Source organism: Streptomyces sp. NPDC007896 (assembly GCF_042959425.1).
Lineage (GTDB): Bacteria > Actinomycetota > Actinomycetes > Streptomycetales > Streptomycetaceae > Streptomyces.
Map to the genome: position 1 here is coordinate 275,168 of NZ_JBIBKX010000005.1, position 54,027 is coordinate 329,194.

The 54,027-nt window shown below is 71.1% G+C and carries 61 protein-coding genes and 1 pseudogene (2 of these 62 only partly in view); 22 read left to right on the forward strand and 40 right to left on the reverse strand.

The window, feature by feature from the left end:
- The 3 genes in view from ACFZDJ_RS18630 to ACFZDJ_RS18640 are tightly spaced (at most 22 nt apart) and all read left to right on the forward strand, a layout consistent with a single transcriptional unit that may run on beyond the window.
- Window positions 1-590, forward strand: partial view of a LutB/LldF family L-lactate oxidation iron-sulfur protein gene (locus ACFZDJ_RS18630; RefSeq protein WP_391060182.1) — the final stretch only. 892 nt of this gene lie to the left of the window's left edge; the window shows 590 of its 1,482 coding nt (coding positions 893-1,482); its start codon lies off the left edge, out of view; it ends in the stop codon at window positions 588-590.
- Window positions 587-1,234, forward strand: a complete 648-nt coding sequence (locus ACFZDJ_RS18635) for an LUD domain-containing protein (protein ID WP_391060184.1) — start codon at window positions 587-589, stop codon at window positions 1,232-1,234. The genes ACFZDJ_RS18630 and ACFZDJ_RS18635 overlap by 4 nt, the downstream gene beginning before the upstream one ends.
- Window positions 1,235-1,256: 22 nt before the next feature.
- On the forward strand, window positions 1,257-2,411 hold the full coding sequence (locus tag ACFZDJ_RS18640; protein ID WP_391060186.1) for an ATP-binding cassette domain-containing protein: 1,155 nt from the start codon (window positions 1,257-1,259) through the stop codon (window positions 2,409-2,411).
- Between the two features lie 99 nt (window positions 2,412-2,510).
- Here the strand turns inward: ACFZDJ_RS18640 and ACFZDJ_RS18645 are convergent, their stop codons facing one another.
- The 3 genes from ACFZDJ_RS18645 to ACFZDJ_RS18655 are packed head-to-tail and all read right to left on the reverse strand — an operon-like array spanning window position 2,511 to window position 4,104.
- Window positions 2,511-3,095 carry an alpha/beta hydrolase gene (locus ACFZDJ_RS18645; RefSeq protein WP_391060188.1) on the reverse strand — a complete coding sequence of 195 codons (585 nt, stop codon included), beginning with the start codon at window positions 3,093-3,095 and terminating at the stop codon, window positions 2,511-2,513.
- A 29-nt stretch (window positions 3,096-3,124) separates the two neighbouring features.
- Window positions 3,125-3,523, reverse strand: a complete 399-nt coding sequence (locus ACFZDJ_RS18650; RefSeq protein WP_391060190.1) for a hypothetical protein — start codon at window positions 3,521-3,523, stop codon at window positions 3,125-3,127.
- Window positions 3,520-4,104: a hypothetical protein gene (locus ACFZDJ_RS18655; protein ID WP_390935379.1), complete on the reverse strand. Its 585-nt coding sequence runs from the start codon at window positions 4,102-4,104 to the stop codon at window positions 3,520-3,522. Before ACFZDJ_RS18655 ends, ACFZDJ_RS18650 begins: the two co-directional genes overlap by 4 nt.
- A 307-nt stretch (window positions 4,105-4,411) precedes the next feature.
- On the opposite strand from ACFZDJ_RS18655, the gene ACFZDJ_RS18660 reads away from it, so the two are divergent.
- Window positions 4,412-5,251, forward strand: coding sequence for a DUF1206 domain-containing protein (locus ACFZDJ_RS18660; RefSeq protein ID WP_390935377.1), 840 nt, complete (start codon window positions 4,412-4,414; stop codon window positions 5,249-5,251).
- Window positions 5,252-5,256: 5 nt separating this feature from the next.
- On the opposite strand, the gene ACFZDJ_RS18665 is transcribed toward ACFZDJ_RS18660, so the two are convergent.
- Genes ACFZDJ_RS18665 through ACFZDJ_RS18675 form a run of 3 tightly spaced genes read right to left on the reverse strand, consistent with a single transcriptional unit; the run spans window position 5,257 to window position 7,537 of the window.
- A complete protein-coding gene (locus ACFZDJ_RS18665) occupies window positions 5,257-6,192 on the reverse strand; it encodes a glycine betaine ABC transporter substrate-binding protein (protein WP_390935375.1) in 936 nt (311 codons plus the stop codon).
- On the reverse strand, window positions 6,189-6,860 hold the full coding sequence (locus tag ACFZDJ_RS18670; RefSeq protein ID WP_384915221.1) for an ABC transporter permease: 672 nt from the start codon (window positions 6,858-6,860) through the stop codon (window positions 6,189-6,191). The genes ACFZDJ_RS18665 and ACFZDJ_RS18670 overlap by 4 nt, the downstream gene beginning before the upstream one ends.
- Complete coding sequence (locus tag ACFZDJ_RS18675; RefSeq protein WP_067360371.1) at window positions 6,857-7,537, reverse strand: ABC transporter permease; 681 nt, start codon at window positions 7,535-7,537, stop codon at window positions 6,857-6,859. The genes ACFZDJ_RS18670 and ACFZDJ_RS18675 overlap by 4 nt, the downstream gene beginning before the upstream one ends.
- A gap of 167 nt (window positions 7,538-7,704) precedes the next feature.
- Here ACFZDJ_RS18675 and ACFZDJ_RS18680 point away from each other — a divergent pair, with 167 nt between their 5' ends.
- The gene (locus ACFZDJ_RS18680; RefSeq protein ID WP_391060578.1) at window positions 7,705-8,490 is read left to right on the forward strand and encodes an ATP-binding cassette domain-containing protein; all 786 of its coding nucleotides are present in this window, start codon (window positions 7,705-7,707) and stop codon (window positions 8,488-8,490) included.
- Between the two features lie 3 nt (window positions 8,491-8,493).
- On the forward strand, window positions 8,494-9,804 hold the full coding sequence (locus ACFZDJ_RS18685; protein WP_390935367.1) for an FtsX-like permease family protein: 1,311 nt from the start codon (window positions 8,494-8,496) through the stop codon (window positions 9,802-9,804).
- Between the two features lie 370 nt (window positions 9,805-10,174).
- Here ACFZDJ_RS18685 and ACFZDJ_RS18690 read toward each other — a convergent pair whose 3' ends face one another.
- A complete protein-coding gene (locus ACFZDJ_RS18690) occupies window positions 10,175-10,969 on the reverse strand; it encodes a SigB/SigF/SigG family RNA polymerase sigma factor (RefSeq protein ID WP_390935365.1) in 795 nt (264 codons plus the stop codon).
- A 1,064-nt stretch (window positions 10,970-12,033) separates the two neighbouring features.
- Here ACFZDJ_RS18690 and ACFZDJ_RS18695 point away from each other — a divergent pair.
- Genes ACFZDJ_RS18695 through ACFZDJ_RS18705 form a run of 3 tightly spaced genes read left to right on the forward strand, consistent with a single transcriptional unit; the run spans window position 12,034 to window position 13,798 of the window.
- The gene (locus tag ACFZDJ_RS18695; protein ID WP_390935363.1) at window positions 12,034-12,327 is read left to right on the forward strand and encodes a hypothetical protein; all 294 of its coding nucleotides are present in this window, start codon (window positions 12,034-12,036) and stop codon (window positions 12,325-12,327) included.
- Entirely contained in the window at window positions 12,324-13,613 is a 1,290-nt protein-coding gene (locus tag ACFZDJ_RS18700; RefSeq protein WP_391060193.1) for a cytochrome P450, read from the forward strand. The genes ACFZDJ_RS18695 and ACFZDJ_RS18700 overlap by 4 nt, the downstream gene beginning before the upstream one ends.
- Entirely contained in the window at window positions 13,610-13,798 is a 189-nt protein-coding gene (locus tag ACFZDJ_RS18705; RefSeq protein WP_391060195.1) for a ferredoxin, read from the forward strand. Before ACFZDJ_RS18700 ends, ACFZDJ_RS18705 begins: the two co-directional genes overlap by 4 nt.
- Before the next feature lie 48 nt (window positions 13,799-13,846).
- Here ACFZDJ_RS18705 and ACFZDJ_RS18710 read toward each other — a convergent pair whose 3' ends face one another.
- Window positions 13,847-14,044, reverse strand: a complete 198-nt coding sequence (locus tag ACFZDJ_RS18710) for a DUF1330 domain-containing protein (RefSeq protein WP_391060197.1) — start codon at window positions 14,042-14,044, stop codon at window positions 13,847-13,849.
- On the opposite strand from ACFZDJ_RS18710, the gene ACFZDJ_RS18715 reads away from it, so the two are divergent.
- Window positions 14,037-14,954 carry an LLM class flavin-dependent oxidoreductase gene (locus ACFZDJ_RS18715; RefSeq protein WP_391060199.1) on the forward strand — a complete coding sequence of 306 codons (918 nt, stop codon included), beginning with the start codon at window positions 14,037-14,039 and terminating at the stop codon, window positions 14,952-14,954. The two genes, ACFZDJ_RS18710 and ACFZDJ_RS18715, sit on opposite strands and share 8 nt — an antisense overlap.
- Before the next feature lie 74 nt (window positions 14,955-15,028).
- On the opposite strand, the gene ACFZDJ_RS18720 is transcribed toward ACFZDJ_RS18715, so the two are convergent.
- Window positions 15,029-15,865 (reverse strand): SDR family oxidoreductase, encoded by an 837-nt coding sequence (locus ACFZDJ_RS18720; RefSeq protein WP_168498812.1) that lies wholly within the window; start codon window positions 15,863-15,865, stop codon window positions 15,029-15,031.
- Window positions 15,862-16,353 (reverse strand): VOC family protein, encoded by a 492-nt coding sequence (locus ACFZDJ_RS18725; RefSeq protein ID WP_390935353.1) that lies wholly within the window; start codon window positions 16,351-16,353, stop codon window positions 15,862-15,864. The genes ACFZDJ_RS18720 and ACFZDJ_RS18725 overlap by 4 nt, the downstream gene beginning before the upstream one ends.
- A 305-nt stretch (window positions 16,354-16,658) precedes the next feature.
- On the opposite strand from ACFZDJ_RS18725, the gene ACFZDJ_RS18730 reads away from it, so the two are divergent.
- Window positions 16,659-17,453 (forward strand): hypothetical protein, encoded by a 795-nt coding sequence (locus ACFZDJ_RS18730; RefSeq protein WP_391060201.1) that lies wholly within the window; start codon window positions 16,659-16,661, stop codon window positions 17,451-17,453.
- Between the two features lie 66 nt (window positions 17,454-17,519).
- Here ACFZDJ_RS18730 and hypE read toward each other — a convergent pair whose 3' ends face one another.
- From hypE to ACFZDJ_RS18820, 18 genes and pseudogenes are all read right to left on the reverse strand, one after another.
- Entirely contained in the window at window positions 17,520-18,509 is a 990-nt protein-coding gene (hypE, locus tag ACFZDJ_RS18735) for a hydrogenase expression/formation protein HypE (RefSeq protein WP_384915561.1), read from the reverse strand.
- A gap of 91 nt (window positions 18,510-18,600) precedes the next feature.
- On the reverse strand, window positions 18,601-19,725 hold the full coding sequence (hypD, locus tag ACFZDJ_RS18740) for a hydrogenase formation protein HypD (RefSeq protein WP_384915196.1): 1,125 nt from the start codon (window positions 19,723-19,725) through the stop codon (window positions 18,601-18,603).
- Complete coding sequence (locus ACFZDJ_RS18745) at window positions 19,722-20,030, reverse strand: HypC/HybG/HupF family hydrogenase formation chaperone (protein ID WP_054232499.1); 309 nt, start codon at window positions 20,028-20,030, stop codon at window positions 19,722-19,724. Before ACFZDJ_RS18745 ends, hypD begins: the two co-directional genes overlap by 4 nt.
- Before the next feature lie 20 nt (window positions 20,031-20,050).
- Window positions 20,051-22,531 (reverse strand): carbamoyltransferase HypF, encoded by a 2,481-nt coding sequence (gene hypF / locus ACFZDJ_RS18750; RefSeq protein WP_391060203.1) that lies wholly within the window; start codon window positions 22,529-22,531, stop codon window positions 20,051-20,053.
- Window positions 22,528-23,298 carry a hydrogenase nickel incorporation protein HypB gene (gene hypB, locus ACFZDJ_RS18755; RefSeq protein ID WP_391060205.1) on the reverse strand — a complete coding sequence of 257 codons (771 nt, stop codon included), beginning with the start codon at window positions 23,296-23,298 and terminating at the stop codon, window positions 22,528-22,530. The genes hypF and hypB overlap by 4 nt, the downstream gene beginning before the upstream one ends.
- Window positions 23,299-23,301: 3 nt before the next feature.
- Window positions 23,302-23,697 carry a hydrogenase maturation nickel metallochaperone HypA gene (gene hypA, locus ACFZDJ_RS18760; RefSeq protein ID WP_384915187.1) on the reverse strand — a complete coding sequence of 132 codons (396 nt, stop codon included), beginning with the start codon at window positions 23,695-23,697 and terminating at the stop codon, window positions 23,302-23,304.
- 179 nt (window positions 23,698-23,876) lie between these two features.
- Window positions 23,877-23,981: a DUF6893 family small protein gene (locus tag ACFZDJ_RS18765; RefSeq protein WP_391060207.1), complete on the reverse strand. Its 105-nt coding sequence runs from the start codon at window positions 23,979-23,981 to the stop codon at window positions 23,877-23,879.
- A gap of 11 nt (window positions 23,982-23,992) precedes the next feature.
- A complete protein-coding gene (locus tag ACFZDJ_RS18770; RefSeq protein ID WP_391060209.1) occupies window positions 23,993-24,553 on the reverse strand; it encodes a hydrogenase maturation protease in 561 nt (186 codons plus the stop codon).
- On the reverse strand, window positions 24,550-25,998 hold the full coding sequence (locus ACFZDJ_RS18775) for a hypothetical protein (RefSeq protein WP_391060211.1): 1,449 nt from the start codon (window positions 25,996-25,998) through the stop codon (window positions 24,550-24,552). Before ACFZDJ_RS18775 ends, ACFZDJ_RS18770 begins: the two co-directional genes overlap by 4 nt.
- Complete coding sequence (locus ACFZDJ_RS18780; RefSeq protein WP_391060213.1) at window positions 25,995-26,693, reverse strand: DUF6084 family protein; 699 nt, start codon at window positions 26,691-26,693, stop codon at window positions 25,995-25,997. The genes ACFZDJ_RS18775 and ACFZDJ_RS18780 overlap by 4 nt, the downstream gene beginning before the upstream one ends.
- Window positions 26,690-27,346 carry a DUF5947 family protein gene (locus ACFZDJ_RS18785; protein WP_384915176.1) on the reverse strand — a complete coding sequence of 219 codons (657 nt, stop codon included), beginning with the start codon at window positions 27,344-27,346 and terminating at the stop codon, window positions 26,690-26,692. Before ACFZDJ_RS18785 ends, ACFZDJ_RS18780 begins: the two co-directional genes overlap by 4 nt.
- A complete protein-coding gene (locus ACFZDJ_RS18790) occupies window positions 27,343-27,954 on the reverse strand; it encodes a hypothetical protein (protein WP_391060215.1) in 612 nt (203 codons plus the stop codon). The genes ACFZDJ_RS18785 and ACFZDJ_RS18790 overlap by 4 nt, the downstream gene beginning before the upstream one ends.
- A complete protein-coding gene (locus ACFZDJ_RS18795; protein WP_391060217.1) occupies window positions 27,951-29,735 on the reverse strand; it encodes a nickel-dependent hydrogenase large subunit in 1,785 nt (594 codons plus the stop codon). Before ACFZDJ_RS18795 ends, ACFZDJ_RS18790 begins: the two co-directional genes overlap by 4 nt.
- Before the next feature lie 83 nt (window positions 29,736-29,818).
- Window positions 29,819-30,907 (reverse strand): hydrogenase expression protein HypE, encoded by a 1,089-nt coding sequence (locus ACFZDJ_RS18800; RefSeq protein ID WP_168514227.1) that lies wholly within the window; start codon window positions 30,905-30,907, stop codon window positions 29,819-29,821.
- Window positions 30,908-30,956: 49 nt separating this feature from the next.
- A complete protein-coding gene (locus ACFZDJ_RS18805; RefSeq protein ID WP_391060219.1) occupies window positions 30,957-32,768 on the reverse strand; it encodes an enoyl-CoA hydratase-related protein in 1,812 nt (603 codons plus the stop codon).
- Between the two features lie 449 nt (window positions 32,769-33,217).
- On the reverse strand, window positions 33,218-33,511 hold the full coding sequence (locus ACFZDJ_RS18810; protein WP_391060221.1) for a family 43 glycosylhydrolase: 294 nt from the start codon (window positions 33,509-33,511) through the stop codon (window positions 33,218-33,220).
- Between the two features lie 82 nt (window positions 33,512-33,593).
- Window positions 33,594-33,812: pseudogene (locus ACFZDJ_RS18815) on the reverse strand (glycoside hydrolase 43 family protein); the annotation flags it as partial.
- Entirely contained in the window at window positions 33,746-34,321 is a 576-nt protein-coding gene (locus ACFZDJ_RS18820; protein ID WP_391060223.1) for a family 43 glycosylhydrolase, read from the reverse strand. The gene ACFZDJ_RS18820 and the pseudogene ACFZDJ_RS18815, both read right to left, overlap by 67 nt.
- On the opposite strand from ACFZDJ_RS18820, the gene ACFZDJ_RS18825 reads away from it, so the two are divergent.
- The 3 genes from ACFZDJ_RS18825 (at window position 34,308) to ACFZDJ_RS18835 (ending at window position 36,253) form a co-directional block, all read left to right on the forward strand.
- Window positions 34,308-35,198 carry a TIGR03620 family F420-dependent LLM class oxidoreductase gene (locus tag ACFZDJ_RS18825; RefSeq protein WP_390935326.1) on the forward strand — a complete coding sequence of 297 codons (891 nt, stop codon included), beginning with the start codon at window positions 34,308-34,310 and terminating at the stop codon, window positions 35,196-35,198. The genes ACFZDJ_RS18820 and ACFZDJ_RS18825 overlap by 14 nt on opposite strands.
- Window positions 35,199-35,378: 180 nt before the next feature.
- Complete coding sequence (locus tag ACFZDJ_RS18830) at window positions 35,379-35,777, forward strand: hypothetical protein (RefSeq protein ID WP_389596629.1); 399 nt, start codon at window positions 35,379-35,381, stop codon at window positions 35,775-35,777.
- Window positions 35,778-35,848: 71 nt separating this feature from the next.
- Window positions 35,849-36,253 carry a hypothetical protein gene (locus tag ACFZDJ_RS18835; RefSeq protein ID WP_390935324.1) on the forward strand — a complete coding sequence of 135 codons (405 nt, stop codon included), beginning with the start codon at window positions 35,849-35,851 and terminating at the stop codon, window positions 36,251-36,253.
- 2 nt (window positions 36,254-36,255) lie between these two features.
- Here ACFZDJ_RS18835 and ACFZDJ_RS18840 read toward each other — a convergent pair whose 3' ends face one another.
- Together ACFZDJ_RS18840 and ACFZDJ_RS18845 are read right to left on the reverse strand one after the other, a co-directional pair.
- On the reverse strand, window positions 36,256-37,122 hold the full coding sequence (locus ACFZDJ_RS18840) for a methyltransferase domain-containing protein (RefSeq protein WP_391060225.1): 867 nt from the start codon (window positions 37,120-37,122) through the stop codon (window positions 36,256-36,258).
- Between the two features lie 92 nt (window positions 37,123-37,214).
- Window positions 37,215-37,808: a helix-turn-helix domain-containing protein gene (locus ACFZDJ_RS18845; protein WP_385377485.1), complete on the reverse strand. Its 594-nt coding sequence runs from the start codon at window positions 37,806-37,808 to the stop codon at window positions 37,215-37,217.
- Between the two features lie 566 nt (window positions 37,809-38,374).
- Between ACFZDJ_RS18845 and ACFZDJ_RS18850 the strand changes: the two genes are divergently transcribed.
- Entirely contained in the window at window positions 38,375-38,833 is a 459-nt protein-coding gene (locus ACFZDJ_RS18850; RefSeq protein ID WP_391060227.1) for an ATP-binding protein, read from the forward strand.
- Window positions 38,834-38,905: 72 nt separating this feature from the next.
- Here the strand turns inward: ACFZDJ_RS18850 and ACFZDJ_RS18855 are convergent, their stop codons facing one another.
- The 4 genes from ACFZDJ_RS18855 to ACFZDJ_RS18870 form a co-directional block, all read right to left on the reverse strand.
- Window positions 38,906-39,184 (reverse strand): hypothetical protein, encoded by a 279-nt coding sequence (locus ACFZDJ_RS18855; protein WP_391060229.1) that lies wholly within the window; start codon window positions 39,182-39,184, stop codon window positions 38,906-38,908.
- A 311-nt stretch (window positions 39,185-39,495) separates the two neighbouring features.
- Complete coding sequence (locus ACFZDJ_RS18860; RefSeq protein WP_390935315.1) at window positions 39,496-39,900, reverse strand: hypothetical protein; 405 nt, start codon at window positions 39,898-39,900, stop codon at window positions 39,496-39,498.
- Between the two features lie 97 nt (window positions 39,901-39,997).
- A complete protein-coding gene (locus tag ACFZDJ_RS18865; protein ID WP_390935313.1) occupies window positions 39,998-40,432 on the reverse strand; it encodes an ATP-binding protein in 435 nt (144 codons plus the stop codon).
- Between the two features lie 127 nt (window positions 40,433-40,559).
- Window positions 40,560-40,820 (reverse strand): WhiB family transcriptional regulator, encoded by a 261-nt coding sequence (locus ACFZDJ_RS18870; protein ID WP_390935311.1) that lies wholly within the window; start codon window positions 40,818-40,820, stop codon window positions 40,560-40,562.
- Between the two features lie 258 nt (window positions 40,821-41,078).
- Between ACFZDJ_RS18870 and ACFZDJ_RS18875 the strand changes: the two genes are divergently transcribed.
- From ACFZDJ_RS18875 to ACFZDJ_RS18885, 3 genes are all read left to right on the forward strand, one after another.
- Window positions 41,079-41,783, forward strand: coding sequence for an ANTAR domain-containing protein (locus tag ACFZDJ_RS18875; RefSeq protein WP_390935309.1), 705 nt, complete (start codon window positions 41,079-41,081; stop codon window positions 41,781-41,783).
- Window positions 41,784-41,915: 132 nt separating this feature from the next.
- On the forward strand, window positions 41,916-42,182 hold the full coding sequence (locus ACFZDJ_RS18880; RefSeq protein ID WP_390935307.1) for a DUF6400 family protein: 267 nt from the start codon (window positions 41,916-41,918) through the stop codon (window positions 42,180-42,182).
- The gene (locus ACFZDJ_RS18885; protein WP_101402440.1) at window positions 42,169-42,429 is read left to right on the forward strand and encodes a hypothetical protein; all 261 of its coding nucleotides are present in this window, start codon (window positions 42,169-42,171) and stop codon (window positions 42,427-42,429) included. The genes ACFZDJ_RS18880 and ACFZDJ_RS18885 overlap by 14 nt, the downstream gene beginning before the upstream one ends.
- Window positions 42,430-42,439: 10 nt before the next feature.
- On the opposite strand, the gene ACFZDJ_RS18890 is transcribed toward ACFZDJ_RS18885, so the two are convergent.
- The 4 genes from ACFZDJ_RS18890 to ACFZDJ_RS18905 all read right to left on the reverse strand — a co-directional run bounded on the left by ACFZDJ_RS18890 (window position 42,440) and on the right by ACFZDJ_RS18905 (window position 47,456).
- Window positions 42,440-43,630: a SpoIIE family protein phosphatase gene (locus tag ACFZDJ_RS18890; RefSeq protein ID WP_391060231.1), complete on the reverse strand. Its 1,191-nt coding sequence runs from the start codon at window positions 43,628-43,630 to the stop codon at window positions 42,440-42,442.
- A 272-nt stretch (window positions 43,631-43,902) separates the two neighbouring features.
- Window positions 43,903-44,493, reverse strand: a complete 591-nt coding sequence (locus ACFZDJ_RS18895; protein WP_391060233.1) for an ester cyclase — start codon at window positions 44,491-44,493, stop codon at window positions 43,903-43,905.
- A 92-nt stretch (window positions 44,494-44,585) separates the two neighbouring features.
- Window positions 44,586-45,617, reverse strand: coding sequence for a zinc-binding dehydrogenase (locus tag ACFZDJ_RS18900; RefSeq protein ID WP_391060235.1), 1,032 nt, complete (start codon window positions 45,615-45,617; stop codon window positions 44,586-44,588).
- A gap of 192 nt (window positions 45,618-45,809) precedes the next feature.
- Entirely contained in the window at window positions 45,810-47,456 is a 1,647-nt protein-coding gene (locus tag ACFZDJ_RS18905; RefSeq protein ID WP_391060237.1) for an amino acid permease, read from the reverse strand.
- Window positions 47,457-47,656: 200 nt separating this feature from the next.
- On the opposite strand from ACFZDJ_RS18905, the gene ACFZDJ_RS18910 reads away from it, so the two are divergent.
- Window positions 47,657-48,829, forward strand: coding sequence for a S1 family peptidase (locus ACFZDJ_RS18910; RefSeq protein WP_384921205.1), 1,173 nt, complete (start codon window positions 47,657-47,659; stop codon window positions 48,827-48,829).
- Window positions 48,830-48,905: 76 nt separating this feature from the next.
- On the opposite strand, the gene paaK is transcribed toward ACFZDJ_RS18910, so the two are convergent.
- Both paaK and paaI read right to left on the reverse strand, forming a co-directional pair.
- Window positions 48,906-50,261 (reverse strand): phenylacetate--CoA ligase PaaK, encoded by a 1,356-nt coding sequence (paaK, locus tag ACFZDJ_RS18915; protein WP_384921208.1) that lies wholly within the window; start codon window positions 50,259-50,261, stop codon window positions 48,906-48,908.
- Window positions 50,258-50,701 (reverse strand): hydroxyphenylacetyl-CoA thioesterase PaaI, encoded by a 444-nt coding sequence (paaI, locus tag ACFZDJ_RS18920; RefSeq protein ID WP_391060240.1) that lies wholly within the window; start codon window positions 50,699-50,701, stop codon window positions 50,258-50,260. Before paaI ends, paaK begins: the two co-directional genes overlap by 4 nt.
- A 99-nt stretch (window positions 50,702-50,800) precedes the next feature.
- Between paaI and paaN the strand changes: the two genes are divergently transcribed.
- The 3 genes in view from paaN to ACFZDJ_RS18935 are tightly spaced (at most 37 nt apart) and all read left to right on the forward strand, a layout consistent with a single transcriptional unit that may run on beyond the window.
- On the forward strand, window positions 50,801-52,525 hold the full coding sequence (gene paaN / locus ACFZDJ_RS18925) for a phenylacetic acid degradation protein PaaN (RefSeq protein ID WP_391060242.1): 1,725 nt from the start codon (window positions 50,801-50,803) through the stop codon (window positions 52,523-52,525).
- Complete coding sequence (locus ACFZDJ_RS18930) at window positions 52,518-53,741, forward strand: acetyl-CoA C-acyltransferase (protein WP_391060244.1); 1,224 nt, start codon at window positions 52,518-52,520, stop codon at window positions 53,739-53,741. Before paaN ends, ACFZDJ_RS18930 begins: the two co-directional genes overlap by 8 nt.
- Before the next feature lie 37 nt (window positions 53,742-53,778).
- Window positions 53,779-54,027 carry the 5' portion of an enoyl-CoA hydratase-related protein gene (locus ACFZDJ_RS18935; RefSeq protein WP_391060246.1) on the forward strand. 498 nt of this gene lie beyond the right edge of the window, so 249 of the gene's 747 nt are visible here — the first part of the coding sequence; it begins with the start codon at window positions 53,779-53,781; its stop codon lies beyond the right edge, outside the window.

Below are 54,027 nucleotides of genomic sequence, written 5' to 3' on the forward strand. Positions count from 1 at the left end.
TCCTCATCGACAACGGCCGCACCGACACCCTCGCCGACGAGGTCGGCCGCCAGGCCCTGCGCTGCATCCGCTGCTCGGCGTGTCTCAACGTCTGCCCGGTGTACGAGCGCGCCGGCGGCCACGCCTACGGCTCGGTCTACCCCGGCCCGATCGGCGCGATCCTCAGCCCCCAACTCCGGGGCACCGCAAGCGAGATCGACGCCTCGCTCCCGTACGCCTCCACGCTCTGCGGCGCCTGCTACGAGGTCTGCCCGGTCGCCATCGACATCCCCGAAGTCCTCGTCCACCTGCGCGAACGGATCGCCGAGGGCGGACCGGTGACACGGGAGGGCAACAAGGTCGTTCTCAAGCCCGCCAAGGGGCACGCCGCCGAGCGGGCGGCGATGCGGGCGGCACGCTGGGCGTTCAGCCACCCCGGCGCGCTGCGCACCGGCCAGCGGCTCGCCTCCCGGACCCGCCGCTTCCATCCACGCTCGCTGCCCGGCCCCGGCAAGGCGTGGAGCGGCACCCGGGATCTGCCGGCGGTCCCCGCGGAGCCGTTCCGTGACTGGTGGCAGCGTACGCACGGCGGAAAGGACACGGACAAGTGAGCAGCAGGGATCTGATCCTGGGGCGGGTGCGGCGCGCGCTCGCCGATGTGCCGCGCGAGGACACGCCGTACGAGCAGGCCATCGAGCGGGGGTACCTGCGCGAGCACGGGGGGCGGAGCGTCGCGGAGACGGTGGATCTGCTGGCGGAGAACCTCGCCGACTACCGCGCGCTGGTGCACCGCTGCGCGGCCGACGAGCTGGCCGCGACCATCGCCGGGCTGCTCGCCGGACACGGTTCGACGTCGGTGGTCCTACCGGCGGGTCTGGACGCGCAGTGGCTGGCGGCGTCGGAGGTGACGCGCGTCCCGGACCGGGCCGAGGACACCTCGGGCGAGCTGGACCGCGTCGACAGCGTCGTGACCGCGTGCGCGCTCGCGATCGCCGAGACCGGCACCCTCGTCCTGGACGGCGGCCCGGACCAGGGGTGCCGTCGCATCACGCTGGTCCCCGATCACCACATCTGTGTCGTCCGTGTCCCCGACCAGGTCGTCTCCTCCGTCCCCCAGGCCCTGGAGCGGCTCGACCCGACCCGCCCGCTGACCTGGATCTCCGGCCCGTCGGCGACCAGCGACATCGAGCTCGACCGGGTCGAGGGGGTGCACGGTCCGCGCACCCTGGAAGTGGTGCTGGTGAGCGGGGAGTGACCTGCGCGGTTAGCGTGAGGGGATGATCCGGTTCGAACAGGTCACCAAGCGCTATCCGGACGGTACGACGGCCGTGGACGGCCTCTCGTTCGAGGTCGCGCAGGGCGAACTCGTCACGCTCGTCGGCCCGTCGGGCTGCGGCAAGACGACGACCATGATGATGGTGAACCGGCTGATCGAACCGACCTCGGGCCGGATCTTCGTGAACGGCGAGGACATCGCCACGGTCGACCCGGTGCGGCTGCGGAGGCGTATCGGGTACGTCATCCAGCAGGTGGGCCTGTTCCCGCACCGGACGATCCTCGACAACACGGCGACCGTGCCGACGCTCATCGGCTGGAAGAAGGCGAAGGCGCGGACGCGCGCCGCCGAACTGCTCGATCTGGTGGGCCTGGACCCGAAGACGTACGGCTCGCGCTATCCGGAACAGTTGTCGGGCGGCCAGCGCCAGCGGGTCGGAGTGGCCCGGGCGCTCGCCGCCGATCCGCCCGTGCTGCTGATGGACGAGCCCTTCGGGGCCGTCGACCCGGTGGTCCGGGAACAGCTGCAGGACGAGTTCCTGCGCATGCAGGAGACCGTGCGCAAGACGGTGCTGCTGGTCACGCACGACATCGAGGAGGCGGTACGGCTCGGCGACCGCATCGCGGTGTACGGGCAGGGCCGCATCGAGCAGTTCGACGCGCCGGGAGCCGTCCTAGGCACCCCGGCCACCCCCTACGTCGCCGAGTTCGTCGGCGCCGACCGCGGGCTGAAGCGGCTGTCGGTCACCGAGATCGAGCCCGACGACCTGGAACAGCCGCCCGTCGCCCGCCTGGACGAGCCCGCCGGGACGACGGTCGCCCGCTTGCTCGCGCAGGGCGCGCGATGGGCGGTCGTCCTGGACGCGGAGGGTGATCTGCACGGGTGGGTGGGCGTCGACGCGTTGGCGGCGGGTGGGTCCGTCGGCGACCGAGCGCATCGTATGAACTCATGGGTCCCGGTGGGCGCCCCGCTGAAGCAGGCCTTCGGTGTGATGCTCCAGCACGACGCGGGCTGGGTCGCGGTACTGGACGGGGCCCGCTTCCTCGGCGTACTCACCCCGGCGAAACTGCACGAGGCGCTGCGGCGGTCGGTGGACGCGGATGCGCGGGGGGTGCGGCGGGGGCAGGTGTCCTTCGACTCGGTCTCCGATGCGTGAGCGCTCCGCCGGGTTGGGCGGGGGATGCGGGTTGTTCGACGCCGCGGGTCCGATGTGGCCGGTCGCGCAGTTCCCCGCGCCGCTTGGGGCGCGCGCCCGTCACGAGAGGCGTACCTCAGGGGTCAGGCACCAGTCGAGGGCCGACGGCCAGGGGCCGTAGCCCGCGTCGAGGTCCAGGTGGGCGCCGCCGGGGATGACGTCGGTGTCGAGGTCGAGAGGTACGCCGTACTCCTTGGCCGCGCCGCCCGGGCAGTACGGGTCGTCGTCGGCGGCCACGAGCCGGGTCACGGGGGCGGCGGTGCGCAGGTGCGCGGCGGTGGCGCCGGAACCGGCGAACCCGGCGATGTCCTCGTAGCCGGCCATGACCTCGTCGGACGGCGGTGCGACGAGAAGGACCCGGTCGGCGCGGGCCCGGCCGCGGGCCGCCGCGTGCAGCCACAGCGGGACGGCGAGGCTGTGGCAGACGACCACCCGTTCGTGCTCGTGCCCGAGGGAGTCGAGGTGGGTGTGGAGCCGGTCGAGCCACAACGCCAGGTCCGGATGGTCGGGCTCCGGGAGCTGCGGGTAGGTGACGGCGTGGCCGCGGGCGGTCAGCTCGTTCGCCAGCCAGTGCTCCCAGTGGTCCACGGGGCGGTGGTTCTGCCAGCCGTGCAGGATGAGGAAGGAACGCGAGTTCGAAGTCACCCTTCATTATCGGCCAGGAGAGGGCGGGTTCAGGGCAGGGCGTTCTGCAGGTCGACGAGCACGGCGTGTGCCAGCTCGGCCGCTCCGGTGCCGGCGCCCGTGGCAGCCCCCGTGGCCGCGCCGGCCGCCACCGATACGAGTACGGCCCTGATCCGACCCAGCAGACCGCGCAGGCGTCCCATGTCCGGCTGAGACCGGGCGGCCTCCGCCAGAGCGGCCCGCGCGTCCTGGCGCACGGCGGTCTCGTCCTCGGCGGCCAGGCCGAGCGTCTCCAGCGCCGCGAACAGCGACCGCACGGCCTCGGCGAGCCGGGCGCTCGCCCCCTCGTCGGCCGTCACGTACTGATGCTGGGTGACGTTGCGACCGCCGATCGCGATCTGGCTGCCGTGAATGGGCCCGTGGAACTGGGCACCGCCCGAACTCGTCAACGTCCGCCTCCTGAATGGGAGTTCTCTTCCGCCGCGTTGCCGAGGACAGCGTCCAGGCGAGCGGCCAGGGCCGTCAGGCGGGCTGTGAGAGGGGAGCCGCCGGGCTGCCCGGCCAGGCAGGCGAGGATCTGCTCGACAGCCGCGCGGACACGTGCCTCATTGATCGGGGGGCGGGCCAGTTCCACCTTGATCACCGCTGCGGCCTGCCGAATGACGTACTGCGCGTAGAGGTCCAGCCCCAGCCGGTCGACCTCGACCCGCAGGGTTTCCACCACCTGTACGGGGTCGGCACGCCGCGTCGGCCGGAACTGCGCCCGGTAGAACTGCTCGGGCCGTACGTCGGTCCGATTCTGGGTCACGTTCCCTTGGGAGTTGATCGCCACCTGGCTGTCGATGATCGGGCCGAAGACGTACACCAACGGAGTCGTCGCCTCGTCGGGATTCAGGGAGCTGACCTGATGGGGACGCGGCTCACGGGCCAGGTTCAGCAAGGACTCGTAGTCGCGGTAGTCGATGAGCGGGGGCCCGGCGGTGCGCAGTGCCTCCGCGAATCGCTCGGCAGCGCCCGAACTCCGCTTCACGTGGTAGGTGTCATATCCGCCGGAGTGTGTTTCAGGTTCAGGCTGCCGCAACCGCTCACCGGTCTCCCGCCTTGCCACCGGCTCGAAAGTGGAGGGCGGAGTCTCGGCACGGGGCCGAGAGGTCTCTGTCCTCGGCTTGAATTCCGCACTGGCCATGTGAACCCCCCGTGGCAAAGCACCTCCTTGAAGCGTAGCGAGACAAGCTCAGGGAGGAAGGCCTCATCCGGCATCGGAATACCGCAATCTGGCCACTCCCGCACGCGTGTGTCTCTCCGATGCGAGGGCACCCGTTCCGCGGGAGGTCCACATGAACGCAAGTGCGACGGCACGGACCGGACGCATCAAGGCTCGACGCGCGGCGAGGGGCTCGGGGGTGGAGTACGCCGCCCGGGCGGGGCTGACCGCACGGGGCGTGATCTACCTGCTGGTCGGTGTGCTGGCGCTGCGGATCGCCTTCGGGGACGGGAAGAACCAGGCGGACCGCAACGGCGCCGTCGCGGAGATCGCGCAGCAGCCCTTCGGCGCGGTGCTGCTGTGGGCGCTGGGTGTCGGCCTCGTCGGCATGGCGCTGTGGCGGCTGTCCGAGGCGTGCTTCGGTTCCGCCGGAGCGGACGGCCGGGCGGCGAAGAAGCGGCTGCTGTCGGCCGTGCGGTTCGTGTTCTACGCGTTCGTCGCCTCCTCGGTGCTGTCGTTCGCGGCGGGTTCGGGCAGTGGTGGGCACGGTTCGAGCGACCGGCAGTCGCGGGACGTGACGGCCAAGGTGCTGGATCTGCCGGCGGGGCAGTGGATCGTCGGCGCAGCCGGAGTCGGCATCGTCGTGGCGGGTCTGCTGATCGGCGGGCGGGCCGTGTTGCGCAAGTACCACAAGAAGCTGAAGCTCGGTCAGATGTCTGCGCGCACACGACGGCTGGTGGATGTGACCGGCGTGGGCGGCGGCGCGGCGCGCGGGCTGGTGTTCGCCGCGGCGGGCTGTTTCGCCGTGCGCGCGGCGATCGACTACGAACCCGACCGGGCGAAGGGGCTGGACGACACGATCCGCTCGTTCGCCCACACCCCGGCGGGACCGTGGCTGCTGGTGTGCGTCGCCGCCGGACTCGTACTGTTCGGTCTGTTCTCCTTCGCGATGGCGCGCTGGCGCCGGGTCTGAGGGCGTCACTTCAGCAGGCCCTTGTCCTTCAGATAGGTCCGCGCCACGTCCTCGGGCAGCCGTCGCCAGCTGTCCACCTGCTGGTTCATCGATGCCAGGTCAGCGGTGGTGAGTACGTCGTTGAGCTTGCCGAGTGCCTTGGTGACGCCCTCGCCGCCGGCGCGCGAGCGGTTGACGACGGGCACGATGTAGTCGGCGTTCTGCAGATGTTTGTCGTCGGCGAGGAGGACGAGGCCGAACTCGTCGAGCGTCGCGTCCGTCGTCGTGGTCAGGACCATCTGGTCCTGGCCGCTCTGTACGGCCCGCTTCGCCTGGGTGGTGCCCACACCCTTCGGGTCGACGCCGGTGATGTCGATGCCGTACGTCTTCTTCAACCCGGGCTCGCAGTAGGGCCGTTGGACGCACTCGTCGCCCGCCGCGAGCCGTACCGGAAGACGGGACGCGCCGAGGTCGCTGAGGGTCTTCAGGTGATGCTGCCTGGCGTACGCCGCCGTCACCGCGAAGGCGTTCTGGTCGACGGCCCTGCCCGGGTCGAGGACGGTGAGGCCGCGCGGTGTGGCGAGCGACCTGAGCGCCTTCATCGTGGCGGCGAGATCGGGTGAGCCGACGGGCGGCGCGCCCGCACCGTGGGTCTTGGCGTTCAGCCAGTCCGCGAAGGTGGCCGCGTACTCCGGTACGACGTCGATCTGACCGGATTCCAGGGCGGGTTCGTAGAGTTCGCGGTTGGCGACCGTCAGCATGGAGGTCTTGTATCCGGCCTGACCGAGCAGCAGCGCGTACATCTGGGCCAACAGGTCGCTCTCGGTGAACCCCGCCGAGCCGATGGTCAGGTGCTTGCTGTCGCCGGGCGGCGCGGTGACCGCACCGCGGTTCTCCAGGGACGGGCCGGTGCCGCAGCCGGTCAGCAGGACCAGGCTCAGCAGGGCGCCGCCTCGCCTCATCGGATGCCCCTCGCCCAGCGCGGTGCCAGCCGTTCGGCGATCTCGAAGATCCCCTCGACGATCAGGGCGAAGACGGCGACGAGGATCGCGCCGGCGACGACCTGCGGGGTACTCGCCAGGTTGAAGCCCGCGGTGATGATCCGGCCGAGTCCGCCGCCGCCCGCGAGCGCGGCGATCGTGGCGGTCGCGACGAGTTGGACCGCGGCGATCCGTACGCCGTTCATGACCATCGGGAGCGAAAGGGGCAGTTCCACGTGAAACAGCATCTGTCGCCCGGTCATCCCCATCCCTCGCGCCGAGCGCACCACGCTCCGGTCGACCTCGCGCATCCCGACGTAGGCGTTGGTGAGCAGCGGCGGTACGGCGAAGAGGACCAGCGCGACGACGGTCGGACCCTCGCCCCACTTGCCGAGCGGGGTGAGCAGCAGGAGGACCAGTACCGCGAAGGTGGGTACGGCGCGGCCGATGTTGGAGATGTTGACGGCGAGCGCGCCGCCCTTGCCGAGGTGGCCCAAAACGAGGGCGACGGGCAGCGCGATGAGGCAGCTGATGACGAGGCAGACGACGGTCAGGACGAGGTGCTGGGCGAGGCGGTGCCAGACGCCGTCGTCCCCGGACCAGTGCGCGGGGTCGCTGAGCCAGTCCCAGGCCCCGGTCAGGGTGCTCACCCGCGGGCCGCCCGGGTCCAGGGGGTGATGAGCCGCTGCACCGCGAGCAGGAGGAGGTCCGCGGCGACGGCGATGACGACGCAGAGTACGGACGCGGTGAGGACCTGCGCCTTGAAGTAGGTGTTCATGCCCGCGTAGATGAGGTTGCCCAGTCCCCCGAAGCCGACGATCGCGCCGACCGTCACCAGTGAGACGGCCGAGACGGTGGCGATGCGCAGTCCGGCCATCGACGCGGGCACCGCCAGCGGCAGTTCCACGGTGAGCAGGAGGCGGATGGGCCCGTATCCCATGCCGCGGGCGGCCTGCCGGGTCTCCTCGGGGACGGCGCGCAGACCCGCGAGGATGTTCCGGACGAGGAGGGTCAGCGAGTAGAGGACGAGTCCGGAGACGACCAGCGTGGCCGACAGCCCGTACACGGGCAGGAGCAGCGAGAACATCGCGAGGGACGGGATGGTGTAGAGGATCGTGGTCACCGCGAGGACGGGTCCGGCCGCCCAGCCCCAGCGACGGGCGAGGACGGCCAGCGGCACCGCGATGACGAGTCCGACGAGCACGGAGACCGCCGTGAGCTGGAGGTGCTGGACGACCGCGTCCAGGAGGATCTGGCGGCGCGTGCTCAGATACTCACCGCAGATCCACTCGTTGCGGGCGAGACAGTCGTCCGGAGGCGCGGTCACGCGTCCATTCCATCGGGGGCGGGCGGGGGTCGGCGCGTTCTGGTGACCCGTACGGGGTGTCACTGAGTACACCCCGCGATACGGGTTCTGCGCCCCATGTGGGTCGGGCGTTCGCTCCGTAGCGTCGTGAGCGAGGCACAGGGCGTGCCGGACGGAGAGTGATGACGATGTTGCGCCGCACCTCGCGACGTACGAACGAATCGGAACCCGCCCAGGAGGCGCTGCGGCTGGTCGAGGTCGCGAAGACCTACGGCGCCGGGGAGAGCGCCGTGACCGCGCTGGACGGAGTGAGCCTCGGCCTGGCGCGCGGCAGCTTCACCGCGGTCATGGGGCCCTCGGGGTCCGGCAAGTCCACGCTGCTGCGGTGCGCGGCCGGGCTGGAGCGGCCCGACAGCGGCATCGTGCGGGTCGACGGAGTGGAGCTGACGGACGGCGGTGAGGCCGAGCTGACGAAGTTCCGGCGCGGCCGGATCGGTTTCGTCTTCCAGCAGTACAACCTGCTTCCGACGTTGACCGTCGCCCAGAACACGGTCCTGCCGCTGAAGCTCGCCGGGCGGCGCGTCGACCGGGCCGGGGCGCGGGAGGTCCTGACGGCGGTCGGTCTGGGCGACCGGCTCGGCAGCCTGCCCGACCAGCTCTCCGGCGGGCAACAGCAGAGGGTGGCGATCGCGCGGGCGCTGGTGGCCGAGCCTCGGGTGATCTTCGCGGACGAGCCGACCGGCGCCCTCGACAGCCGCAGCGCACGGGATGTGCTGCGGCTGCTTCAGGAGGCGGTACGGGTGCACGGCAGGACGGTCGTCATGGTGACGCACGACCCCCTCGCCGCCTCGTACGCCGACGCGGTCGTGTTCCTCGCGGACGGGCGGATGGCCGGACATCTGCACGCGCCGACGGCGGACGCCGTGGCCGAGCGCCTGGCACACCTCGGCGACGACACGAGGGTGGGGGTGTGAGCCGTGTTCGCTCTGGCTCTGCGTTCCCTCCGGCAGCGCCCCGGGCGCGCCACGGCGACCCTGCTGTCCGCCTTCCTCGGCGCGGCGATCGTCATGACCTTCAACTCCCTGCACGACACGGCCGCGCAGTCGGGCGTGGACTCCGTGAGCGCGGGTTCGCTGTCCACCGCGGCGGGCGTCGTCGGCGGCTACGGCACCCTGTTGGTGTTCTTCGCGATCGCCTCGACCCTGACGGTGAACGTCCGTCAGCGCGGCGCCGAGATGGAGCTGCTCAGGTGCTCCGGGGCGACTCCCGCACAGATCGGGCGGATGGTCGTGGGGGAGGCGGTGGTGATCGCCCTGCTGGGCGCGGTACTGGCGATCGGTCCGGCGATGCTCGGCGGACGCGCCCTGCTGGGCGTCTTCCAGGACAGCGGCCAGGTCGCCCGGTCCGTCGACCACTCCTTCGGTCCCGTCGCCCTCGGGTCGGGCATCGGCATCACGGTGCCGGCCGCGGCGGGCGCGGCGTTGCTCGCGGTGCGGCGGGTGACGCTCCGCCGTCGCCCCAGGGGTCGGGCACGGACGTTCCTCGCGTACGCGGCTCTGCTCGTCGGTGGTGCGGCGGTCTGTTCCACCTTCGCGTTCTCGGCCGAGGACGCCGCGCTGATGGCGCCTCCCGCGTACGGGGCGATCCTGCTGTCCGTGGGGTGCGCGCTGCTGGCGCCGCGGCTGCTGGAGGGCCTGCTCGACCGGCTGCCTCTGGCGGGCCCGAGCGGGTATCTGGCCGTACGGAACCTGCGTCGGCGTGCCGCGGAGATGTCCGGTGTCCTGATGCCGCTGATCCTCTTCACCTGCATGGCGTCGGCGACGCTGACCATGCAGGCGGTCGAGAGTGACGCGATCAGGGCCTCCGGTGTTCCGAAGTCGGTCGATGCGAAGAACCTCGAGACGCTCAACCTGACGGTCGTCGGCATCATCGTGGTCTTCTGCTGCGTCATGCTGATCAACTCCCTGTACGCGGCGACGACTTACCGCGGCCGGGAGTTCGGGCAGCAGCGGCTGGCGGGTGCCACGCCGGGGCAGGTGCTCGGGGTGGTCGGTGCCGAGGGACTGATCCTGACGGTGACGGGCGTCTTCTTCGGCACCCTCGCCGGGCTCGCCGGGGTCCTGGCGTTCAGCGCCGTGCGCACGGGCTCCCCGTGGCCGGGCCAGGGACCTGGCATCTGGCTCGCCGTCGTCGCGGTCGCGGCGGCCGTGACCCTGGGGACCGTCCTGTGCACGGCCCGCCGCACCCTGCGGACGCCGGCCGTGGCGGCGGTGACCCTGGTCGCGTGAGCGGGCGGCGGACGATGACGTCAGACGCCCGTTCGGGAAGCGCCGACTCCTGCGAGGCCCCGCAGGAGTCGGCCTCCGCTGCGCACTGTCGCGGAAATGATTCTCGTCTGGGGCGGCAGGGCGATCTGCCGCCCGATATTCGCGCGGCCCTGGAGGACACGCTCGACAAGTACGGGCCCACGCAAATCCCCGACACTCCCCCGCCCCGTAGCCGCGGAATTTGTTTGGATCTGATCCACCCAGGTAGTTCAGAAAGAGGTGGCCCGCTGGCCAACCACTCCCGGGAGGGTTCGGCAGTGAGCTCGCCTCCGACCGCCCGGACGGGGCAACCCCCCGGGCGGTCGGGTGTCGTCCACGGCCCAGACAGGCCCTAGGCCGCATCGGCGAGCACCTGTTCGCGCAGAGTGGAGCAGCAGTCGCTGAGGAGGCGGGAGACGTGCATCTGTGAGATGCCGAGTTGATCGGCGATGCAGCTCTGCGTCATGCCCTGGAAGAAGCGCAGGTAGAGGATGGTCCGTTCGCGCTCGGGGAGCTCGTACAGGGCCGGTTTCACCGACTCGCGGTCGATGACCAGGTCGAACCCGGTGTCGGGCGCGCCCAGCGCGTCGTTGAGCGCGTAGCCGTCGTCCCCGCCGGGCAGTTCGGCGTCCAGGGAGAGGGCGGAGAAGCTGTCCAGGGCCTCGAGACCGGTGCGTACCTCGTCCTCGCTCAGGTGCGCGTACGCGGCGATCTCGGCGACGGTGGGCCGTTGTCCCTGCATCGTCTGCGACAGGTCCTTGAGAGCCGCGCGCACTCTGTTGCGCACGTCCTGGACGCGGCGCGGGACGTGCAGCGTCCACATGTGGTCGCGGAAGTGGCGTTTGATCTCGCCGGTGATGGTGGGGACGGCGTAGCTCTCGAAGGCGTTGCCGAGCTCGGGGTCGTAGCGGTCGACGGCCTTGACGAGGCCGAGCGCGGCGACCTGGTTGAGGTCCTCGACGGACTCGCCCTTGCCCCGGTAGCGGCCGGCGACACGTTCCGACATGGGCAGCCAGGACTGGATGATCTCCTCGCGCAGCGCCTGCCGCTCGGGCCCGGCGGGCAGGCCGGCGAGGCGGGCGAACGCCGCGGCGGTGTCGGGGGCGTCGTCGTGGGGGTGTCGCTTGGTGCCGGACGTCATGCGCATGGTGCTCACAACTCCCTCAGGGGTTGCCGACGGGGCAGTCCCCATGGGAGGGCAAGCACAAAAAACCGGACGGAAGACACCGGCGATCTGGCGGACCAGCTCCCACGGACGTGCCTCCTGTCCGAAGCACTGAGGTGACAATTCCCTCATATCGGTCAGTCAAACAATTCGGGAACAATCCCCGGAGGATCACCCAAAGAACGTGACACCGGGCGAGTGGACGATTCTGGAGCGTCACGAATCGTCCGCGAATCCATATCCGTACACCATCCGTACGCCGTGAATTCGTCGCCCCACCTCCACCCAACCTCCCCGCGATCTCCGAACCTGCCGACAAGCAATTCACCGTGCAATACACCGCACGAAACGAGCGATTCGACGCCGGATTCGCGATGCGGATCCGAGGCGGGGCACGCCGACACCAGCGGCGAGCCGGCCCGCCGGAACAACGCGCGTACGAGTCACCCCAGACCGGTCATTACGACATCGCGACCCCGGCGGCCGTCCCGAACGCCTGCCCCGCGGACGTCGACGGCCCTTGAGGACGGGCTTCAGGACAGGCCTCAGGGCAGACCTCAGGGCAGACGCACCGAAATAGCGGGGCGCGATGCCGACATGCCCAATTCGGATGACCGTCCGAGGTGTTGCCGCCCGCGCGGCACCGGTGCCCCGGCGACCTGCGCCTCTCACCCCGCCGCGGCGAGAGGCGCCACGGCCGCATCGCCCCGTGCGTGACCCCGGATTCACCCGGCCCTCCACCGACCGTTGACGGGGCAGCCACACCGTGGAAATCTAATACTCAATGAAGAGAATGGAGTTCTCGTCCGCGCGATCGTAGCTGTTCGGGCAACGCCCGTATCGGAGGACTGACGCGATGGCCCTTTATCCGAAGCCGGCCGAGGGCAGCTGGACCGAGCACTACCCGGACCTGGGAACGGGAGTGATGTCGTACGAGGACTGCGTCTCACCCGAGTTCTACGCAGTCGAGCGCGAGGCGGTCTTCAAGCGGGCCTGGCTGAACGTCGGTCTTCGACCTGGACAAAAACGACTACGGCCTGCTGCCGGTGCACTGCGAGGTAGGGGCGGGGTTCGTCTTCCGGCCCAAGATGAACGGCATCGAGGCACCGCACTACCAACTCGACGGCCCGCACCGCATGGTCATCACCTCGGGCGCACCCCGCCGAATGTGGCCCGCCGACTACCAGTACGTCATCGAGATCGCCACGCGCAGCGGCCTGTTCGGCCCCTGGACGAGCCCGACCTGGGCACCGAACTGGGCGCCCGGGCCCAGCCGACCCACCATTCACGACCACCGGGACACACGCGCCCGGTGCCGAAGGGAGCGTTGCACACGGTGAACGACTTCGAGGCGATGAACTTCTTCCGGGACGACGGGCTCGTCGCGGACCCCTACCCGTACTTCGAGGCCATGCGCGGGAAGTGTCCCGTACAGCGCGAAAGCCACCACGACGTGGTGATGGTGACGGGGTACGACGAAGCGGTTCAAGTGTTCAACGACAGCGAGACGTTCTCGTCGTGCCTCTCGGTGACCGGCCCCTTCCCGGGGTTCCCGGTCCCGCTCGAAGGGGACGACGTGACCGAGCTCATCGAGCGGCACCGTGCCGAACTCCCCTTCAGCGACCAGCTTCCGACCCTCGACCCGCCGACGCACACGGACCACCGCGCGCTGCTGATGCGACTGATCACACCAAGACGCCTCAAGGAGAACGAGGCGGCGATGTGGCGGCTGGCCGACCGTCAGTTGGACACGTTCCTCGCCCAGGGCGAGGGCGACTTCATCAGCGGCTTCGCGGGCCCGTTCACCCTGCAGGTCATCACCGATCTGCTCGGCGTGCCCGACGAGGACCGCGAGGAGTTCGTCAGGGGGCTGGAGCACCGGCCGCAGACGGACGGCGGTGTGGGCAGCACGGAACGGGAGATGGAGCACACGCCGCTGGAGTATCTGTACGAGCGGTTCGCGTCCTATGTCGAGGAGCGGCGCCGCGAACCGCGGGGCGACGTGCTCTCCGGTCTGGCCTCGGCGACGTTCCCGGACGGCTCGGCACCCGACGTCGCCGATGTGGCCCGGGTGGCGACCAATCTCTTCGCGGCGGGCCAGGAGACCACGGTCCGGCTGCTCAGCTCCGCCCTCAAGCTGCTCGTCGAGCGCCCCGAGCTGCAGCGGCGACTGCGCGAGGAGCGCGACCTCATCCCCAACTTCATCGAAGAGGCACTGCGGATGGAGAGCCCGATCAAGGGCGACTTCCGGCTGTCCAGGGTGCCGACCACGGTGGGCGGTGTCGACATACCGGCCGGCACCACGGTGATGGTGCTGAACGGGGCCGCGAACCGCGACCCCCGCCACTTCGAGGAGCCGGACACCTTCGACCCCTCCCGCGCCAACGCCCGCCACCACATCGCGTTCGGACGGGGCATCCACACCTGCCCCGGTGCGCCGCTGGCCCGCGCCGAGGGCCGGGTGGCCATCGAGCGGCTCCTCGACCGCACGGCCGACATCAGGCTCTCGGAGCGCGTGCACGGCCCCGAGGGCGAGCGCCGGTACCGCTACATCCCGACGTACATCCTGCGCGGTCTGACCAACCTGAACGTCGAGTTCACCCTCGCCGAGGAGCCGGCGCGGTGAAGGCGAAGGTCGACGAGGACCGCTGCCGGGGGCACGGGGTCTGCTGGTCGCTCTGCCCCGAGGTGTTCGACCTGACCGACGACGGCTACGCGGTGGTGCTCACGCCGGAAGTACCCGTCGAGTTCGAGGACACCGTGCGTACGGCGATGGGCAGTTGCCCCGAGCGCGCCATCACGCTGGACTGACGTTCGTGGCCCGCGCACACCGCGCGGGCCACGAACGGCACCACTCCTTCACGCGGATCGCGACGGCATCTCGAACCCGGAGACGATCACGACGTTGCAGTCGGCCGCGGCCTGCCGCAGCGGCTTCGCCTCCGCGTACGCGTCCGACTCGTACCAGGCACGCGCCGCCTCAACGGACTCGAATTCGAGGACGACCGTACGGTTGCCGTGCCAGCTGCCCTCCAGGACCTGGGGCCCTGTGTCCACCGCCAGGACGGCGGCCCTGCCTTGCGCGATCGATCCCGCCTTCGTCCATCTCGCCCTCGCCGCGCGGCGGACGACCCGCATCGGGCTCAGCACGGCCGTCCTCATCCCCGGCCAGCGGTCGGTCATGACCATGGCTTCCGGCATCGCCACCGTCGCCCGTGTCTCCGGCGGGCGCTTCCGGGCGTGCTTCGGTACGGGGTTCACGGCCCGGCTCGCGGTGGGCCGGCGTCCGATGACGCTGGACGCCCTCGCCGACTACATGACGGCCCTGCGCCGGCTGCTCGCCGGGGAGACGGCGATCGCGGACGGCAAGCCGGTGCGGATGCTGCACGCGGGCGGCCTCACCGCCTCGCGACCGATCCGGGTCCCGCTCTGGATCAGCGTGTTCGGCCCCCGGGGCACGGCGCTGGCCGAGAAAGTGGCCGACGGCGTCATAGGACCTCCGCACCCCGCGCTCCCGACCGCGACCATCGTCTCCGGCACCGTGCTCGACCCCGACGAGGACCCCGACGAGGACCGCGACGCGGACCGCGTCCGGGAGGCGATCGGAGCGTGGCGGGTCGTCGACTGGCACAACGCGTACGCCAAGGGCGGCGCCGAGGCGGTCGACGCCCTGCCCGGGGGCCGGGCCTGGCGGGCGGCCCTCGAGGAACTCGGCCCCGAGGACGAACGCCATCTGCTCACCTTCGAGGGCCATGTCACTCACCTCCCCGACCGCGACCGCCGACTCCTCGGTCACATCGACCTCAAGACGATGGTCGGCGACGCGGCCCGGGTCGGCAGAAGTCTGGCGCGGCTCGCCGACCTCGGCTTCCATGAGGTCGTCTACACGCCGAGCGGGCCCGACGTCGCCCGCGAACTGCGCGCCTTCGCCACCGCCCACCGGCAGCGGCCGGTGGCGGACCACTGAACTCACTGGCGCTCACGGGCACTCACGGGCACTCACGAGGCCGCATGTGCGCTCGTACGTGCGCTCGCACGAACTCACTTGCGACCTGCTCGTGTCCGGACGGCGGCGCACACACCGCCGTCCACGAGAAGGTCGATCCCGCTGAGGAAACCGGCCTCGGACGACAACAGGAAGGCGACGGCCGCGGCAACGTCCTCGGACCGCCCCTGCCGGCCGAGCGGGGTCTGCCGCAGCAGCAGCTCCATCCCCGGATGGCTCGCGGATTCCTGCCGCCCCTGAGGAGTGTCGATCAGCCCGGGGGACACCGAGCAGACACGGGCACCGAGCGGCCCGATGCGCACCGCCTCGCGCTGGACGAAGCGGTGCACCCCGCGCTTGGCCCACGCGTACGCGATACCGGTGTCCTCGATGCCCGGCCCGACGGCCTCGTGGACGCGGTCGAGGAACCGCTCGTCGAGCGGGTCGTCCAGCACGGCGTCGACGGCCGGGTCGGGGTCGGTGCCGCCGAGCAGCGGAGCCATCGACGCGAAGCACACCAGGGCCGTGCCCTCGGTGGCGAGCGGTCGGAGCGTCCGGGCCAGCAGCGCGGTCCCGACCAGGTCGACGGTGAAGATACGACGCCAGTCGGCCATGGTGGGCGAGATGCCCGCGGCGTGGGCGACGGCGCGCAGGGTGCCCAGTTCGCCGACGCGTGCGGCGAGCCCGGCCAGGCCCTCGGCGTCGGTGATGTCGAGGACGAACGGCTCGACGACGGCGCCCCGACCGGTGGCGGACAGGTCCTTGGCCGCCGCGGTCACGGTCGCCTCGTCCCGGTCGACGAGAAGCAGCCTGTCCACCTGGTCGGTGAGCCGCTGCGCGCAGGCCAGCCCCATCCCGCGGCCGGCGCCGGTGACGATCCCGACGGTCGTCATGCGCTCATCCCCCAGAACCGCTCCAGGCTCTGCTGCGCCACCCGGCTCACGAGCTCGACGCGGTAGCCGCTGGCCGGGCTGCGCAGGAACGCGAACGGGGCGCCGTCGGCACCCTGGCGCGTCGCCTCCCGGACGAAACCGTGGCGTTCCAGTTCGGCGGCGTCCGCGGCGACGTCGTCGGACCAGTAGCCGACGTGATGAACGGCGCCGCCGGCCGCCGGTTCCCACAGGGTCCCCGGGACGCGCCGGACGATCTCGAGGCGGGGTGTCGTCGTCGAGAACACGCACCCGAGCTCGACCACCGCGTCTCCGTCCGGCAGTGTGACCGGGACCGGTCCGCTGATCTCGCCGCACCACTTGTACCCGAACAGGGAGGAGAACTCGGTCAGGGTCGTCTCGAAGTCCTCGACGACGATGCCGAGATGGAACTGGTCCTGAGCCTTCAGCACCCGGCCGACGGCCGCCTGCCCGTACTCCGTCGCTTCCAACGTGTCTCCCTCGTCATTGAGTTCAACCACCACAAAGAAGTTCATTCTTCGAAATGAGAATGATGTTCTCACGCGTGGTCGGGAAGCGCAATGGAAGGGCGGGGGAGGTCATCGCGAGGCCCGGCGACGACCTTTCTTCGTACCATCGGATGCGTGTCGCATCCCAACGGATCCGGGGGGCGCGGCGTAGGTGTTCAGGTTGCGTTCAGGTCCCTCGCGGGTCCTGGCAACTCCTGCACCAGAAGCTCCAAAGCAATGGCAAAGAACCCTGTGACCAGGGCAGTTCGTCATGTCATCGTGCGGGCATGAGCACAGAGCACCTCACCCGCCGTCGTCGCGCCGCCGGCCCCACCCATCTGGCGAGCAAGGTCCCGGAAGTCACCGTCTACTTCTGGGTGATCAAGGTGCTCACCACCGGCATGGGTGAGACCGCCTCGGACCTCCTCGCCAAGACTCTCGGGCCGATCCCCGCGGTCGGCCTCGGCGGGCTGGCCCTCGTGGTGGCGCTCGCCGTCCAGCTCAGGGCCCGTCGCTACGTCGCCTGGATCTACTGGACGGCGATCGTGATGGTCAGCGTGTTCGGCACCATGGCCGCGGACGTCCTGCACATCGGCCTGGGCGTCCCCTACACGATCTCCACCCCCTTCTTCATGGCCGCGCTGGCAGCCGTGTTCGCCGTCTGGTACGCCAGCGAGAAGACCCTCTCCATCCACAGCATCCACGCCCGCCGTCGCGAGCTCTTCTACTGGGCCACCGTGCTGGCCACCTTCGCGCTCGGTACCGCCGCCGGTGACCTCTCCGCCACGGTCGGCCTCGGCTACCTCGGTTCGGCCGTGCTGTACGCCGTCGCCATCGCCGTCCCGGCCGTCATGCACAAGTGGGGCGCGCTCAACGCGGTGGCCGCCTTCTGGACCGCGTACGTCATCACCCGCCCGCTCGGCGCCTCGGTCGCCGACTGGATGGCCCTGAGCCACGCCCGCGGCGGCCTCGACCTCGGGCTGGGACCGGTCACCCTGTCCTGGACCGTCGCCATCATCGGCTTCGTCGGCTACCTGGCCGTGTCCCGCAACGACATCGGGGACGCCGAGCGCCTCGCGTAGGACATCGGCCGTGCGGGCGGCTCGGGTCATCAGTTCATCTCGCCCGCGCCGCCGTCCCGCCAGGCGTCAGCAGATCCTCGGCAGCTGTTCCCCGATCGGCAGGTCGACCACCCGGGTACCGCCCAGCCCGGTGCGAGCCACCACCATGCCCGGATGGGCGTCCACGACCTCGCCGATGACCCTGGACTGCGTACCCAGCGGGTGCGCCCGCATGGCGTCCAGGACGGCGTCGGCGTGCTCGCGGGGCACGAACGCCACCAGCTTGCCCTCATTGGCCACGTACATCGGGTCGAGGCCCAGGACGGCGCAGGCGTTGGCGACGGCCGGCGGGACAGGGACGTCACGCTCCCGGATGACGACGCCGGTGCCCGAGGCCGCCGCGATCTCGTTCAGGGCGGCGGCCAGCCCGCCCCGGGTGGGATCGCGCAGCACATGCAGATCCGGGGTGACGGCGAGCATGGCGTCGACCAGACCGCCGAGCGCCGCACAGTCGCTCTCGATCTCCACCCCGAACTCCAGGCCCTCACGCACACTCATGATCGCCACACCGTGCACGCCGATCGCACCGCTGACCATCACGACATCGCCGGGCACGACGCGCTGCGGGCGCAGGTCTACGCCCGCCGGGATGAGCCCGATACCGGCCGTGTTGATGAAGATCCCGTCGCCGTGCCCGGCCTCGACCACCTTGGTGTCACCGGTCGCGACCTCGACGCCCGCGGCCCGCGCCGCCGCGCCGAGCGCCTCGGCCACGCGGGCGACGGTCTCCATCTCGACTCCCTCCTCCAGGATGAAGCCGCAGGAGAGGTAGGCGGCCCGGGCGCCGCTCATGGCGAGGTCGTTGACGGTGCCGTTGACGGCGAGGTCACCGATGCTGCCACCGGGGAAGAACAGTGGCCGCACCACGAAGGAGTCGGTGGAGAAGGCCATCCGGACACCGCCCAGCGACACTGCCGCGGCGTCGCCCAGCTGAGCGAGCACGTCACCGCCGAACGCGGGCGCGAAGACGTGTTGGACGAGTTCGGCGGACAGGGCTCCGCCTCCCCCGTGGCCCATGACGATCCGCGGCTGGTCGCGCAGCGGGGCCGGGCAGGTCCAGGCGGCGGGGTCGAGTACGGGCGTACGGAGTTCGGTGGTGCCGGTGGTCTCAGACAACGGGGGTCGCCTCCCGGGGCGCGGGGGTGAGGTCCAGGCGCCGGTAGAGGTAGTACGCGGCGCAGGCGCCCTCGCTGGAGACCATGGTGGCGCCGAGCGGGGTGCGGGGGGTGCAGAGCGTGCCGAACGCCTCGCACTCGTGCGGCTTGAGCAGTCCCTGCAGGACCTCGCCGCTGCGGCAGGCGGCCGGTTCGCGGGTCTGGATGCCGTCGACCGAGAAACGGTACTCGGCGTCGTACTCCCGGTACTTCGGGGACAGCCGCCAGCCGCTGTCGGGGATCACCCCGATGCCGCGCCAGGCCCGGTCCGTCACCTCGAAGACGTCCTCCAGCATGGCCCGCGCGGCCGGGTTCCCTTCCGGGCGGACGGCACGGGGGTAGGCGTTGTCGACGGTGTGTTCGCCGCGCTCCAGTTGCGCCACGGTCCGGCGTACGCCTTCGAGGATGTCCAGGGGTTCGAATCCGGTCACGACGATCGGGACGCGGAAGCGCTCCGCCAGTTCCGGGTACTCCCCCACCCCCATCACGCTGCACACGTGCCCGGCCGCCAGGAAGCCCTGGACGCGGCAGGTCGGTGACTGCATGATCGCCTCGATGGCGGGCGGTACGCGGACGTGGGACACCAGCAGGCTGAAGTTCGGGATGCCGAGCCTGCGGGCCTGATACACCGTCATCGCGTTGGGCGGCGCGGTCGTCTCGAAGCCGATGCCGAAGAAGACGACCTCGCGGTCGGGGTTCTGCTGGGCGACCCGCAGGGCGTCGAGCGGCGAGTACACGACGCGCACGTCTCCGCCCGCGCCCCGCACCTGGAACAGGTCCCGTCCCGTGCCGGGCACTCGGAGCATGTCGCCGAAGGAACAGAAGATCACCCCGGGCCGGGAGGCGATCTCCAGCGCCTTGTCGATGACCTCCAGCGGGGTCACACACACCGGACACCCCGGCCCGTGGATCAACTCGACCTGTTCCGGCAGGAGTTGGTCGATGCCGTGACGGATGATGGTGTGCGTCTGTCCGCCGCAGACCTCCATCAGCGCCCATGGCCTGGTCACCGTGGAGTGGATGTCGTCGAGCAGCCGACGTGCCAGGTCGGGGTCCTGGAACTCGTCGATGTACTTCACTTCCGCGCCTCCTCTCCCGCGGACGGCAGGGCCTCGCCCGCCTCCGCGGCCATCTCCCAGGGGTCGCCGAACTCCTCCTGCAGCAGGCCGAGGGTGGCGAACAGTTCGAGCGTCTGCTTCGCCGACTCCTCGTCGAGGCGCTGCAGGGCGAATCCGACGTGCACGATGGCGTACTCGCCGACCTGGAGGTCGGGCAGGTACTCCAGGCACACCTCCTTGACCACACCGCCGAAGTCGACGTTGGCCATCCGGGTGCCGTCCCGTTCCTCGATGTCCAGCACTCTGCCAGGTACCGCCAGGCACATGAGCCTCTCCTCGCTGTTGGTCAGTCGTTGGCTCGGGTAAGGTCCTCGGCGCGCGCGGCCACCACGAGCTGCCCGAGGGCCAGACCGCCGTCGCCCGGCGGGACCAGGTGGTGGCGCAGGACCGTGAACCCGTCCGCGCCCAGGGCCGCCGCGCAGGCGGAGGACAGCAGGGAGTTGGCGAACACCCCGCCGGTCAGGGCCACCGTCTCGACCGCGTGCCGTTCGCGGGCCAGCACGCAGACGCGGTGCACGAGCCCGGCGACGGCCCGGTGGAAGCGTGCCGCGACGACGGCCGGTCCGGCACCCGCGCGCAGGTCCTCGACGATCGCCGCGAACACCGGTGCGGGATCCGCGAGGACGAGGCCCTCGTCCACACCGCCGCGTGCCCCCTGTGCGGGGCGGGCGCCGCCGCCCGACCCGGGGCCGGTGGCCGCCGGTGGCGCACTGCCGGTCAGCCCTGCCGGTCGAAGGGCGAACGCATATGCGACAGGGTCCCCGGCGGGAGCCCGCAGCGCCGCGGCCTCCAGCTCCATCGCCGCCTGGGCCTCGTAGCCGACGGCGTGACAGACGCCCGCGAGGGAGGACACCGCGTCGAAGAGGCGGCCCATGCTGGAGGTGGGGACGCAGTTCAGATCGCGCTCCAACTGCCGCTCCAGTACGCGCCGTTCGTCGGGTGGGCAGGCGCTCACGCAGGCCAGCTCGTCCGACCACTCGATCCCCGCCGCGCGCAGATGCGCGAGCGCCATCCGGTACGGCCGCCGCACCGCCGCGTCACCGCCGGGCAGCGGCACATACGCGAGGTGCCCGAACCGGGTGAAGCCGTCGTAGTCGGCGAGCAGGATCTCCCCGCCCCACACCGCCCCGTCGTCGCCGTAGCCCGTGCCGTCGAAGGCGACCCCGATCACCGGCCGCCTGCCGTCCAGCCCGTGTTCGGCCATCGCGGCGGCGACATGGGCGTGGTGGTGCTGGACGCGTACGACGGGCCGGCCCGCCGCGTTCCGGTCGGCCCAGCGCGCCGAGCGGTATCCGGGGTGCCGGTCGGCCGCGAGCAGTTCGGGGCGTACGGGGGTGATGGACCCCAGTTGGGCCACGGCGCGTTCGAAGGCGTGCTGGGTGGCGAGGTCGTCCATGTCACCGATGTGGGCCGACAGCCAGGCCCGGCGGCCCTCGCCGAGGCAGAGCACGTTCTTCAGGTCCCCGCCGACGGCGAGGGCCGGGCGCACCGGGACCGGCAGGGTCAGCGGCAGGGGCGCGTAGCCGCGGGCGCGACGCAGCGGCAACAACGCGCCGTCGCACACGCGCACCACGGAGTCGTCGCACGGCACATGGATCGGCCGGTCGTGGGTGAGCCAGCCGTCGGCCAGCCCCGCCAGCCGCTCCAGCGCCTCCCCGTCGTCGGTGACGATCGGCTCACCGGACACGTTGCCGCTGGTCATGACGAACAGCGGGGGTCCCTCGGGGTCGCCGGGCAGTCCGAACAACAGGTGGTGCAGGGGGGTGTACGGCAGCATGACGCCGAGGTCGGGGCTGCCGGGCGCGACGGAGTCGGCGGGCCGTGGTGCCCCCGCCACGGGTACCTCCCTACGGCGGCGCAGCAGCACGATGGGGCGGGCGGCGCCGGCGAGCAGGCTCCGCTCCTCGGCACTGATCCGTACGAGGTGCCAGAGGTCGTCGAGGCTGCGGGCCATGACGGCGAAGGGTTTGTCCCCTCGGGCCTTGCGGCGGCGCAGCAGGTCGACGGCTGCGGGGTCCGTGGCGTCGCAGGCCAGGTGGTAGCCGCCGAGGCCCTTGACCGCGAGGATCGCGCCGTCCGCCAGGAGCCGGCGGGCCTCGGCGACCGGGTCCGCTCCGGCGACGGGCTCCGGAGGGCCGCTCACGCCCGGTCGGGGGACGAGCAGCCGCAGTCGCGGGCCGCAGGCCGGACAGGCGACGGGTTGCGCGTGGAAGCGACGGTCGGCCGGATCTGCGTACTCCCGGGCGCAGTCGGAGCACATCGGGAAGCCGGCCATGGTCGTGTGGGAGCGGTCGTAGGGCAAGCCGGTGACGATGGTGAACCGGGGGCCGCAGTGGGTGCAGTTGATGAAGGGGTGGCGGTGGCGCCGGTCGGCGGGATCGGCGAGTTCGCGCAGGCACTCGGCGCAGGTGGCCGTGTCCGGCGGGATCAGGGTGCCCGCCGGTCCGCCCGTGCGGGAGGCGAGGATGGTGAACGCGGCGTCACCGGTGACGGGTACGTCGTCGTGGTGTACGGAGTCCACGCGGGCCAGCGGCGGTGCCTGGACGGCGATGCGGTCACAGAACCGGGCGACGGCCGAGGGAGGGCCCTCGACCTCCGCGATGACACCCTCGGGGGTGTTGGTGACATGGCCGGACAGTTCGAGGCCGGTGGCGAGGGTGTAGACGTACGGGCGGAAGCCGACGCCCTGCACCACACCCCGTACGGTGACCCGTCGGCGCAGCGGCGTCCCGTCGGCGACGGCGGCCGGGGAGTGCGGACCGCTCACGAGTGGGAGTGCGCCATGGCGCCGGTGCCGTGCGGGTGCTCATGGCCGTGGTGATGGTGGGTGGTTGAGGTGCCGTCGGGTCGGTGTGCCATGACGGGCTCGTGGAGCGGGGCGCCGTCCGCGGCCGCCAGCGCCCGGTCGAGCAGGGCGCCGACGCCCCGGTCCCGGCGGGCCGAGGTCAGCAGCACGTCCACTCCGGGGTTGACCCGCTCGACGTTCGCGCGGAACGCCGCCTCGTCGAACTCGACGGCCTCGGCGATGTCGGTCTTGGTGACCAGCACCAGATGGGCGAGGCCGAAGGCGGTGGGGTACTTGAGCGGCTTGTCCTCGCCCTCGGTCACGGAGGCGAGTACGACTCTCAGCGTCTCCCCGAGGTCGTAGGAGGCCGGGCAGACGAGGTTGCCGACGTTCTCGACGAACAGCAGCCGGGTGTCGTCGGGCAGCCAGCCCTCCAGGTGGCGGCCGAGCATCCCGGCCTCCAGGTGGCACAGTCCGTCCGTGAGGACCTGTTTGACCGGGACGCCCGAGCGGGCCAGCCGCTGCGCGTCGTTCTCGGTGGCGAGGTCGGCGGTGAGCGCCGCGACGGGCACGGACCGTTCCCGCGCGAGCCCCAGTTCCCTCTCCAGCAGGGCGGTCTTGCCGCTGCCGGGGCTGGAGAGCAGGTTGACGACCGTGGTGCCGCGGGCCGCAAGGCCGGCGCGCAGGGTGTGCGCGGTCTCGTCGTTCTTGGCCAGGACGGCCTGCTGCAGGTCGACCACACGACACATGGTTCAGCGCTCCTCGGAGATCGGTTCGCGGGGGTGGGCGTGCGCCGGGCCGTCCTCCCACTGCACGCTGAGGATCTGGAGTTCCCGGCCCGCCAGCAGCTCTGTGGTGGCTCCGCCGCACCGCGGGCAGGTCAGCGCGGGCGGCATGCCGACCGCCCATTCGTGCGCGCAGGGTGCGCAGCGGGCCCGTCCCGGCACGGCTTCGGTGACCAGTTCGGCGCCCTCCAGCACGGTTCCGGCGCAGGCCAGTTCGAAGCAGAAGGAGAGGGCATCGGGTACCACACCGGCCAGCTCGCCCACCTGAAGCCGTACCGAGCGCACGGCCGTGACGTCACCGGCCCGCTGCGCCGCCTCTTCCACCTGGCCGATCACCGCCATCGCGAGGGACATCTCGTGCATCGACCGGTCTCCGTCTCGGGCAGGGCGTCCGCCGCCCCTCATTAGAGGGGAGGCGTCCGAGGGCGGCGGACCGGCACGCCGTCGCCGGCCGGCCGCGTACGCCGTTCGCCGCAACAGCACGGCGCGACGCGCGTGGCCGGGGGCGTGCGACCGGAAGGCGTACGACCCGGGGCGTCGGCTCACATGCCGCGGATCCGCAGATAGCGTCTGAGGTCGGGCAGGATCTGCACGAGGACGGCGGTGACAACGGCGGCCAGCGCGCCGCCGACGAGGGTCTTGATCATGGCTTCTCTCCTCACTTCGCGGCTTCGCCGACCGTGGCCCGCGGCGCGGACTCTCCCGGTTCGTCGGCCCGCAGCAATTCTTCGATCAGCCGGACTGCCTCCGGTACGGCGGCCGACACCGGCGGGCTGAGCCCGATGCCCTCCTCGACGCAGGCGGGCTCACATCCCACGACCAGCGTGCGGCGCGGCGGCTGCCCGCCGGTTGTGGCGCAGAGGGTCCCCAGCAGCGCGAGCACGGCGTCGGGGGTCATCCGGTGTCCGTCGAGCGGTGCGTCGTGCGCATCGCCCGCGTCGGCGCTGTCGTGTTCGATGACGTACAGGGTCCCGGGTCGCTCGCCGCGTGCGGTGGCGTCCACGAGGATCAGGGTGTCGTAGCCGTCGAGGACCTGGTACGCGAGATGCACGCCCCGTACGCCGATGTCCACGGCCTCGACGTGCGGGGGCAGTTGCCGCCCGGTGAGGGCGCGCACGGTTTCGACGCCGAAGCCGTCGTCCCCGAGGAAGATGTTCCCGATTCCGGCGACGAGTACCTTGCCGCTCTCCCGGCGGGGTGGGTCCGCGGGCAGGCTCATGCCTCGTCCTCCAGCGGTTCGACCTCGTCGGGCTGGAAGTAGAGGAAGCGGCCCTGTTCGCGGCGGATGTCGGCGCCCGGATCGTCCTCGACCGTCACCGCCAGGTGCACTCCGCCGTCCACGTCGTGCAGCACGGCCTCGACCTTCGCCGTACGGCCCGCGAGGAACAGGTCCTGCGCGTCGGTGCGGCGCAGTCCGGGCCGCAGCAGCACCCTGCTTCCCGCGCCCAGCGAGCGGCCGTCGACGACGATCCGGTCCTGCCCCGGGTCGAAGCCGGCGTCGCTCGCCGGGTCCCACCACGGGGTGTCGGGACGCGGCACGCCGAACTCGTCGGGGAAGCCGTCCGCGGCCGGAGCGGACGCCGTTCCCGTGCTCTCGCCCACTCCGGTCACCTCGCGCAGACTGCGCACCGCCCCGTGCAGGCGTTCCAGGACCTCCGGCGGCATGGTGTCCGCCAGGTCGATCACGGCGGCCGCCCGGTCGTCGGTGCCCCGGGCCTCGCGCTTCTCCTCGTCGGTGAGCGCGGCGGTGCGCAGGGCGAGGATCTCGTCGATCTCGGTGGCGTCGTACAGGGCCCCGGGGCTCTCCGGCGCGATGGCCGGGTGGTCCTCCAGGATGATCGGCGAGGACAGCACCACGTCCCCGCGCCCGGGTTCGCCGGCGAGGACCGGCCAGGTGTGCAGATTGCGACAGGACGCGACCGCGCCCTTCGCCCACTCGGGGGGATCCGTCATCGACAGGAACGATCCCGCGCTCAGCCCCATGAGGAGGTGGGTGGCGACCAGGGAGCGCGGGAGGGCCGCGTCCCGGTCGGCCGCCGTGCCGTCGGGGGGTGTCCAGGTGCTGGTGTTCTCGACGATCGCGGTGAGCCGCAGCACGCGGTAGGGCCCGTCGAGTTCGCTCGCGGACAACCGGAGTACGCCGCTCGTCTCCTCGTAGCGGCGGACCATCCGGCCGACGACGCGACCGGTCTCGTCGAGGACGGGCTCGGTGTCCTCACCCGCGGGGCGGTCGAAGGGGACCCGCACTCCGTCGCCCAGGAGTTCGTCGACGGGCATGACCGCCTCGACGCGCTCCTCCGTTCCCTCGTCCCAGGGGACCAGGGTCCGGTCGCCGAGCCGTAGTTCGGGAACCGTCTCGAAGCCGCCGTCCGGGCGTGCCTGCTGGACCGTGCGGCGCCGGGCGCGCAGGAAGCGCAGCTCGACCGCGAGGGTGGCGTCCGCCTTGGGTTCCATCAGGCATTCGGTGTGCTGGAAGTCGTACTCCTCGCAGTCGGCGCCCCAGGCGGGCGGGACGAGCACGCCGAACTGCCAGCGCAGCCGGTTCTTGGCCGCCGAAGCACGGTACGGGTAGAGCACATAGCCCTCGAAGAGGACGGCGTCGGCCACCTGCCGGGCGAGGGCGAGGCGGGCCTCGGTCTCCGGGGCGAACGTGGTCACGCTCACGGAGCGGTCCTTCCGGTGGTGCTGGTGATGCCGGTGAGACTGAATCTTCGGGGTGGTGCGGGAGCCGTCCCGCCACTCTCGTCGAGCAGGGCCCGCACGGTCGCCTCCCAGGAGGGCAGGGCTCGTCGGGAGCGGAAGGCGAGCAGGGCGTCCATGGTGTCGCGGGGCAGCCTGATCCAGCCGCAGCCGGGGAAGTGCTGCTCGACCATCTCCCGCCAGGTGGCCACCGGCATCCGGAAGACCGCTTCCCGGTCCCACGGGACGGGTTCGACGCGAAAGCCGCCCGCTCCGGTGAACGCCGTGCCGGAGAACAGCATCAGCAGCGGCACCTCACCGCTGGTCAGCGCGTCGAAGTAGCGGGTCGCGGCGATGTCCATGTCGTACGTGCACGGCACGACGAGGTCCGTCTCGGTCTCCCCGGTGAAGGCGGGGACCATGACGGAGACCTGGGCGAACTGCACCGGCTGGAGGGTGCTGCCCCAGCGCGCGCGCTCGCCGAAGAGGTCGGCGAGCCCTTCGGCCTCCGCGGTCTCGTAGCCGCGCTTGGCGGGCTCGATGCGGATCTGGCAGCGCAGGGCCATGGCGTGGACCGGTTCGTCGCCGGTCGCGGTGATGTGCAGCCGGAAGACCAGGGTCGGTCCGGCGGCGAACCGGTCCGCGTGCACGCCGGTGCAGGTGAAGGCGAACTCCGTCACGCCGGGCGCTCCTCGCGTACGGGGCGGGCGCGTTGCCCGACGTGTTCGAAGAAGGTGTCGAGGGCGGCGCGGGCCTCGGCGCCGCCGTCGAAGCCCTGCCACAACAGGCGCATCCGGCCGACCAGTTCGTAGCAGATGTCGACGGGCACGAGATAGCACTCGCAGCGGCCCTCGTGACGGCGCAGCAGCAGCGCCTCCACATCGGGTTCGAGCAGTTCGGCGAGGCGGCTGTCGCCGAGGACGGCGGTCCATGTCGCCGGATCGAGCTCACTCTCGGTGGCCCCGGCCGGGCTCGGATAGAGGGCCACCAGCCGGTCGAGCGCGGCGTTGCGGAAGAAGAAGGCGACACCGACCGGGATCTGCAGCGCCTCCCAGGCACCCGCGTCGAGGTGGTGGTCCGGGTCGGTGAGAAAGCGGTCCGGAACCGCGCGGAAACGGCCGCGTGCGGCGCCCGGCTGTTCCATCAGCAGGGCGCAGGACGTACAGGCGCAGACGATGGCCCGGTGCTCGATGTCCACCAGGTGGCGGTGGCGTGCCTCGTCCACCGCCGCCGCGCACAGTCCGCACCGCTCCGGCCGCGGTTCACGTCCGGTCAGGAACCTGCGCAGCCCGGAGCCGCGCGTGGCCGGGCGGGGAGCCGGGGGCGCGCTCATGGGGCCTTCGCCGGGGCCGGGCGGGCGGTGGTGCCTGCGCGGGCCCCGGGGCCGGTGCCGATCTGAAGGAGCGGGGGCTCCCCTGAGCGGTCGGCGGTCTGTACCTCGACCGCCGTGACCTCCGGCGCGAAGCAGGCGAGCGCGTCCTCGGCCGCCTGCTGGGCCGTCGTAGCGCTCGCCGCGCAGCCGCATCCGCCGCCTCCGGCCGCCCGCAGCCGGAGGGTGCCCGTCTCCTCGTCGAAGTCCACGACGTCCAGTTCGTGGTCGCGGACGCTGTCGAGCGCGCGGGTGATGCGGGTCGTGCGGTCCTCGGGGTGCAGGTCGTGCAGGACGAGGAGGCTCGCGACCAGTTCGTCGCCGAGCAGACCCGCCAGGGGATCGCCGGGGGTTCTGCGGCCCACGGGCGTGGACAGCAGGTGGAGCAGCCGGGCCAGGCCCGCCCCGTAGAAGTCCATGAGGGCCTGGACGAGTTCCTCGGCCGCCGCGCGGGCGGCCGGGTCACCGGTGGTGGCGAGCCGGTCGAGTACGTCCTCGATCCGCTGCCCGGTGCGCACCGCGTCGACCGCCGGTGCCGCCCTCGTCGCGTCGATGGTCGTGCCCGCGCTCATCCGCCCAGTCCGCTCAGGCCGGTGGGCATGTGCATCTTCTGGACGGTCTTGCCGCCACCGACGTACATGTGCACGCCGCACGGCAGACAGGGGTCGAAGCTGCGGACGGCACGCATGATGTCGATGCCCTTGAAGTTCTCCGGGGAGTTCTCCTCGAAGATCGGCGTGTTCTGCACGGCGTCCTCGTAGGGGCCGGGCGTGCCGTAGGTGTCCCGGGTGCTGGCGTTCCACGGGGTCGGCGGGTACGGGTGGTAGTTGGCGATCTTGCCGTCACGGATCACCATGTGGTGGGAGAGCACACCGCGGACCGCCTCGGTGAAGCCGACGCCGATGCTCTCGTCGGGCACCTCGAACTTCTCCCAGGTCTGGGTGCGTCCGGCGCGGACCTCCTCAAGCGCCTTCTCCGTGAAGTGCAGGGCGACGGCGGCGGTGTAGGCCTGGAAGTAGGTGCGCGCGCGGTTGCGTTCCAGCGCGTTGCTCCAGCGCGGGATCTTCCACTCGAAGGTGGTCTCGGGCTTGGTCATGGTGCGCGGCAGGTTGATGACCACGCTGTGGCCGGTCGCCTTCACATAGCCCGTGTCGACGAGGCCGGACAGGGCGGTGGACCACAGGCGGGCGATGGGGCCGCCGCCGGTGTCGAGGGCGAGGTGGTCCTTGCCGTCGAACCAGCGGGGCGACATGACCCAGCTGTACTTGTCGTCGAAGTTCCGCTTCTGCGGGGCGGGGATGGTGTGCTGGTTCCACGGGTGGCGCGGGTCGACCGGGTTGCCGAGCGGGTCGTGGGTGACGAACTGCTCCTGGCCCTCCCAGTCCTCGTAGTACGAACTGCCCAGCAGGATGCGGATACCGAGATTGATCTTGGTGAGGTCGTTGGTGACGAGCTTGCCGTCGACGATCACGCCGGGGGTGACGAACATCCGCCGGCCCCAGTCCGTCATGTTGGCGTAGGTGAAGTCGCAGTACTCGGGGTCGTTGAGCGCGCCCCAGCAGCCGAGCAGCACCCGTCGGCGTCCCACTTCCTCGTACCCGGGCAGGGCCTCGTAGAAGAAGTCGAACAGGTCGTCGTGGAGGGGGACGACCCGCTTCATGAACTCCACGTAGCGCATCAGACGGCTGAGGTAGTCCGTGAAGAGCTGGACGGAGGCGATGGTGCCGACGCCGCCCGGGTAGAGCGTGGAGGGGTGCACATGGCGGCCCTCCATGAGGCAGAACATCTCGCGGGTGTAGCGGCTCACCTGGAGCGCCTCGCGGTAGAACTCGCCTTCGAGGGGGTTGAGGGACCGCATGATGTCGGCGATCGTGCGGTAGCCGTGCTCGGCGGCGTGCGGTGCCTCGGTGCGCTCGGCGAGTTCGAGGACGCCCGGGTTGGTCTCCTTGACCATCTTCTCGCAGTAGTCGACCCCGACCAGGTTCTCCTGGAAGATGTTGTGGTCGAACATGTACTCGGCGGACTCGCCGAGGTTGATGATCCACTCACCGAGGTGCGGGGGCTTCACGCCGTACGCCATGTTCTGCGTGTAGACGGAACAGGTGGCGTGGTTGTCCCCGCAGATCCCGCAGATGCGGCTGGTGATGAAGTGCGCGTCGCGGGGGTCCTTGCCGCGCATGAAGACGCTGTAGCCGCGGAAGACGGACGAGGTGCTGTAGCACTCCGCGACCCGCTTCTGCTTGAAGTCGATCTTCGTGTGGATTCCCAGGCTGCCCACGATCCTCGTGATCGGGTCCCAGGCCATCTCCATCAGGCCGCTACCGTCGCCGGCCGCCTTCGTCTTCGGTGCCATCGTGTGTGTCGTGCCCTTCTTCGCGGGTGGTCCGGGAGGGTGTGGACGGGGTGGTGGAGCTGTGTCTCAGGTGGGGCGGGGGTTCACCACGGCGGCCGGTATCCGGTGGTGATCTTGTCTCCCGTGTGGCGCCACTTCGGTTCCTTGTCCACGGTGTTGATCGTGAGCGACCTGAGTCTGCGGACCACCGCGCCGTAGGCGCCGCTGGCCTTGGAGGACAACTTCGCGCCCGGAGGTTCGTCCATGAACGGCATGAACTTGTCGGGGAACCCGGGCATGGTGCAGGCGATGCAGATGCCGCCGACGTTCGGACAGCCGCCGATGCCGTTCATCCAGCCCCGCTTGGGCACGTTGCACTTGACGACCGGGCCCCAACAGCCCAGCTTCACCAGGCACTTGGGTGAGTCGTAGGTGGTCGCGAACTCGCCCTGCTCGTAGTAGCCCGCGCGGTCGCAGCCCTCGTGCACGGTGGCGCCGAACAGCCAGGACGGGCGCAGCTTGTCGTCGAGGGGGATCATCGGGGCGGAGCCGGCCGCCTGGTAGAGCAGGTACGTCAGTGTCTCGGCGAAGTTGTCGGGCTGGATGGGGCAGCCGGGTACGCACACGATGGGGATGCCGGCGTGCGACTTCCACTCCCAGCCGAGGTAGTCGGGCACGCCCATCGCGCCGGTCGGGTTGCCCGCCATGGCGTGGATGCCGCCGTACGTGGCACAGGTGCCGATGGCGACGACGGCGAGTGCCTTGGGCGCGAGCCGGTCGATCCACTCGCTGGTCGTGATCGGCTGCCCGGTCTCGGGGTTGTCGCCGAAGCCGCACCAGTAGCCCTCGGGCTTGATCGACTCGTTGGGGATGGACCCCTCGACGACCAGCACGAACGGGTCGATCTCGCCCCGCTCCCCCTTGAAGAACCACTCGATGAACGTGTCCGCGCCGCCGACCGGACCGCATTCGAAGTCGATGAGGGGCCAGTGGACGGCGATCTTGGGCAGCCCCGGCAGAGCGCTGAGCGCGATCTGTTCGATGCTCGGCTGCATGGCCGCCGTCAGCGCGACGGAGTCGCCGTCGCAGCTCAGCCCGGCGTTGATCCAAAGGATGTGGATCGTGGGCGTCTCGTCGGCGGGCGCACCACCGGCGTTCGTCGCGCCGGCCGTACTGGGTGTCGCCGCTGTCATGGGACCGCCTCCTCGGGGAGGTGAGGGACAAAAGCCTGCATTTCGACCATCAGCTCTCTTGGTACCAGCCATCCGGCCGACGTGAGAGGTCTTCCAGGGCCGTTCCAGTGACAGGCGCCAGCGGGGACCGCCCCGCTCCCGCCGCCGTCCTCGTGGCCGTGGTCGCCGTGAGGTCGAGGTGCGGCGGGGTGGCCTCCGGTCGTCGCTTGTGGACGAACGCGCGGCGCAGTGCGTGGTACGGGGCGTCCGGGTCGTCGAAGGTGCGGCGCATCCGGCTCAGCTCCCGCTCCCGGAAGGCGGCCAGGGGCTCGCCGCACTCCTGGCGTTCCAGTTCGGCCTTCTTCGCGGCGATCCGCGACGGTGATCCCGGCAGTGCCGCAAGCCGGGCCGCGAGGCGGCCGACCTCCGCGGCGAAGTCCCCGGGGCCGCAGTCGACCACCCGGTCGACGAGCCCGAGGTCGCGGGCGCTCGCCGCGCTCATCGGCAGGGCCTCGCCCAGGAGCCGGTCGGCAGTCGCCGCACCCACGCGGCGCGGCAGTGTGTACGTCCAGTACTCCGAGCCGTACAGGCCCATGAGCCGGTAGTGCGGGTTGAGTACGGCGCCGGCGCGGCACCAGACCTCGTCGGCGGCGAGGGCGAGCATCGTCCCGCCCGCAGCGGCGTTGCCCGCGACTGCCGAGACCACGAGCCGGTCCGTGGTGGTCAGGACCGCCTCGACGAGGTCGTCGATGGCGTTGATGTTGGCCCAGGACTCGGCGGCGGGGTCCTCGGCGGCCTCGATGACGTTGAGGTGGATCCCGTTGGAGAAGAAGTCCCGCTGCCCGCCCAGCACCAGCACCGAGGTGGGCCGCGCACACGCCTGACGATAGGCGTCGAGAAGGCGTCGGCACTGCGTGGTGCTCATCGCTCCGCCGGGGAACGAGAACGAGAGGACTCCGACGCTCCCCTCCTCCCGGTACCCGATGTCCGTCCAGGTACGTCGGCACGGGTCCGCGCCATCCGGTGCGGCGAGCTCCGGCAGGGACGGCAGCCGGTCGCCGAGGGCCTGTGCGGCGGGCAGTTTGTACGTGGGCGGCTGTCCCGGTGCGCGCCTGCGCCGCAGCTCGGGGATCCAGACGGCGCCGTCCGTCGTGGCCCGGCAGATCGCCCCGGCCCGGGTGGCCAGCAACTCCCCCGGGACACCGCGCAGACCGCCCTCAAGGTGGCCGCCGTGCAGGTACCACTCGGCGCCGCACAGCACGTCCAGCACGCCGGGCTGCGAGTCCGCCGCGCGCAGCTTGCGCAGGACGGTCGCCGTGGAGTCGACGTCCCAGTCGATCCGCCGGACGCTCTGGTCGAGGTACGGGCGGATGCGCACCGGGGTGTACTCGGCGTGGGCCGGACCCTGTGGGCGCGGGGTGTGGGTCCCGGAGGCGAAGCGTTCCACGGCGAGCAGGACGGCCGTGAGCGCGGCGTCGGCGATCTCGCCCCGGTACAGGTCGCTCTTGCCCACCGGCGGGACCACGCAGTCGACGGACGCCCAGACGTCCCCGGCGTCCATGTCCTCGACCGCCTGAAGGACCGTGACCCCCCATCGGTCGGCGCCCCGCTGGATCGCCCAGTCCAGCGAGGACGGCCCCCGGTCCCCGAAGGGCCCCGGGTGGACGATGAAGCACGGGTACGCGGCCCATACCTCGCGGGGGATCGCCGTCTTCAGCATCGGCGCGAGTACGAGGTCAGGCGCGTGCCGTCGGACGGCCTCGGCCAACGGGCGCTCGAGCAGCGCGAGTTCCACCGCGACCGTGTGCCCGTGGTCGCGCAGTTCGACGTGGACGCGCTGGGTGAGACTGTTGAAGGCGCTGGCCACGAGCAGGATGTGCACGGCGAGCTCCGGCGGCGGACGGTGCGGGCGGCGACGCCCCGGTCGACTGCGATGCTCGGACACGCCGAACCGCCGGGCCCCGACGACAGGCTGAGGGGTCACCCGAAAGCGGACGCCTACCCGCCACCCGGCGGCCCCGTGTCTGCGACATGAGCCGCCGGACAGGACCTAGGCGCGGTACGTCGCCTCGTCGAAGTCGGCGGGCAGACCGCCCCCGGTCAGGTCCCAGGCCCAGAGTCCGACGAACGCGCCGGTGAACCCGAGGGCGCGGATCGATCCGGTCGCCCTCCATCTCCTCTGCGTGTTCGTCGCAGAGCACGGTCGCGTCGAGCGTCGGGCCGAGGGGACGCCAGCCGGGGCCCGTGTCGTAGCGGAAGCGCAGGGCTGATCCGTCGAGGTCGAGACCGAGGCGCAGCCGCGAGGTGTCGCCGAGGGGTTCCCCGCCCGCCTCATCGACGGTGAGCTCGCCCCGGTCCCGGGGCCGGTATCTCCAGGGCGGGCAGGCCGGTGGGGGTGCGCGGCCATCCGTCCGGGGTCCAGGTGACGGGTGCCGGCGCGGTCTCCCGGCCCAGGACGCAGGGTCCGTGCCGCGTGTGCGGCCGGGCGACGAGGTAGGCGAGGTACGACAGGCCGCCGGGGGTGTCCACCAGGCTGCCGTGCCCGGCCTTCTGGAGGGGCAGGTCCGGGTGATGGCGGGCGGTGATCAGCGGGTACGCGGGGTCGCGTTCGTAGGGGCCAGTCACGGTGCGCGAGCGGGCGACGGTGACCTGGGTGGTCGTAGCCCGTGCCGCCGTCCGCGGTCAGCAGGTAGTACCAGGGGCCGCGGCGGTAGAGGTTGGGGCCCTCGATCCAGCCGGCCCCGGGCGGCAGCACTACGGGTTCGGGCTCGCCGACCAGGCGACGCGTGGCCCGGTCGTAGCGGGTCACCTCCAGGCCGGCCGAGCCGCCGTGGCCCGGACGCCAGTCGTGGACCAGGTTCACCAGCCGGCTGTCGGCGCCGTCGTGGAAGAGGGAGGCGTCGAAACCGCGCGCGTGCAACGGCACCGGGTCGGACCAGGGCCCGTCGATCGACTCCGCGGTGACAGGTGGTTGGGGCTGTCGGTGAAGCCGCCCGCATAGGTCGACACATTGCTGTGGACGAGGTGGAACAAGCCGTCCGCCTGACTCAGGTTCGGCGCCCACACCCCGCCGCAGTCGGGACACCCGGTCAGGTCCAGCAAGCGCGTGCTGTCCAGTGCGCCGCCCAGGGGCCGCCAGTGCACGAGGTCCCTGGAATGGTGCAGCCGTACCCCCGGGCACCACTCGAACGTCGAGGTCGCCAGGTAGAAATCGGCTCCCACGCGGAGGATGGACGGGTCCGGATGCGAGCCGGCCAGGACCGGGTTCCGGACGACCTGCGCGGTCCGCTGCCGCATACGTCTCCTTCGACGGGCGATGATCGAGAGCGGGTGATCGAAGAGGACCGTAGTGTCGAACACGTTCGCAGGCAACGGTGGTTCTGCCGCCGGGAGCCCGTCCACACCGAAGGGATCGGAATCGATGAACGACGTCACGACCGAGAGCCAGGTCCGCTCGCTCAAGGAGGCCGTCGGGCGGTACGGCATCTGGAGCGTGGATCTGCGCTCGGAGGATCCGCAGCGGCGTGGCGAGCGCGCCGAGGCCGCCGCCGAGCTGGAGCAACTCGGCTTCGGCGCGGCCTGGTTGGGCGGCAGCGGCACCGCGGAGAACGCGGCGCCGCTCCTCGCGGCGACCGAGCGGCTCATCGTGGGGACCAGCATCCAGAGCATCTGGACGCAGGACGCCTTCGCGAGCGCGGCGGGCTTCGCGGAACTCGAGACGGCCCACTTCGGCCGCTTCGTGCTCGGCCTCGGGGTGAGCCACGCCAAGATGGCGGACCAGTACCGTCGCCCCTACGCGAGCATGGTCGCGTATCTGGACGAGCTGGACGCGAAGGGAGTGGCCGCGGGACGCCGGATGCTCGCCGCCCTCGGCCCGAAGATGCTGGAGCTCTCACGCGACCGCGCCGCCGGGGCACTCCCCTACCTCGTGACGCCGGAGCACACCGCGCAGGCCCGTGAGATCCTGGGCGAAGTCCCGCTGCTGGCACCGGAGTTCAAAGTCGTCCTGGAGACGGACCCGGACCGCGCCCGCACGCTCGCCCGAGGCGTCCTCGCCTTCTATCTGTCGCTGCCGAACTACACCAACAGCTTTCTGCGGCTGGGCTTTACCGAGTCGGACTTCGCGGACGGCGGCAGCGACCGCCTCGTGGACGCGCTCTTCGCCTGGGGCGACGAGGACCGTATCCGCGCCCGTGTCGAGGCCTTCCACGCGGCGGGCGCGGACCATGTGGCGCTCCAGGTGGTGACCGAGCAGATCCCCGACTCCCTCCCGCGCGAGGAGTGGCGCCGACTGGCGGGCATCCTGCTCTGATTCTTCCCTGTGCTTCCAGGTCCTTGCTGGTGCCTGGTGCCCTCCGTGGTGACTCACATGGTGTAACGCGCTACACCATCGATCCGGGGGGCCGGTCCCTCGTGGCGGCGGGCGGGCGACGGGATCGTTGACGGCAGAGATCGCAACGGACCTGTGCGTCCCCTGCCGAAGGAAAATCCCGTGAAGTCACTGCTCGCCGCCGTCCGGTCGTTCGTCGCCAACCTGCTGCTCTGGTCGTTCTTCGTGGGCGGCCTCGCCGCGAGCTCCGCCTCCGGCGCCGTCCTCGACGGCACGCAGAAGGACGTGGCCACGTACGCCGGTATCGCCGTGTCCCTCGTGGCGGGCTCGCGCATCGCGAAGAAGCCGAGGATCAAGGCGTTCCTGTCGACGCCGCCGGTGCTGTGGTTCCTGTTCCTGTTCAACGGCGCCGTGGCCGCGGTCTGCTACTTCACCATGGACGGCGTGAAGGGGATCATGGCCGCCGTCGGCATGGGTCTGGTCTCGCTGGGTGCGGCCGGCGGCCTCATCGCCGGTCGCCGGAAGAAGCCGGTCCAGGCGGTCGACCAGCCCTGGTACTGATCGCCCGGCCCACCCCACTTCCTCTGCCCCCTCGCCCCGTCACGCCCGAACTCCTCTGAAGGGACCCTCCCATGGCCGCTGACCGCCGACGTGGACGCCGCGTCGCCACCCTCGCCACCACCCTGGCCGCCGTCGCCCTGACCGCCGGGCTCGCCACCGGCTGCGACGACGTCGACAACTCACTGGACTGCCTGCACAACGCCGACACGATCGCCGACAGCCTCAAGGCGATCAACGAAGCCGGCCTGGACGCCGCGAAGGATCCCACCCAGACCGACAAGTCCATCGAGACCATCAACAAGAACCTCGACAAGATCGGCGACAAGACGGACGACGGCAAGGTCAACAAGGCGGTCGACAAGCTCGACAAGGCCGTCGCCGACTACAACAGGTCCATCCTGAACGGCGACACCAACCCGGACTCCAGCAAGATCGACGACGCGGCCCACGAGCTGAAGAACGTCTGCACGTCGTAACGTCAGGTGCGGCGTGCGGCCCACACCGTGCGCTCGGTGCGCACACGCAGATCGATGCGGCGCAGGATGCTGTGAGGGCTGTCGGTGTCGAGCAACCGGTCGAAAGCGGTCAGGTCCTCGGCCGTCAGGGCGGATGCGACGCCGCCGCGCATGCGACGCAGACTGCTGAGCGCGTAGCGGCCTGCCGCGTCGGTGTGGGGTGGGCCCATGTCGACGGTGATGGTGCGTTCGCCTTCGACGGTGAAGCCGGCTTCTGTCAGCTTGGTTCCCCAGTCGGCGCCGCGGTGGGGGACCTGCTCGGCGTGGTGGTGGTCGAGTGCGACATGGCAGCGCTCCTCCAGACCGGGAGCGTCTTCCGGGGCGCCTTCGGGCAGGAACCGGGGGAAGCCGGCCAGTTCGACGACGGCGAGCAGCCCGCCCGGTGCCAGCAGGTCGTGGATCTGGCGCAGGGTGCGGTCGGGGTCGGTCATGTGGTGCATGGAGGCCGATGCCCAGACCAGCTCCGGCGTGCCGACGTCGGGCCAAGCCGTCGCGTCGAGGTCGGCCCGCACGATACGCACACGGTCGGCCGCTCCGGCCGCGGCCGCCTTCTCCCGCAGGCGGTGCAGGTGGGCGGCTGAGAGGTCGACGGCCGTCAACTCCGCCTCGGGGAAGCGCTCGAGCAGAGCGAGGGTGCCGGCTCCGGTCCCACAGCCCAGATCCACGATGCGGCGGGGGCCGGTCCCGATGGGCAGCCAGGCGGTGATGGACGCGATGTGTTCGGCGAGTACTTCCGCGTCCAGGTCGAGGATCTCCGCCTGGTCGCCCGCGTCGTGCTCGTGCTCGCGCTCGTGAACATGGTGCGCTGTGTGCGGGGAGGGGTGGGTCATGCGCCCACGCTAAGCGGGCCGTCCGCGTGTGACCTGGCAGGTTGCCGAATGCGCAAGGCGATGGCCGACTGGACTGCGGAACACGCAAACGGTCACGGTGACGGGCGATTCGCTTTCCCGACGTCCTCGCCGCGCTGGTGGCCGCGGCGGGCGTCGCGGTCGAAGATGCCCAGGATCTCGCACGGTCCCCCCTCGGCACCGATGGCGTGCGGGAGCATCGTGGGGAACTCCGCCGCCTGGTTGGTCTCGATCCGCAAGCGCCGGTTACCCAGGAGCAGGACGGCGGTGCCGGAGAGGACGACGAGCCATTCGCGACCCGGATGGGCGCGCATGCGCGAGGGATTGTCGGGCGGCGGGTCGGTCATGCGCTGGCGTACGACGGTCATGCCGGGTTCTGCCTTGATGGGCCAGCGCATCAGCCCGTGGGCCGCGTCGATCATCGGGTTGGCGACGACGTCGTCTGCGGCGGTCTCGACCAGTTGGTCGAGGGAGGTGTCCAGGGCGCGGGCGAGGGTGACGAGCTGGTCCAGGGCCAGGCGGCGCTGACCGTTCTCGATGCGGCTGAGCGTGGACTGGCTGACCCGGGCGCGGGCGGCCAGCTCCTCCAGGGACCAGCCCTGGGCAACGCGCAGGGCGCGGATGCGTTTGCGTACCAGGCTGTCCAGCTCACCATTGTCTTGCGTCATAGGCAACATCGTATGCCTTCGCGGCAAGGCGCGATTAGCGTCGTCCGTGCTCGCCCCCCATACACAACGGCACGCCACTAACCGCGTAAGCCACGCCCCTAACCGCGTAAGCGAAGGGCGGGCCCACCCCTGTCACCCCTGGCTCTTCGGCTCCTGCTCCGGCGCCGATGTCCGCATGCCCTGTTGAGAGGAATCCATGAATCGGGCGCCGATGCGCGCGGCCAGCCGTGGGGCCCATGTCGTCGCACCCGCCGACATCATGACGGCCACCGACGTCGTCGCGCCCACCGCGCTCACCCCGGTAGCCGCCGTCGCGGTTCCCGGGGTGACGGGCGCCCCAGAGAAGGCGTCGACCAGGCGGCCGTGCTCGTCGCGCAGCGTCCAGCCGCTCAGGTTGAGCGTCGTTGCCGATCAGCCACATTTCCGTGACACTCCGCCCCTCCACACTCGCCCGGGCCATCACCCGTAAGTGGATCGCGGCCCCAGGGGTCGTCCGGCCCCGAACGGACAGGTTTGGGCTGAGCTTCCCAGGTCAGGCGTAGTGGTAGAACGCAGAGGAGAGAGGCATGTGTGCGGAGCACCGGACGAACTCCCCCGACACCGCGACCGTCCCCGGCCGACTGCGTTCCCCCGGACCACGCAGTCCGGCCGAGGCACGCGAGGCGGTCAGGCACGCACTCGAAGAGGACGTACGACGGTCCGGCGGGCGCGACAGCACGGGCGATGCCGTCGCCGTCGGCGATGCGCTGCTCGTCGCCACGGAACTCACCACCAACGCGATGCTGCACGGCGGCGGTGTCACCGAGTTCGAGGTGATGCTGGTCGACCGGGAAGTGCGCCTGTCGGTGAGCGACCACAGCCGGGAACTGCCCACACCGGCACAGCACTCCGACGAACCGGGACTCATGAGGATCGGGGGCCATGGCTGGCCGATCGTCTGCCGCCTCGCCCGCGACATCACCATCGCGGAGCTCCGCGCCGGCGGCAAGCGCATCACGGCCGTCGTACCGCTCTCACCTCACTAGGACTGGGATCACCAGGACTGGGGGGACGACGCCCCCGTCGTACTCCGGTGGTCGGCGGCCGCCGGAACGAGTTCACGCCGTGAGGGCCTGGCGAGGTGTGCCTGACGCGGAAGGTGCGCCTCGCACGACGGGGCGCACCGGGTATGTGGTCTTCGCCGGATCCACCACCGGGTCGCCCAGCTCGATCCGGCCCGCCGCGTGCAACGCGTCGCACTCGTCCGTGGGCAGGGCCACGTGACAACCACCGCGCCCGGAATCGGAACTGAGGGGCTGCCAGTAGCCGTAGCGGCGCCGCCCGTTGGCATGCACGGTGAGGCAGACGGGAACGCGCTGGACGGTGATCAGACGCATGACCTCGGCACCCCGGGGGCCGAGTGGAGCGGGCGTGCGCGGGAGGGATCGGAGCATCGTCAGCGGGCTCCGATCAGGGCTCGCGGCACGGCGCGGCGTCGGAGAGCGGGCGTCATGTGCGGGCGGCCTTTCGACAGACGGGTTCGATCGCGTACCGCTGGGAGCGGTGACGTTCTCGCTGCTCGGCATTGTTGCGGAGGGCACTGACAATGCGGTCGGGGCTGCTCCGAGGCACTCCCCCGGTCCGGTGCGAGTCCCGGACCGGGTCGGGTCCCGGACCCAGTCGGGTCCCGGTCCGGGTCGGGTCCCGTTCACCGCTGGTGCGGCAGTGTCCGTGCGCGAGGGGCAACGGGGGCGCGAGGGGAAGCAGGGGCATGCGGAGCGAGCAGGGCGCGGCCGTCGCGAGCGTCCTGTTCGCCCTGGACGAAGGGGTCGTCGGCGGGGTCGTAGGGTCCCGCGTGGTCGGCGAGCGTCTCGGTGACCCGCTCCCACTCCTCGGCCTCCGCCCGTGCGACGACCGCGCCCCGGCCGGTGAGCGCACCACTGCGAGCCGCCTTCCGGGCGACGGCCAGCGCGGGCCTTGCCTCGTGGTGCCCCATTCCCGTGGCCGAGCGGCGTACCCGCGCCCAGGCGGCACGCTCTTCGTCTGAGGGCTCCGGCACCTCGTCGCCCGTGTCGTCGACGGGACCGGACGTTCGGTGCTGCTCCAGGCTCACTGCTCCACCTCGTTCAGGTGCGGGGGCTGACATGTCCTTCGGCAGTCCCGTGTGCCCCGGTCGCGCGAACCGACACCCGCCGGCGGCGAAGAAGCGTTCACCAGGGCAGGAAGGCGTGCACGTCCTTGCCGTCGGGCCGCACCACGACGCTCACCTGGTGGCAGAGCGCGTGGAGGAGGTGCCAGCCGATTCCGCCCGCGCCGTGGGCCGGGTCGACACGGCGAGGCGCGGGCGGCGTCGTGCTGCTGTCGCGGAGCGTGACATGCACTCCGTCGAAGGTGGGGCGGATCCGGAGTTCGAAGGGCCCCGGAGCGTACTGGACCGTGTTGGCGGCCAGCTCCGTCACCACCAGCAGGATGTCGTCCCAGTGCTCGGCCGCTCCGGGCGGTGACGTCCGCGCGAGTTCGCACAGATAGTCGTCCGCCATGAGGCGGGCGTCAGTCACGTCGCGCAGCTGTCCGGGAAAGGTGCTGGTGAGGCCCTGGGGCTCGTCGCCGGGCACTTTCTCGTCCCCGTTCGGGTCGCTTTCCATCGCGCCTCCCCGGTCTCGTCGGCGGGATGTCCTGCTCGTCATCGCACCGCGCGTCGTCGCACAGGGCGTCCTCGGACAGGATGTCCTCGCACCGCGCGGGCGTCGCCCACCCTTCGCGACCCCGTGTCTACGATCCGGTGTGCCGGGACCTGCGGGCGACCGTACGCCGCCTCAGCGCGCGTCGTTCGGTCTCGCTCGTACCGCCCCAGACGCCGATGGTCTGCCCCGTGTCGAGCGCCCAGCTCAGGCACTCCTCACGGACGGGGCAGTGCCGGCATACGGCCTTCGCCTCTTCGATCTGCGGCAGCGCGGGGCCTGTGCTGCCGATGGGGAAGAACAGATCGGGGTCGACGCTCCGGCAGGCCGCAAACTCGCGCCAGTCGTTCATGGGAGCCTCCTGTGATCGCGATGATCTTGCGCGATCTGTGGTTCGTGGGACTTCGGTCCTCCTTCGGGTCACCCTTGATCGCACCTGCGAAACAGGCGGTTTCGCGCGGACAGCACCGTTTGAACGAGGAACAACGCGGACAGGCGTGTACGGGCACGGCGCCCCCGCATGCCCGTCCGGCGCGGCGAGGAGGCCCGAGTGGCAAGATGGGATCGCGGATGAGCGTCGTCGGCGCTTCGACGAACAAGCAGGTGGCACATGTCGCACGAGCCCGGCGAGGTCTGGGAGCAGTTCGCCGTCGCCCTGGCGGAAATGGCGCGAGATCTGCTGGCCCAGGACTCGGTCCAGGACACGCTGGACCGCATCGTGGAACATGCGACGGTTCTGATCAACGGTTGCGACGACGCCGGCATCCTCACCGTGCGGCGCGGTGAGGTGCGTCCTCTGGCGGCGACGAGCGACGTGGTGCGACGTGCGGACCAAATCCAGCAGGACCTGCGGGAAGGCCCGTGCTTCGACGCCGTGACCGACCGTCAGCAGATCTACACCATCGAGGACTTGAACCGACCGCATGAGCGCTGGTCCCACTTCGCCCCCGAGCTGAGGAAGCTCGGCATGGGGAGCGTGATGGGCTTCCTCCTCTTCACCGAGGACGACGAGCTCGGCGCCCTCAACCTGTACTCCCACCGGTCGCACACCTTCGACGAGGCCGCTCAGCGGGCCGGCTGGATCCTCGCCTCGCACGCGGCCGTGGCCTTCTCCGCGGCCCGTACGCATCAGCAGCTCGGTGACGCCCTGGAGACCCGTCACGAGATCGGCGAGGCCATGGGCATCCTCATGGAGCGCTACGGGCTGACCGAGGACTCGGCATTCAAGCTGCTCAAGAAGGCGTCCCAGGACCACAACATCAAACTGCGCGAGATCGCCCGCCGTATCTGCGAAACCGGCGAAAAGCCCAGCTGACCGCTCGGGGCGAAACGTGCGGCGATCCAGGACGAGCGACCGTGCGGAGACCGTCGAAACAGTCGCCGACCTGCTGTGACTTCGACCACCCCCTCTTGCCCCGGCAAAGAAGGCATACCTAAGTTTCGTTTCATGGCCCCACATAACCCCTCGCCTTCCGACGGCACCCCCGCGCTGGTCGACTTCTCCGTCGACCTCACCGCGCAGGAGGTGCAACGACAGGCCCAGGTCCTGGGCGCCCTCGGCCCCGACTGGGACCCGATGGAGGTCATGCTCGGCGAGGAGGCCGCGTACGACCTGCTGTACTCCGGTCTCGACGAGGAGCAGCAACGCCTGTACGACGACCTGGTCGCGGCCGGTGTGCTTCCCCCGCGCGGAGGCGGCCATGCTGCCGCTTGACCCGCAGGCGGACCGCGGGCGCCGCGCCTGGGTGAGCTGTCCGAACTGCAACGACAGTCGCGGGTGCGCACCGTGCGAGCAACGGCGCACCTGCTCCGACCACTGGCGCTATCTGCTCTCCAACACCGGCAGCCTGCTCCACCTTCAGTGCCCGTCCTGCACGCACGTGTGGGTCCACGAGAGCGGCTTCGGTGCCACCCGCTCCCTGTGGAACCGCATCACGAACGGCCGCCCGGATCCTCGCTGATCGCTCCGGCTCAGCGAGCGTGCGGGTCGGTGGGTGCCCGCGGTTCGTCGAGGACGTAACAGGCGATGAGTGCGGCCGTGTCGTCGTGGAGACGGTTGTCGCTGTAGGCGAGCAGATCGTGGTGGAGCCGGTCGAGGAGTTCCCGGGGCGGGAGGACTCCCCAGGAGCGGATGCGCTGGACGAGCGGGTAGAAGGCGCCGTCCCGGTCGCGCGTCTCGGTGACGCCGTCGGTGTACAGCAGGAGCTGATCGCCCGGCCGAAAGGGATGTTCCTCGGCGCGGTACGGCTCTCCGACGAGCACGCCGAGGTTGAGGGGCGGTGAGGACCGGTCCGTCTCCAGTTCGGTGACTTCGGCGGCGCTGATGAGCAGAGGGGGCGGGTGGCCACAGTTGACGATCCGCACGACACGGTCGGGGGTCACGATTTCCGCGAAGACCGCGGTGACGAAGCGCTCGGCCATGTCGCTGCCGGCGTGATCGGCGGCCCGGCGGCTCATGCTGGTCTCCACCCGGCCCGCCAGGGCGGCGAGGTCGGGTTCGTCGTGGGCGGCTTCCCGGAAGGCGCCGAGCAGGGCGGCGGCGGTCTCCACGGCGAAGAGACCTTTGCCTCGGACGTCACCGATCACGAGGCGGAGGCCGTGCGTCGTGGGCACCGCCTCGTAGAGATCGCCTCCGACTCGTGCCTCCGCGTCGGCGGAGAGATAGAAGCTCTCCACGAGGATGTCACCGACGCGGTGCGGAACGGGCCTGAGCAGGACGCGCTGGGCGATCTCGGCCACGAAGCGCACGGTGGCCAGCGTGCGCTCCCGTCGCATCCGGCTGACGGCCAGGATGGTTCCGAGGGTGCCGACGAGAGCGGTGCAGAAGTAGGCGGCCACGTAGTGGCGGTCCCACTGGTAGCCGACGGAACGTCCCGCACAGCACGGGGTACCGGCCAGGACCCCTTCGAACACGACGGCGAAGGCGGTGACGCAGACGACCATCACGGGGCCGTGGGCGAAGGCGGCCACCAACGGGAGAGCGATCAGCAGGAAGCTCACCGGCCACTCCACGGGTGTGATGGGCTCGATCAGCAGGACGACCGCGACGTAGAAAAGGGGTAGCCAGCGCATCCACAGGGGCGGTGCCGGCAGCGAGCGGCCCGTGCTGTTCGGGTGCGGCGCGGCGCTCTCCACCTTCGCGCCGCGGCCCCGCCACCTCACGGTGTCCCGCGGCGCTGGGCGAGGGGCGGGAGCTCGGACGCCACCGAGGCAAGGGGGTGCACCGAGAGCGGGCCCGCTAGCGGGCGACACGACTGACGGCTCGTTTGATGCAGCCTGTTCACACGGAACTCCTGGCACACGGTTTCGGCAAGACGCCCAGCCTGCTGCGACTCGGCACGGCGTACCGGTCATTGCTCCACTCAACGGCATGTCAGGCACCGGACCGTGCCGACGACACACCCGTCACCGCCGCTGCCTCGCGGGGACGTGCGTCAGAGTGCCTGGAGCTGGGTGAGCAGGCTCAGGGTGTCGGTGTTGACCCAGTACTCCGCGAACTCGCCGTCCCGCATGCGGAGTGTGTCGGTGCCGGTGAAGGTGACCACGGTCCCCGGCTGGGCCTTGGCGCCGGGGAAGCCGCCGGTGTAGGTGCCGGTGGCCGTCCAGCGCACCGATGCGTAGCGGCCGTCGACCAGCGGGGGGACCTCGATGGTGAAGCGCAGGTCGCGGAATGCCGCGCGGGTCTGGCCGATCCAGGCCACCAGGCCGTCGACGCCCCGGATGGAGCTGCCGTCACCGCCGTCGAGGAGGGCGGCGTGGACCCGGAAGCCGGGCGAGATGATGCCCGGGGCCTGGGCGAAATCGCCGTTCCAGAGCCGCAGCCACGCGTCGAGCATCGCCTTCGGCTTGTGCTCGGCTCCCCGGCGGTCGTGGGCCGTGGCCGTCCGCTCGGCCGCGGTGGCCGGCGAGGTGTCCGCGGCGGCCGTCGTGGCGGTGAAGGCGAGGGCGGCGATCGCCGCGGGGACGAGCAGCCGTGCCCGGTAGTGCCTCGGGGTGGCGGTGTGGGTGGTGGGGGTGGCGGTCATGGCGGTTCCTCGCGTTTCGGTGGGGGCGGGATTGCAGGGGACGGTGTGTGCGCGGCGGCAAGGCGCGCGATCGGTGGCTGCGGAAGGACCTGCTACGGGTTCAGCACGACCTTCCCGGCGACGGTGCCGGACTCGGCCAGCCGCAGGGCGTCGGCGACGCGGGTGAGGGGCAGTTGGGCGGCGATCTGGGGGGTGACGTCACCGCGCTGGAGGGCCCCGAAGACCTCGGTGAGGTCGGCGCGCAGCCGGGCCCGGAACCGGTCCTTGGCCAGGGCCCGCCCGGCCCAGACGTTGAAGAAGTAGGCGCGGCGGCGGTTGGGCAGCGCGTTCCACAGCCACACCCGGCCGAGCAGCTTGAGCACGGGCCACTGCTTGGAGCCCTCGTCGTCCCGGGTCGAGGCGCTGCCGTACGAGACGAGCGTGCCGCCGGGCGCGAGGAGGTGCCAGGAGTCGACCGCGCTGCGGCCGCCGACGTGGTCGAAGACGGCGTCCACCCCGCCGGGGGCGAGCTCGCGGACCCGTGCGGCCACGTCATCGGTGCGGTAGTCGACGGGGATGACGCCCCGCTCCCGCAGCGCGTCGTGGTGACGCGCGGACGCCGTGCCGATCACCTTCACGCCCGCGGCCCGGGCGAGCTGGACCAGGACCGAGCCGACGCCGCCGTTGGCACCGTGGACCAGGATGGTCTGCCCCGCGCAGACGCGTGCCTTGCGGTGCAGCATCTGCCAGGCGGTGATGCCGTTGACCACCACGGTCTCCGCCTCCGCCGCACCGATCCCCTCGGGCACCGGCACCACGTCCGCCGCGTCGACGAGTACGTGGCTCGCCCAGCCGCCGACCTTGACCAGCGCGGCCACCCGGGTGCCGACCAGACCGGGCTCGGCGCCCTCGCCGGCCGTGAGGACGGTGCCGACCAGGTCGTATCCGGGCACGAAAGGGAACGCCGGCTGGTCGTAGTACCGGCCGCGGCGCATCTGCTGCTCCGCGAAGGAGACCCCGGTCGCCTCCATCCGGATCACGACCTGGCCGGGGCCCGCGGCGGGCACCGCTCCGTGCCGGATCTCCAGCCCTTCCGGCTCCACCTTGCCCGGCAGTACGACCTCGACGAGTCCTTCGGCGTTCATGACGACCTCCACTGCGCTCCGCGTTGGCTGCTCACTTCTGCGTTCGTTAGAAGTTATAACTCAACGCGAAGGGGATGGTCAATAAGTTCCGTGATACCTTATAACTGTATCTTGCACCTATATCTCCGCGACTACCGAAAGGTGACAGGCCATGGTCGACACGGGCACGCAGACGTGCTCCGCTCCTCGCACTCAGTGCAGCGTGGCCTCCTCCGGAACGACCACCTGGTCGACCATGCGCCGGATCTGTTCCGTGGGGAGGGCCACCGCCATGGCCCAGTAGTAGATGGCGAGGCTGAGGACCGTGACCGCAGCCATGTCCCACCACAAGGGGAACCACGGGTGCTTGAGGGGGCCGAAGTCGCTGGCGTAGACGATGAGGCCCATGCCGATCAGATAGGCGGGGAGCCACTGGGCGGCACGCAGATCGAGTTGGGGCGTGATCGGGTTCATCTTGAACACGCGGTTGGCGATGAGGATGACGTAGCCGATCAGGATCGCGATGCCCAGTTTCCAGTCCGTGATCCAGCCCGACCACAGGATGAGGAAGTTGGCGACGACGAAGGCCAACGGGGACATCCAGCTGCCGCCGGGCAGCCGGTACGGGCGGTCGACGTCCGGGAGGCGGCGGCGGAAGACCCCGAAGGACAGGGGCGCGCCGGCATACATCAGCACGCTGGCACTGGTGATCAGCCCCACCAGCGAGCGCCAGCTCGGGAACGGCAGGAAGCACACACAGCCGACGACGAAGGCGGCGATGAGCCCGACCCAGGGCACCCCGTTCCGGTTGGTCGCCTCGAAGGACGACGGCACATAGCCGTTCCGGCTGAGCCCGTAGGAGACCCGCGAGGAGCCGGTGATGTAGATCAGGCCGGTGCCGGCGGGCGAGACCACCGCGTCGAGGTAGAGGACCGTGGCCAGCCAGCCCAGACTGATGAGCGTGGCGACCTGCGCGAAGGGACCGGTCAGGGTGTTGAAGGCGGCGGTGGCCCAGGTGCCCTGGATCTGGGAGGCGGGAAGCGCGGCGAGGAACGCGACCTGAAGCAGGATGTAGATGATCGCGCCGATCACGATGGAGCCGATCACCGCACGCGGGATGTCGCGTTTCGGGTTGGCGCTCTCACCGGCGAGCTGGTCGGCCTGTTCGAATCCGAGCAGCGCGAAGATGATGCCGCTGGAGGAGACCGCGGACAGGATGCCCTTCGCGCCGTAGGGGTTGAACCCGTCTGCGGCGGTGAAGTTGCCGACGTGGAACTGGGCGATGGCGAACACGAAGATCGTCAGCAGCGGGATGCCGACCTTCCACCAGGTCGCCGCGCTGTTGGTGCGGGCCAGCAGGCGGATGCTGAGGAAGTTGACGGCGGTGATCACCGCCATCAGCCCGACCGCGACGGCGATCCCGGAAGCGGTCAGGATGTGCTGGCCCCCCTGGGTCCTCAGCCAGCCGTTCGCCCATGAGTAGTGCTGGCCGTACGTGATCATGGCCAGCACCTCGATCGGCGCCACCGTGGCCGCCTGGAGCCAGGAGAACCAGCCGAACGACGCCCCCGCCGCGCCGCCGAACGCGTAGTGCGGGAAGCGGGCCGTACCGCCGGACACCGGATACATGCCGCCCAGTTCGGCATGGACCAACGCCAGGATGAGGATCGCGACACCGCCGATCCCCCAGGAGATGATCGCGGCCGGGCCCGCCGCCGCGAGGGCACCCTGCGCGCCGAACAGCCAGCCCGACCCGATGATCGACCCCTCCGAGGCCCAGATCAGCCCGATGAATCCGACTTCTCGCCTCAGGCCGGGAGGCCCGGTATGCGTGGCGGGTGCCGCTTCGGCAGTGCCCATGACCCTCACCCCTGCACCAAAGGGGATATACATCGCAATACCGCGATATCGGTACTTTAGCGTCCGAATGATGTGAGCACGAGCGGCAAGACGGGTCCGTTCCGCATCGGCAACCATTGACATGCACGCAACACTCTTCCAACACTGAACCCCAAAGGTCCATACCTTCTCCGGCAGTTGAGAATGGAAGGGGTTCACCCATGCGACGTGTTACGCGTCTTCGCTGGGGCCTGTCCGTCCTGTTAGCCCTCGGCACGTGCAGTCTGGGGCTGTTGCCCGTCGAGACGGCGACGGCACAACCGGCCGGTCCCCGCCCCCTCTCCCCCGGCCTGGTCACCGCCATGCAGCGGGACCTCGGCCTCACCGCGTCGCAGGCCCGCACCAGGGGTGAGCGGGAAGCCGCCGCCGCGAAGCTCGCGCCGCGCGCCGAGCGAGCGGCGGGGCGGGCGTTCGGCGGTTCCTGGTACGACCCGGCGCGCGGCAGCCTCGTCGTCGGAGTCACCGACACGAACACCTCGGCGGCCGACGCCGTACGAGCCACCGGCGCCACGGTCGTACGGGTCACGCACAGCGCCCGGACACTCGACGCGGCCAAGGCCGCCCTCGACGACACCGCCACGTCGGACGGCGCCCCCACAGCCGTCCGCAGTTGGCATGTCGACCCCCGCACCAGCCGCCTGGTGGCCGAGGTCCGAAAGGGCGCGGAGCACAGCGCCGCTGTGACGGCGTTCCTGGCACCCGCGCGCGAGGCAGGTCTGCTCACGGTCCACACCTCCGCCACCGCGCAGGCGCCGCGCACGTTCTCCGCGGGCACCGTCGGCGGCGACCCGTACTACATCAACGGCAACACCCGCTGCTCCATAGGCTTCTCCGTGGTGGGCGGCTTCGTGAGCGCCGGGCACTGCGGCTCGGCCGGCAGTTCCGTGGCCGGCTGGGACGGCTCGGCGATGGGCACCTTCGCCGGATCGTCATTCCCGGGCAACGACTACTCGTACATCCGGATCGGCAACGGCTGGTGGACCGTACCGGTGGTGCTCGGCTGGGGCACCGTCAGCGACGTACTCGTCCGCGGCTCGGCCGTGGCCCCCGTCGGCTCGTCCATCTGCCGCTCCGGCTCCACCACCCACTGGCACTGCGGCACCGTGCTGACCCAGAACGAGACCGTCAACTACAGCCAGGGATCCGTCTACGGCCTCACCGGCACCAGCGTCTGCGCCGAACCCGGCGACTCCGGCGGCTCGTTCATCACCGGCGACCAGGCCCAGGGCGTGACCTCGGGCGGCTGGGGCAACTGCACGAGCGGCGGCCAGACCTGGTTCCAGCCCGTGAACGAGATCCTCAGTACGTACGGACTCACCCTCGTCACCGCCTGACATCCACGGGCCGCGGGCCGAGCGCTCCCCGCTCGGCCCGCGGTCGGGGAGAAACGCTCCCGCGGTCACCGGCAGGTCACTGCTGACGGAGATCCTTCACCCGGCGGAGCTTGCCCAGTGAGCGCTCCAGGGTCTCCGGGTCGACGATCGCCACCTCGACGGTGACCCCCACGCCGTCCTTGACGCCCTGGGCGATCGTCTTCGCGGCCGCCTCCCGCTGCTCGGTCCCGGTCCCGGGGCGCGCCTCGACGCGTACGGTCATGTGGTCCATCCGGCCGCGACGGGTCAGCTGCACCTGGAAGTGCGGGGCGACACCGGGTGTGCGCAGCACGATCTCCTCGATCTGACTGGGGAAGACGTTCACACCGCGCAGGATGATCATGTCGTCGGAGCGGCCGGTGATCTTCTCGATGCGGCGGAAGGCGGGCCGTGCGGTGCCGGGCAGCAGCCGGGACAGGTCGCGGGTCCGGTAGCGGATGATCGGCAGGGCCTCCTTGGTGAGGGAGGTGAAGACCACCTCGCCCTCCTCGCCCTCGGCCAGCACGGCGCCGGTGAACGGATCGACCACCTCGGGGTAGAAGTGGTCCTCCCACACATGCAGCCCGTCCTTGGTCTCAACGCACTCCTGCGCGACTCCTGGGCCGATCACCTCGGACAGGCCGTAGATGTCGACCGCGTGGATGTCCATGCGCTCCTCGATCTCACGGCGCATCGCCTCCGTCCACGGCTCGGCCCCGAAGATGCCCACCTGGAGGGAGGTCGTGCGCGGGTCGACGCCCTGCCTCTCGAACTCGTCGAGCAGGGTGAGCATGTAGGACGGGGTGACCATGATGATCTCGGGCTCGAAGTCCTGGATGATCTGCACCTGGCGGGCCGTCATGCCGCCGGAGGCGGGGATCACCGTGCAGCCGGCGCGCTCGGCGCCGTAGTGCGCGCCCAGGCCGCCGGTGAACAGGCCGTACCCGTAGGAGATGTGCACCTTGTGCCCGCGACGGCCGCCGGCCGCGCGGATGGAGCGGGCGATCATGTCGGCCCACATGGACAGGTCGTTCTCGGTGTATCCGACGACCGTGGGGCGGCCCGTGGTGCCGCTGGAGGCGTGGATGCGCCGCACGTCCGCCATCGGGACGGCGAACATGCCGAAGGGGTAGGTCTCCCGCAGATCCGCCTTGGTGGTGAAGGGGAACCGGGACAGGTCCTCCAGGGAGCGGCAGTCGTCGGGCTTCATCCCCGCCTCGTCGAACTTCCTGCGGTACAGCTCCACGTTGTCGTACGCGTGCCGCAACGTCGCCCGCAGCCGGTCGAGTTGGAGCTCCCTCAGCTGCTCTCGGGTGAGGCGCTCGCCCTCGTCCAGCAGATCCTGCGGAAGCGGCTCTCCCAAGCGGGCCGGGCGGGGTCCGGTGGCCGCGCCGGCCGTCGCTGCGGTGTTCATCGCGACTCCTTCGTCGTCGTGCCTCTGATACTGCGACTGCGTCCGCGGAACTCCGCGATCGCCTCGTCGCCGCGCAGCACGCTCACGTCGTAGATGCCGCTGCGGCCGAACCGGGCGCGCTCGCGTGCCGTGGCCACCAGGACATCACCCTCGTACGCCGGGGCGACGAAGTCGATGTCGGCCCCGGCCGCGACGGTCACGGTCACGGGTCCGTGACTGTTGCAGGCGCAGGCGAAGGCGGTGTCGGCGAGCAGGAACAGATAGCCGCCGTGGGCGATCCCGTGTCCGTTCACCATCGCCGGCGTCAGGGTCATCCGGAGTACGGCGGTCCCTTCGCCCTGCTCGAGAAGCTCGATGCCCAGCGCCCGGGACGCCTCGTCCGCGGCGAACATCGCCTCGGCGGGCGTCGCCCCGGCCGATGTCGCTCTTGCGGCCTGCATCACCTTTTCCACCACCTTGTGTCCCGACCGAACATTCGGTTAGCGTGCGGCACGGCCTAGTAATCCAGCATCACCACTGCCTGTCAAGAGGTGGAACGCATGCCCCAGAACCTCCCCGAGCGTCCGGACTTCTTCGCCCGTCACCGCGCCCTGCTGGAGCAGGCAGTCGCCGCCACCGCGAGCCGCGGCCACTGGACCCCGTATCCGGAGTCGCCCAGCAGGTCGGTGTACGGGGAGGACGCGGCGAAGACCGGGGAAGCGGCCTTCCATGACCGGCTGGGTGGTCACTTCGAACTGCCCGGCCACCCGGCGAGCGGCACGACGTCCGCCACGGAGACCTCCCCGTACGGCTTCCCGCTCGGCGTCACCTACCCCCGCCTCACGCCGGAAGAGGCCGTGGCCGCCGCGAGGGCCGCCACCGGCTCCTGGCGTGCCGCGGGCCCCGACGCCCGGGCCGGTGTGGCGGCGGAGATCCTGGCCCGGCTGAACGCCGCGAGTTTCGAGATCGCGCACGCCGTGCAGCACACCACCGGCCAGGCCTTCGTGATGGCGTTCCAGGCGGGCGGCCCGCACGCTCAGGACCGCGGTCTGGAGGCGGTGGCGTACGCCTGGGCGGAGCAGAAGCGCCATCCGGAGGCGGCCCGCTGGAGCAAGCCGCAGCGCAAGGGCGGTCCACTGCTGATGGAGAAGAAGTTCACGCCGGTCGGACGCGGGGTGGCGCTGCTGATCGCCTGCAACACCTTCCCGACCTGGAACGGCTACCCCGGTCTGTTCGCCAGTCTGGTCACCGGCAACCCGGTCGTCGTCAAGCCGCACCCGGGCGCCGTCCTGCCCCTGGCGATCACCGTACGCATCGCGCGCGAGGTGCTGGCCGAGGCCGGCTTCGACCCGAACCTGGTGATCCTCGCGGCGGAGAGCGCCGAGGAACGCACGGCTTCGGCGTACGCCCTCCACCCGGACGTACGGATCATCGACTTCACCGGCTCCACCGCCTTCGGCGACTGGCTGGAGACCCACGCCCGCCAGGCCGCCGTGTACACGGAGAAGGCGGGCCTGAACACGGTCGTCCTGGATTCGACGGACGACTACCGCGGGCTGCTGGGCAACCTGGCCTTCTCGCTGTCCCTCTACAGCGGGCAGATGTGCACCACCCCGCAGAACCTCCTCGTCCCCCGCGAGGGCTTCGCCACCGACCAGGGCGTGAAGACCGCCGACGAGTTCGCCGCCGACCTGGGCACCGCGCTCGACCAGCTGCTCGGCGACCCCGCCCGCGCGGCCGGCACGCTCGGGGCGATCGTCAACGACGGGGTGCGGGAGCGGCTGGAGGAGGCGGCCGGGCTCGGTCGTACGGTGCGGTCGTCCGCGCCGGTCGAGCACCCCGAGCACCCGGACGCGGTCGTCCGTACGCCGCTGGTGGCCCGGCTGGACGCGGACGCCGACCGGGAGACCTACACGCGCGAGTGGTTCGGGCCGGTCTCCTTCGTGATCGGCACCGACTCCACCGAGCACAGCCTGCGGATCTTCCGGGAGACCGTGCGCGCGCACGGCGCGCTGACCGCCGCCGTCCACTCCACCGACGAGGACGTGCTCGCCACCGCGGAACTGGCGGCCCTCGACGCGGGAGTGCACCTGTCGGAGAACCTCACCGGCGGCGTCTTCGTCAACCAGTCCGCCGCCTTCAGTGACTTCCACGGCAGCGCCGCCAACCCGGCGGCCAGCGCCACCCTCTCCGACCCCGCCTACGTCACCGGCCGCTTCGCCACACTCCAGTCGCGTCGGCCCGCCACCGCCGAGGAACACACCGAGGAGTCCGCAGATGCCTGACGAGGTCTTTCTGATCGACGGCGCCCGCACCCCGCAGGGCCGGTACGGAGGCGCACTGGCCTCCGTACGGCCGGACGACCTGGCGGCCCTGGTCGTCGGCGAGGCGGTGCGGCGCAGTGGGATCCCTGGCGAGGCCGTGGACGAGGTGATCCTCGGCGCGGCCAACCAGGCCGGTGAGGACAACCGGGACGTGGCCCGCATGGCCGTGCTGCTCGCCGGCCTCCCGCACGCCGTGCCCGGTTACACCGTCAACCGGCTGTGCGCGTCCGGGCTGACGGCGGTCGCGAACGCGGCCCAGGCGATCCGGTCCGGGGAGGCCGACCTCGTCGTCGCCGGCGGCGTGGAGTCGATGACCCGCGCGCCCTGGGTGATGGCCAAGCCCGGCACCCCGTGGGCCAAGCCGGGCGAGGTGCACGACACCTCGCTGGGCTGGCGCTTCACCAACCCGCGTTTCACGGCCACCGACCGGGCCGTCCCCGCCGGCGCGGGTCCCGAGACGGCCAAGGTGACCCTGTCGATGGGGGAGACCGCCGAAGAGGTCGCCGCGCTCGACGGCATCACCCGCGCCGACTCCGACGCCTTCGCACTGCGCAGCCACCAGCGGGCAGTGGCCGCGCAGGAGGCCGGCCGCTTCGACCGCGAGATCGTGCCGGTGCGGGTGAAGGACGGCGAGATCACCCGCGACGAGGGCCCGCGCCCCGGCACGACCCTGGGGAAGCTCGGCACCCTGCGGACCATCTTCCGGCCGGAGGGCATCGTCACCGCCGGTTCCTCCTCGCCGTTGTCCGACGGCGCCGCCGCGCTGGTGGTGGCGAGCGCGGCGGCCGTCGAGCGGTACGGGCTCACCCCGCGCGCCCGGATCGTCACCGCCGCCTCGGCCGGCGTACAGCCCAACCTGATGGGGCTCGGCCCCGTCCCCGCCACCGAGAAGGCCCTCGCCCGGGTCGGCCTGGAGAGCGGCGACCTGGACGCGGTCGAGCTGAACGAGGCCTTCGCCGCGCAGGCACTCGCGGTGATCCGGCGGCTGAAGCTCGACGAGGAGAGGGTCAACGCCGACGGCGGTGCCATCGCGCTCGGCCATCCCCTCGGCTGCTCCGGCGCCCGCATCCTGCTCACGCTGATCGGCCGGCTGGAGCGCGAGGACGCCCGCCGGGGCCTGGCCACCCTGTGCGTGGGTGTCGGCCAGGGTGTCGCGATGCTCGTGGAGCGCGTATGAGCGCCGCGGACGGGTCCTCGCTGGTCGAGGAGCGCGCATGAGCGGCGTGTACGAGACGCTGCTGGTCGAGGAGCGCGACGACCGGGTCGTCGTCACCCTGCACCGCCCCGAGGCCCGCAACGCCATCAGCGGGCTGATGATCCGCGAACTGCACGCCGTGTGCGACCTGCTGGAACGTGACCCGAGGTTCCTGCTGCTGACCGGGCACGGCGGTGTCTTCGCGGGCGGCGCCGACATCGCGGAGCTGCTGCGACGCGGCCGCGACGAAGCCCTTCAGGGCATCAAC

Bases quoted from the DNA above. Each gene is read 5' to 3' on its own strand.
- ACFZDJ_RS18855 (WP_391060229.1), bottom strand. From the start codon at position 39,184: ATGCGTCTGATCACCGTCCAGCGCGTTCCCGTCTGCCTCACCGTGCAT.
- hypB (WP_391060205.1), bottom strand. From the start codon at position 23,298: ATGTGTCGTGTGGTCGACCTGCAGCAGGCCGTCCTGGCCAAGAACGAC.
- hypE (WP_384915561.1), bottom strand. From the start codon at position 18,509: ATGGGCCACGGGGGAGGCGGAGCCCTGTCCGCCGAACTCGTCCAACAC.
- ACFZDJ_RS18790 (WP_391060215.1), bottom strand. From the start codon at position 27,954: ATGAGCGCGGGCACGACCATCGACGCGACGAGGGCGGCACCGGCGGTC.
- ACFZDJ_RS18665 (WP_390935375.1), bottom strand. From the start codon at position 6,192: ATGAGGCGAGGCGGCGCCCTGCTGAGCCTGGTCCTGCTGACCGGCTGC.
- paaN (WP_391060242.1), top strand. From the start codon at position 50,801: ATGCCCCAGAACCTCCCCGAGCGTCCGGACTTCTTCGCCCGTCACCGC.
- ACFZDJ_RS18850 (WP_391060227.1), top strand. From the start codon at position 38,375: ATGTGTGCGGAGCACCGGACGAACTCCCCCGACACCGCGACCGTCCCC.
- paaI (WP_391060240.1), bottom strand. From the start codon at position 50,701: ATGCAGGCCGCAAGAGCGACATCGGCCGGGGCGACGCCCGCCGAGGCG.
- ACFZDJ_RS18900 (WP_391060235.1), bottom strand. From the start codon at position 45,617: ATGAACGCCGAAGGACTCGTCGAGGTCGTACTGCCGGGCAAGGTGGAG.
- ACFZDJ_RS18835 (WP_390935324.1), top strand. From the start codon at position 35,849: ATGGCCGCTGACCGCCGACGTGGACGCCGCGTCGCCACCCTCGCCACC.
- ACFZDJ_RS18840 (WP_391060225.1), bottom strand. From the start codon at position 37,122: ATGACCCACCCCTCCCCGCACACAGCGCACCATGTTCACGAGCGCGAG.
- ACFZDJ_RS18895 (WP_391060233.1), bottom strand. From the start codon at position 44,493: ATGACCGCCACCCCCACCACCCACACCGCCACCCCGAGGCACTACCGG.
- ACFZDJ_RS18680 (WP_391060578.1), top strand. From the start codon at position 7,705: ATGTTGCGCCGCACCTCGCGACGTACGAACGAATCGGAACCCGCCCAG.
- ACFZDJ_RS18885 (WP_101402440.1), top strand. From the start codon at position 42,169: ATGCTGCCGCTTGACCCGCAGGCGGACCGCGGGCGCCGCGCCTGGGTG.
- ACFZDJ_RS18865 (WP_390935313.1), bottom strand. From the start codon at position 40,432: ATGGAAAGCGACCCGAACGGGGACGAGAAAGTGCCCGGCGACGAGCCC.
- ACFZDJ_RS18930 (WP_391060244.1), top strand. From the start codon at position 52,518: ATGCCTGACGAGGTCTTTCTGATCGACGGCGCCCGCACCCCGCAGGGC.
- ACFZDJ_RS18825 (WP_390935326.1), top strand. From the start codon at position 34,308: ATGAACGACGTCACGACCGAGAGCCAGGTCCGCTCGCTCAAGGAGGCC.
- ACFZDJ_RS18905 (WP_391060237.1), bottom strand. From the start codon at position 47,456: ATGGGCACTGCCGAAGCGGCACCCGCCACGCATACCGGGCCTCCCGGC.
- ACFZDJ_RS18730 (WP_391060201.1), top strand. From the start codon at position 16,659: ATGAGCACAGAGCACCTCACCCGCCGTCGTCGCGCCGCCGGCCCCACC.
- ACFZDJ_RS18795 (WP_391060217.1), bottom strand. From the start codon at position 29,735: ATGGCACCGAAGACGAAGGCGGCCGGCGACGGTAGCGGCCTGATGGAG.
- ACFZDJ_RS18765 (WP_391060207.1), bottom strand. From the start codon at position 23,981: ATGATCAAGACCCTCGTCGGCGGCGCGCTGGCCGCCGTTGTCACCGCC.
- ACFZDJ_RS18880 (WP_390935307.1), top strand. From the start codon at position 41,916: ATGGCCCCACATAACCCCTCGCCTTCCGACGGCACCCCCGCGCTGGTC.
- hypA (WP_384915187.1), bottom strand. From the start codon at position 23,697: ATGCACGAGATGTCCCTCGCGATGGCGGTGATCGGCCAGGTGGAAGAG.
- ACFZDJ_RS18800 (WP_168514227.1), bottom strand. From the start codon at position 30,907: ATGACAGCGGCGACACCCAGTACGGCCGGCGCGACGAACGCCGGTGGT.
- ACFZDJ_RS18785 (WP_384915176.1), bottom strand. From the start codon at position 27,346: ATGAGCGCGCCCCCGGCTCCCCGCCCGGCCACGCGCGGCTCCGGGCTG.
- ACFZDJ_RS18910 (WP_384921205.1), top strand. From the start codon at position 47,657: ATGCGACGTGTTACGCGTCTTCGCTGGGGCCTGTCCGTCCTGTTAGCC.
- ACFZDJ_RS18660 (WP_390935377.1), top strand. From the start codon at position 4,412: ATGAACGCAAGTGCGACGGCACGGACCGGACGCATCAAGGCTCGACGC.
- paaK (WP_384921208.1), bottom strand. From the start codon at position 50,261: ATGAACACCGCAGCGACGGCCGGCGCGGCCACCGGACCCCGCCCGGCC.
- ACFZDJ_RS18875 (WP_390935309.1), top strand. From the start codon at position 41,079: ATGTCGCACGAGCCCGGCGAGGTCTGGGAGCAGTTCGCCGTCGCCCTG.
- ACFZDJ_RS18640 (WP_391060186.1), top strand. From the start codon at position 1,257: ATGATCCGGTTCGAACAGGTCACCAAGCGCTATCCGGACGGTACGACG.
- ACFZDJ_RS18720 (WP_168498812.1), bottom strand. From the start codon at position 15,865: ATGACGACCGTCGGGATCGTCACCGGCGCCGGCCGCGGGATGGGGCTG.
- ACFZDJ_RS18870 (WP_390935311.1), bottom strand. From the start codon at position 40,820: ATGAACGACTGGCGCGAGTTTGCGGCCTGCCGGAGCGTCGACCCCGAT.
- ACFZDJ_RS18770 (WP_391060209.1), bottom strand. From the start codon at position 24,553: ATGAGCCTGCCCGCGGACCCACCCCGCCGGGAGAGCGGCAAGGTACTC.
- ACFZDJ_RS18845 (WP_385377485.1), bottom strand. From the start codon at position 37,808: ATGACGCAAGACAATGGTGAGCTGGACAGCCTGGTACGCAAACGCATC.
- ACFZDJ_RS18690 (WP_390935365.1), bottom strand. From the start codon at position 10,969: ATGCGCATGACGTCCGGCACCAAGCGACACCCCCACGACGACGCCCCC.
- ACFZDJ_RS18745 (WP_054232499.1), bottom strand. From the start codon at position 20,030: ATGTGCCTGGCGGTACCTGGCAGAGTGCTGGACATCGAGGAACGGGAC.